Source organism: Streptomyces sp. NPDC055013, assembly GCF_053608645.1.
Map to the genome: position 1 here is coordinate 1 of NZ_JBSGVW010000024.1, position 56,148 is coordinate 56,148.

The following is a 56,148-nucleotide window of genomic DNA, read 5'->3' on the forward strand; positions in this document are numbered from 1 at the left end:
GTCCGGCGCCAAGGTCATCGAACTCGCCGGCCTCGACAACCTGGAACTCACCAAGCAGCGCACCCAGGGCTTCGACGACGCGCGTTGCAGTCGGGCGCGATGGCATCCTGGAGGCACGCCAAGGGCGCGTGAGAGGGCAGGTGAGAGTCATGGTGGGCGCGACCTCGCGCGCGAGTGCGGGGAACTCAGGCGCGGCGGCGACGCCGACGGCCCAGCCGCGTGTCATGCGCGCTGATGCCCGCCGCAACCATGAGCGCCTGCTGGCCGAGGCCCGGTCCGCCTTCGCCGCCCACGGCACGGACGCGTCCCTGGAGGACGTGGCCCGCCGCGCGGGCGTCGGGATCGGGACGCTGTACCGCCACTTCCCCAACCGCGACGCCCTGTTGAGTGCGGTCTTCGAGGACGCCGTCGGCGACCTGCTGACCCGCTCCCGCGAACTCCTGCACGCTCCGGAGCCCTGCGCGGCCCTGGTGACGTGGCTGCGCGAGATGGTCACCCATGCGGGCGAGTACCGCGGCCTGGCCAGGTCCCTGATGTCCGTCTCGTACGACAACACCTCGGCCCTGGCCCAGTGCAGCGGCCCGATCAGGGATGCGGGCGGCGCGCTGCTGGCACGGGCTCAGGAGTCGGGTGCCGTGAGGCCGGACGTCTCGATCAGCGACCTGCTCCAGCTGACCCACGCGATCGCGCTGGCGGCGGAGGAGACGCCGGGAGACCCGGACCTGGCGGACAGATTGCTGCACTTGACGCTGCGCGGCCTGAAAGGCACCTGAGGGCAGCCGACCCAAGGGGCGCGGGGCTGTGTCGATGTGCGGCTCCGCCGCGTGGGCGCGACCAGCCACACACAACCGGCACTCGCGCAACTACACCAACCCCTACGGCGAATAGGCGAACCTAACGCCGCCGCAGATCCGCAACCCGGGCCCGCTCACGTTCCCGCTCCGCCCCCTGCTCCCCCAGCACCGCAGCGGCCGACCGCAACCCCGCGGCACCGCCCGGCACCTGACCCCGCCGCGGCCCCGGCAGGGCACGCCGCCGCGCCGGGACCTCGTCACCCCCCGGGCTCCCGGTCGCCCCGGCCACGGCGATCTGCACCCCCTGATCGGCCAGGGCCTGGAGCTCGGTGTGGGCACGGTCGTCATGGGACGGCGGCTCGTCGGTGACCAGCCGGGTGATGACATCCGTGGGCACCGTCTGGAACATCGTGTCCGTACCGAGCTTGGTGTGGTCGGCGAGGACGACGACTTCCGCGGCCGCCTGGACGAGGGCCCGGTCGACGGAGGCCGAGAGCATGTTGGACGTGGACAGACCGCGCTCGGCGGTCAGGCCGCTCCCGGAGAGGAAGGCCCGCGACACCCGCAGCCCCTGCAGGGACTGCTCGGCACCGCTGCCCACCAGCGCGTAGTTCGACCCGCGGAGCGTCCCGCCGGTCATCACGACCTCGACCCGGTTGGCATGGGCCAACGCCTGCGCCACCAGCAGGGAGTTGGTGACGACGGTCAGTCCGGGCACCCGGGCGAGCCGGCGGGCCAGCTCCTGTGTGGTGGTCCCCGCCCCGACGACGATTGCCTCGCCCTCTTCCACGAAATTCGCGGCGAGGTCGGCGATGGCCGTCTTCTCGGCGGTCGCGAGATGTGACTTCTGCGGAAAGCCGGACTCCCGCGTGAACCCGCCCGGCAATACCGCACCGCCGTGCCGGCGGTCGAGGAGTCCTTCTGCCTCCAGTGCGCGCACGTCCCGCCGTACGGTCACTTCGGAGGTCTGGACGACGCGGGCGAGCTCACGGAGCGACACGGCCCCGTTCGCTCGCACCATTTCGAGGATCAATTGGCGACGTTCTGCAGCGAACACGAAACTGACAGTAACCCCAACGACCGTCTGGTTTCAGCAGTTTGCGCCGAATAACAGAAGTTGTTCGCACGCAAGGGCAAGGAGTGGTATAGGACCTAGTCCCGCCGCCTATGCCGTACGCATGCTCGACAACTCCCTGTGACCAGCAGGGAGTCACTTCCGGCCGTCAGAGTTCGCCGCCGGACTTCCGCGTGTGGAGCTGCCGTGCCACCTCGGCGATCGAGCCCGAAAGGGAGGGGTACACGGTGAAGGCGTTCGCGATCTGTTCGACCGTCAGATTGTTGTCGACCGCGATCGAGATCGGATGGATCAGTTCCGAGGCGCGTGGCGACACGACCACACCGCCGACCACGATGCCCGTGCCCGGCCGGCAGAAGATCTTGACGAAGCCGTCCCGGATGCCCTGCATCTTCGCGCGCGGGTTGCGCAGGAGGGGGAGCTTGACGACCCGGGCGTCGATCTTGCCCCCGTCGACGTCCGCCTGGGTGTAGCCGACGGTGGCGATCTCGGGGTCGGTGAAGACGTTGGAGGAGACCGTCTTCAGGTTCAGCGGGGCCACCGCGTCGCCGAGGAAGTGGTACATGGCGATACGTCCCTGCATCGCCGCGACCGACGCGAGGGCGAAGACTCCGGTGACGTCACCGGCCGCGTACACGCCGGGGGCCGTCGTCCTGGACACCTTGTCGGTCCAGATGTGCCCGGACTCGCGCAGCTTGACGCCGGCCTCCTCCAGGCCCATGCCCTCGGAGTTCGGGATGGCACCGACGGCCATGAGGCAGTGGCTGCCGCTGATGACGCGGCCGTCGGCGAGGGTGACCTCGACCCGGTCGCCGACCCGCTTGGCGGCTGCGGCACGCGAGCGCGCCATGACGTTCATGCCGCGGCGCCGGAAGACGTCCTCCAGGACGGCGGCGGCGTCCGGGTCCTCACCCGGCAGCACGCGGTCCCGGGACGACACGAGGGTGACCCGCGATCCGAGCGCCTGGTAGGCGCCGGCGAACTCGGCGCCGGTGACACCGGAACCGACCACGATGAGTTCCTCGGGCAGCTCGCCGAGGTCGTAGACCTGGGTCCAGTTCAGGATGCGCTCGCCGTCGGGCTGGGCGTCGGGCAGCTCGCGCGGGTGACCGCCGGTGGCGATGAGGACGGCGTCCGCGGTGAGGGTCTCCTCGGTGCCGTCGGCGGCACGGACGACGACCTTGCGCGAGCCGTCGAGGCCCTGCATGCCCTCCAGCCGGCCGCGGCCGCGCAGGACCCGGGCGCCGGCGCGCGTGACGGAGGCGGTGATGTCGTGGGACTGCGCGAGCGCGAGCCGCTTGACACGCCGGTTGACCTTGCCCAGGTCCACGCCGACGACGCGCGCGGGCGTGTCGATGTGCGGGGTGTCGTCGGCGACGATGATTCCCAGCTCCTCGTACGAGGAATCGAAGGTGGTCATCACCTCGGCCGTGGCGATAAGGGTCTTCGACGGCACGCAGTCGGTGAGCACCGACGCCCCGCCCAGACCGTCGCAGTCGACGACGGTCACCTCCGCGCCGAGCTGGGCGGCCACCAGGGCCGCCTCGTATCCGCCGGGTCCGCCACCGATGATCACGATCCGAGTCACGTACTCCATTGTCCCGCACGCATCACCGTGGTACTGCCTGGGGGCCCGCCCGAGACACCACCGTTACGGGAGGGGCACACGATTCACCTGCCGTACCCTCTCCCCATGTCGCTCTACGCCGCGTACGCCGGCAATCTCGACGCGCGGCTGATGACGCGCCGCGCCCCGCACTCGCCGCTGCGCGCCACCGGCTGGCTGAACGGGTGGCGACTGACGTTCGGGGGCGAGCAGCTCGGCTGGGACGGCGCGCTGGCCACACTCGTCGAGGAACCCGGCGAACAGGTCTTCGTCGCGCTGTACGACGTCGCCCCGATGGACGAGGACTCCCTGGACCGCTGGGAGGGCGTCGGGCTCGGCATATACCGCCGGCTGCGGGTGCGCGTGCACACGCTGGAGGGCGAGGAGTCGGCGTGGGTGTACGTGCTGAACGCGTACGAGGGCGGGCTGCCGTCGGCGCGGTACCTCGGCGAGGTCGCGGACGCGGCTGAGTCGGCCGGCGCGCCACACGATTACGTGATGGAGCTGCGGAAGCGCCCGTGCTGACGCAGGGCGGCTTCTAAACTGGGGGAATCGGCCCATCATCGGGAGAACTCATGGCCCCCACCACGTATGACGTCTACTACACGGTGCAGGCCGCCGAGGCCCGTGACCGGCTCGACGACAGGCAGCGCAACGCGTTCGACAAAGGCATCGCGCTGCTGGCCCGCGACCCGTTCCTCTCGGTGTCACGGCCCATAAGCTCCACGGGCGACGACCGTACGATCCGGCTCACACAGAACGTCCTCGTGGAGTACACGGTCAGTCGCGGCCGCCTGTTGATCTTCATCGTCGAGGTCTTCAACGACAAGGACGTCCTCATTCCCGAGGAGTGAGCGTGCCGCTTCCGGGCGCGCTCTTCGTTGGAAACGACAAGACAACGATCGCCATCCCGTGAGCTCTGTCATCTACGCGCGTAGGCCCAAACCGGCTACCCTCAGTCGCGTGAACGCATCTCTTCTTCCGGACGACATCCAGGGCGACCCGCACGCCGCCGCCGACGCCGCCGCCGCACGCCTGCGCGAACTCACGGGCGCCGAGACCCACGACGTCGCCCTCGTGATGGGCTCCGGCTGGGCTCCGGCCGTGGACGCCCTCGGCGAACCCGAGGCCGAGTTCCAGGTCACCGAGCTGCCGGGATTCCCCCCGCCGGCGGTGGAAGGGCACGGCGGCAAGATCCGCTCGTACCGGATCGGCAACAAGCGTGCGCTGGTCTTCCTGGGCCGCACCCACTACTACGAGGGCCGTGGGGTGGCCGCCGTCTCGCACGGGGTGCGCACCGCGGTGGCCGCCGGCTGCAAGACGATCGTGCTCACCAACGGCTGTGGCGGTCTGCGTGAGGGCATGCGTCCCGGGCAGCCGGTCCTGATCAGCGACCACATCAACCTCACGGCGACGTCCCCGATCATCGGCGCGAACTTCGTCGACCTCACGGACCTGTACTCGCCGCGGCTGCGGGCCCTGTGCAAGGAGATCGACCCGTCGCTGGAGGAGGGCGTCTACGCCCAGTTCCCCGGGCCGCACTACGAGACGCCGGCGGAGATCCGGATGGCCCGGGTCATCGGGGCGGACCTGGTGGGTATGTCGACGGTGCTGGAAGCGATCGCAGCGCGTGAGGCGGGGGCCGAGGTGCTGGGGATCTCGCTGGTGACGAACCTCGCCGCGGGGATGACGGGTGAGCCGCTGAACCACGAGGAGGTTCTGCAGGCCGGGCGGGACTCGGCCACGCAGATGGGGTCGCTGCTGGCGCAGGTGCTGGGGCGTCTGTAAGGCGGTTTTCTTCGCCCCCGCCGCCCCTGCCCGTCCCGTCCGCGGTCTTCAGCCCGTCCGGCGTTTGAGGACGAGGCCGTTCAGGCCGACAGCGGGGGTCTGGGGGCGGCAGCCCCAGGTACGGGGCGGGTAGGGGCGGCCGGGGCGAAGCCCATCCCCACCACCCTCAGCTCCCTCCCCACCACCAGAACGAGAGGTTGACCGACGTGCACGACGATCTCATCGCCCGGGCCCAGGCGTGGCTCGCCGAGGATCCGGACCCGGAGACCCGCGACGAGCTCGCCAAGCTCATCGAGGCCGCGGACGTCGAGGAACTCGCCGCCCGCTTCAGCGGCACCCTCCAGTTCGGCACAGCGGGCCTGCGAGGCGAACTCGGCGCCGGCCCGATGCGCATGAACCGCACGGTCGTCATCCGCGCCGCGGCCGGCCTCGCCGCGTACCTCAAGAAGCAGGGCCATGAGAACGGCCTCGTCGTCATCGGCTACGACGCCCGCCACAAGTCGGAGGACTTCGCCCGGGACACGGCCGCCGTGATGACGGGCGCGGGCCTGCGCGCCGCCGTCCTGCCCCGCCCGCTCCCCACGCCGGTCCTCGCGTACGCGATAAGGCACCTCGGGGCGGTCGCCGGAGTCGAGGTCACCGCGAGCCACAACCCGCCGCGCGACAACGGCTACAAGGTCTATCTCGGCGACGGCTCCCAGATCGTCCCGCCCGCGGACATCGACATCGCGCAGGAGATCGCCGCGGTGCCGTCCCTCACCGTCGTCCCCCGCCCCACCCAGGGTTGGGAGACCCTGGACGACAGCGTCCTGGACGCCTACCTCGCCCGCACGGACGCGGTCCTGTCCCCCGACTCCCCGCGCATCGCCCGCACCGTCTACACGGCGATGCACGGTGTCGGCAAGGACGTCCTCCTCGCCGCCTTCGAGCGCGCCGGCTTCCCCGCCCCCGCCCTCGTCGCCGAGCAGGCCGAGCCCGACCCGGACTTCCCCACCGTCGCCTTCCCCAACCCGGAAGAGCCCGGCGCGATGGACCTGGCCTTCGAGAAGGCCCGCGAGACGGCCCCCGACCTCGTCATCGCCAACGACCCGGACGCCGACCGCTGCGCCGTGGCCGTGCCGGACGGGGAGAGCGGGGACGAGTGGCGGATGCTCCGCGGCGATGAGGTGGGCGCGCTGCTCGCCGCCCACCTGGTCAGCCGGGGAGCACGCGGGACCTTCGCGGAGTCCATCGTCTCCTCCTCCCTCCTCGGCCGTATCGCCGAGAAGGCGGGGCTGCCGTACGAGGAGACCCTCACCGGCTTCAAGTGGATCGCCCGCGTCGACGGTCTGCGCTACGGCTACGAGGAGGCCCTCGGCTACTGCGTCGACCCCGAGGGCGTACGCGACAAGGACGGCATCACCGCCGCGCTGCTGATCACCGAGCTCGCGTCCGTCCTGAAGGCCGAGGGCCGCACGCTCCTCGACCTCCTCGACGACCTCGCCGTGACCCACGGCCTGCACGCCACCGACCAGCTCTCGGTGCGCGTCCAGGACCTGTCGGTCATCGCCGATGCCATGCGGCAGCTGCGCGAGCAGCCGCCGACCGAGCTCGCCGGGCTGGCCATCACCCGCGCCGAGGACCTCACCCAGGGCACGGACACCCTCCCTCCCACCGACGGTCTGCGCTACACGCTCGAGGGCGCCCGCGTCATCGTCCGTCCCAGCGGGACCGAGCCCAAGCTGAAGTGCTACCTGGAGGTCGTCGTCCCGGTCGCGGCCCACGCCGACCTCCCGGCCGCCCGCGCCGAGGCTGCCGAGCTGCTCGCGACGATCAAGCGGGATCTGTCGGCGGCGGCCGGCATCTGAACCGTACGGGTACGCGAAGTTCTGGTCGTTCGCGAAGGGGTGCCCCCATTCGGAGGCACCCCTTCGGGCGATTTCCTGGTGGTGGTTGACCCGGGCTCCACGCCCGGCCCCGGCGCACCGGCAACGGTGGACGGGCAAGCGCGTCACCGAGTTGCCTGGAGCCGCCGCCGTGTCCACGACCGTCCGGCCGACCCCCCGAGCGACCACGGCCCGCGACGGCGAAGCCCGGTCCGGCTCCCCGTTCCCACGCAGGCGCCCCGCACCCCTGCACGCCCTGCGGTACGCGGCCCCCGCCCTCCTCGCCTACCTCGCCGTACGCGGCACGGGCCTGCTGCTGCTCACCGTCTGGGCGCACCGGCAGCGGCACGGTGTCTGGCCGATCCTGGCGACGCAGTGGGACGCCGACTGGTACCTCGGGATCGCCGACCACGGCTACGCGCACGAGCTCGGCACCGCGTACAGCGCCAACAACCTGGCCTTCTTTCCGCTCTACCCGGTGCTGGTGAAAGCGGTCGCGGCGGTCACGCCGGGCTCCCCCGCCAGTACCGGTCTAGCCCTCGCCGTCGTCGCCTCCCTCGTCGCCGCGTGGGGCGTGTTCGCGGTCGGGGACCGGCTGCACGGGCGCCGGGTCGGCGTCCTCCTCACCGTCCTGTGGGCCGCGCTGCCGGTCGGGCTGGTGCAGTGGATGGGCTACACGGAGTCCCTGTTCACGGCGCTCGCGGCCTGGTCGCTGTACGCCGTGCTCACCGGCCGCCTCCTCACCGCGGCCGCTCTCGCCGCGGCGGCAGGCCTGACCCGTCCGACCGGCATCGCCGTGGCGGCCGCGGTCACGGTGGCGGCCCTGCTCGCGCTGCGCCGCCGCTTCCGTCCGCGTACCCTCGCGGCCGCCGCGATCGCGCCGCTCGGCTGGTGCGGATACGTGGGCTGGGTGGGCCTGCGGGTGGGCCGCTGGGACGGGTACTTCGCCGTGCAGCGGCTGTGGCGCAACGAGCTGGACGGTGGCCGCGAGACCCTGCGTGTGATGCGGCAGCTGCTGGTGTACGACCGGATGCCCGAGCTGTTCCTGGTGGTCGTGACGCTCACGCTGATCGCGTCGGTGGTGCTGTTCGGGCTGTCGGTGTGGGACCGGCAGCCGGTGCCGCTGCTGGTCTTCACGGCCGTACTGCTGGCGATCGTGCTGGGCAGCGGCGGCGTCTACTTCCCCCGCGCCCGCTTCCTCCTGCCCGCCTTCCCCCTGCTGCTCCCCCTCGCCCTGCATCTGTCCCGCGCCTCCCGCCGCCACCGCATGCTGGTCCTCGCGGCGGCAGTCGTCGGCTCGGCCTACTGCGGTGCGTACATGGCACTCGTGTATCCGGGCGCCCCCTGAGCCCCGACGCGGGGCGGTTCACGGCGGGTCGGGCACCCCTGCCACTGCTCGGATCAGGCCACCGCTCGGAGCAGGCCCGTCAGGCCGTCGCCAGCAGGATCACCAACAGAACAGCCCCGGCGAGGACCGGCCCCGCCACCTCGTAGGCCCACCGTACGGTGACCTCACCCTGCGAGGACTCCAGCTTTTCCCGCTGCTCCAGCAGTTCGCGCAGGTCGTCCATGACCTTGTCGGTCTCGGCACGCGCCGGGCCGTCCATGTCGACATCCCCTCGGGGCGCCCCGAACCCGAGCCCGCCGAACCCCATCCCTCCGCCGGCGCGGCCGCTCCGCTCACCCCGCGAGGCAGCGCTCCGCTCCGCCGCAGCCCGGGCCGAACGCCGTGCCGCCTTCTTGCGGGCCCGCAGCGAGACCGGCACCGCCCAGAGCTGGAACTTGGCGCCGGACTTGTCGACGACCTCGTTCGAGTAGCTGGACCGCAGTGCGGCGACCTGTCCCCACGGCAGCACGATCACGCGCAGCGGGTTGCGGATACGCAGCCGGTCCTCGTTGGCGTGGACGGCGGGCCTCAGCGTGAACGCGGACACCAGCGGCACGATCAGGATCAGCGCCGCGAGCGCCACCCACTGGGTGCGGCCCTCGCCCCGGACCAGTGCGTCGATGCCCAGCCAGAGGGCGATTCCGAGCAGCGCGGCGCCGCCGATCATGCCCATGGGCGAGCGGTAGACGCGGTCCTTCGACACGGGGGCCGGGGTGGGGGGCTGGGGTTCCGGGGTCGTCATGAGGCCGATTCTGCCGTATGCCCGCCGGCGGCTTGGCGGGGTGCCTCATCGCCGTGGGGGATGGGGTTCGTGGGCGGGTGCGGGTTGTCGGTCGCTGGTCGCGCAGTTCCCCGCGCCCCTCAGGTCGGCCGGCTGCCCGGCGTTGTGGAGATCCGTTCCACCGCTGCAGGAACAGATCCCTTTCCCTCGGGGTGTACAGCCGCTACGCGCGTAGATATGCTCGTCTGGTGACCATGCCCACCAATGCATCCACCGCAGCGCACACCCTCACGGACGTCACCGCGTCCGACGCGACGCTGCGCCGCTTCCTTCACGGGCTGCCCGGCGTCGACGCGGTCGGCCTGGAGGCGCGCGCCGCGTCCCTCGGTACCCGTTCCATCAAGACGACCGCCAAGGCGTACGCCATCGACCTCGCCATCTCGATGGTCGACCTGACGACGCTGGAAGGCGCGGACACCCCGGGCAAGGTCCGGGCGCTCGGCGCCAAGGCGGTCCACCCCGACCCGAGTGACCGGACGACCCCGGCGACCGCGGCCGTCTGCGTCTATCCCGACATGGTGGCCACCGCCAAGGAGGCCGTCGCCGGCTCCTCGGTCAAGGTCGCCTCGGTCGCCACCGCCTTCCCGGCCGGCCGCGCCGCCCTCGGCGTGAAGCTGGCGGACGTCCGGGACGCCGTAGCCGCCGGTGCGGACGAGATCGACATGGTCATCGACCGCGGGGCGTTCCTCGCGGGGAACTACATGAAGGTGTACGACGAGATCGTCGCCGTGAAGGAGGCCTGCGGAACATCCGCCCGCCTCAAGGTCATCTTCGAGACCGGCGAGCTGTCGACGTACGACAACATCCGGCGCGCGAGCTGGCTCGGCATGCTGGCGGGCGCCGACTTCATCAAGACGTCCACCGGCAAGGTCGCCGTCAACGCCACCCCCGCGAACACCCTGCTTATGCTGGAAGCGGTGCGCGACTTTCGCGCCCAGACCGGCATCCAGGTGGGTGTGAAGCCGGCCGGCGGGATCAGGACGACCAAGGACGCCGTCAAGTTCCTCGTCCTGGTCAACGAGACCGCCGGCGAGGACTGGCTGGACAACCACTGGTTCCGCTTCGGCGCCTCCTCGCTCCTGAACGATCTGCTGATGCAGCGTCAGAAGCTGGCCACCGGCCGCTACTCCGGCCCCGACTACGTGACGGTGGACTGATCACCATGGCATCGGTATTCGAATACGCACCGGCCCCCGAGTCCCGCTCGATCGTCGACATCGCGCCGTCGTACGGCCTGTTCATCGACGGCGAGTTCGTGGAGGCGGCGGACGGCAAGGTCTTCAAGACCGTCTCCCCGTCCTCCGAGGAGGTCCTCGCCGAGATCGCCCAGGCCGGCGAGGCGGACGTGGACCGCGCCGTGAAGGCCGCCCGCAAGGCCTTCGTGAAGTGGTCGTCGCTGCCCGGCTCCGAGCGCGCGAAGTACCTGTTCCGTATCGCCCGGATCATCCAGGAGCGCAGCCGTGAGCTGGCCGTGCTGGAGACGCTGGACAACGGCAAGCCGATCAAGGAGACCCGCGACGCCGACCTTCCCCTGGTCGCCGCGCACTTCTTCTACTACGCGGGCTGGGCCGACAAGCTGGAGCACGCCGGTTACGGCGCGAGCCCGCGGCCCCTCGGTGTGGCCGGCCAGGTCATCCCCTGGAACTTCCCGCTGCTGATGCTGGCGTGGAAGATCGCTCCGGCGCTGGCGACCGGCAACACGGTCGTGCTGAAGCCGGCCGAGACCACCCCGCTCTCCGCCCTGTTCTTCGCGGACATCTGCCGCCAGGCGGGCCTGCCCAAGGGCGTCGTCAACATCCTTCCCGGCTACGGCGACAGCGGCGCCGCGCTCGTCGCGCACCCGGACGTCAACAAGGTCGCCTTCACGGGATCGACGGCGGTCGGCAAGGAGATCGCGCGGACCGTCGCCGGTACCCGCAAGAAGGTCACCCTGGAGCTGGGCGGCAAGGGCGCCAACATCGTCTTCGACGACGCCCCGATCGACCAGGCGGTGGAGGGGATCGTCAACGGCATCTTCTTCAACCAGGGGCAGGTCTGCTGCGCCGGCAGCCGTCTGCTGGTCCAGGAGTCGATCCAGGAAGAGCTGCTGGAGTCGCTGAAGCGTCGCCTCTCCACGCTCCGCCTCGGCGACCCCCTCGACAAGAACACCGACATCGGCGCGATCAACTCCGAGGAGCAGCTGACCCGCATCACCTCGCTCGTCGAGCAGGGCGAGGCGGAGGGCGCCGAGCGCTGGTCACCGGCCTGCGAACTCCCCGAGAGCGGCTACTGGTTCGCGCCCACGCTCTTCACGAACGTCACCCAGGCGCACCGGATCGCCCGCGACGAGATCTTCGGCCCGGTCCTGTCGGTCCTCACCTTCCGCACGCCGGACGAGGCCGTCGCCAAGGCCAACAACAGCGCGTACGGCCTGTCGGCGGGCATCTGGACGGAGAAGGGGTCGCGGATTCTCGCCGTCGCGAACAAGCTCCGCGCGGGCGTCATCTGGTCCAACACGTTCAACAAGTTCGACCCGACCTCGCCGTTCGGCGGCTACAAGGAGTCGGGCTTCGGCCGCGAGGGCGGCCGCCACGGCCTGGAGGCGTACCTCGATGTCTGAGAAGAACGACAAGACCGAGCGCGCCGAGCGACTCTCCGTCTTCAAGACCTACAAGCTGTACGTCGGCGGGAAGTTCCCGCGTTCCGAGAGCGGCCGGGTGTACGAGGTGACGGACTCCAAGGACAACTGGCTGGCGAACGTCCCGCTGTCGTCCCGCAAGGACGCCCGTGACGCCGTGGTCGCCGCGCGCAAGGCGTTCGGCGGCTGGTCCGGCGCGACGGCGTACAACCGCGGCCAGATCCTCTACCGCATCGCGGAGATGCTGGAGGGCCGCCGCGAGCAGTACGTCCGTGAAGTCGCCGACGCCGAGGGCCTGTCGAAGTCGAAGGCGGCGGCTCAGGTCGACGCGGCGATCGACCGGTGGGTCTGGTACGCGGGCTGGACGGACAAGATCGCCCAGGTGGTCGGCGGCGGAAACCCGGTCGCGGGCCCGTTCTTCAACATCTCCTCCCCCGAGCCGACCGGCGTGGTGGCCGTCCTGGCCCCGCAGGAGTCCTCCTTCCTGGGCCTCGTCTCGGTGCTGGCCCCGGTGATCGCGACGGGCAACACGGCGATCGTGGTGGCGTCCGAGAAGTCCCCGCTCCCCGCCCTCTCCCTGGGTGAGGTGCTGGCCACGTCCGACCTGCCGGGCGGCGTCGTCAACGTGCTGTCGGGCCGTACGGCGGAGATCGCGACGCCGCTGGCCGCGCACCAGGACGTCAACGCGATCGACCTGGCCGGCGCCGACGACGTGTTGGCGAAGGAACTGGAGATCGCCGCGGCCGACAACCTCAAGCGCGTCCTGCGTCCACAGCCTGTGGACGACTGGGCCGCCGCCCCCGGCATCGATCGCATGACCGCGTTCCTGGAGACCAAGACGGTCTGGCACCCGACCGGTTCGCTGGGCGCGTCCGGCTCGTCGTACTGATCACCGGCGCGACGGCCGCCGAGACCGGAGAGCCGCGCCTCCCCTCCGTCCGGGGGAGGCGCGGCTCTCTGCCGTGCTGCCGCTGCGAAGAGTTGTCAGGTGAACGTGAGAGGGCTGTGAGGTGTGACGCGCGCTTCAATTGCGGTACTCCGGGTCGTACACGGGCCCTGCGATGCCTCACACTGGTGTCCCGTGAGTTCCCATCCGCCCATACCGACGCGAGTCGTGCTGCTCTGCGGCCCTTCCGGCTCCGGCAAGTCCCTTCTCGCCGCCCACTCCGGTCTTCCGGTGCTGCGCCTCGACGACTTCTACAAAGAGGCTGACGACCCGACCCTGCCGCAGGTCCCCGGGAGCTCCGACATCGACTGGGACCACCCCGACTCGTGGGACGCCGACACGGCCGTCGCGGCGATCGCGGAACTGTGCCGCACGGGCCGTACGAACGTGCCCCTCTACGACATCTCCCTCAGCGTCCGCACCGGCGAGGAGACCGTCGACATCGGCCGCACCCCCCTCTTCATCGCGGAGGGCATCTTCGCGGCCGAGATCGTCACCCGCTGCCGGGAGCTCGGCCTCCTCGCGGACGCGTTGTGCCTGAGCCGCGGCCCCGTGAAGACGTTCCGCCGCCGCTTCGTCCGCGACCTGCGAGAGGGCCGCAAGTCGGTCCCGTTCCTGCTGCGCCGCGGCTGGCGCCTGATGCGCCTGGAACGCTCGATCGTCGCCCACCAGACGTCCCTGGGCGCCCACGCCTGCGACCGCGACGAGGCCCTCGGCCGGCTCACCGCAGCCGCGGCGGGCCGCTGCCCGGCGGCCGCTCCGGCGACGCCCGCCACCTGAACGAAAGCGGCGCCCTCTCCGTCGTAGGACCGGAAAAAGGTCCCCGCGGAGAGGAATCCCGATGTTCGCCGCCCTCCAGCCCGGCCGTCGCCTGCTCATGGCTGCCCTGCTCGTCACCGCGGCCGTGGGCTGCACGGAGGCGGGCGGTGCGGGCGGTGCGGCCGAGGCGTCCTGCGCGTACGTGGTGACGTACGCGAACCGCTCCTACCTGAACGTCGCGAACACCGACTTCACCGTCGGTAAGAAGCTGGGCACCGCCACGATCCCGGCGTGCGACGACACCCCGAACGATCCCCCGGACGCCATCGGCGAGCAGCGGATCACCGCATACGCGGTCGAGGGGACGCATCCGGCCGTCGCCATCGCCGTCGGTGACACTCCCGCCGGAGCGATCCTCATGAAGGCACGCTGAGCGCACACGAAAACGGGACTGGACGGACCCCCCGGCCCTCCAGCCCCGCTCTCGTCGTGCTCCCCCGAATCCCCCGTGGGAGCACTCCCCCGTGTTTCCCCCGTTGGTCCCCCGTGGGTCCCCCGACCCCCGTGGGTCCCCCCACTACCTACCGTTCCCCCGTTGCATTCCCCCCGGTACGGTCCCCCCGGACCTTCAGGCGACAAGCTCCCCGAAGGCGTCTTCCTCGTCACGGCCGAAGCTGAGGACCTCGTCCTCGCGCAGCCGGCGGAGCGACCGCCAGATGCTGGACTTCACCGTGCCGACACTGATGTCGAGGATGTCCGCGATCTCCGGGTCGGTGCGGCCCTCGTAGTAACGAAGGACCAGCATCGTGCGCTGGAGTTCGGGCAGCCGGGCGAGCGCCTGCCACAGGACCGCGCGCAGTTCGGTGCCGCGCATCGCGTCCGTGTCGCCGGGCGTCTCCGGCAGCTCCTCGGTCGGGTACTCGTTCAGCTTGCGGCGGCGCCACGCGCTGATGTGCAGGTTGGTCATCGTCCGCCGCAGATAACCCCCGACGGCGGCCTTGTCGCTGATCCGGTCCCACGCCTTGTAGGTCGAGAACAGCGCGCTCTGGAGCAGGTCCTCGGCCTCGAAGCGGTCACCGGTCAGGTGGTAGGCGGTTGCGTACAGGGAGGCGCGGCGCTCCTGGACGTAGGCGGTGAACTCCGCCTCCGACAGCGAGCGACGACGCTCCCCCGAGTCCTCCCTGTACGCGGCTCCCCCGTGCGTTTCCCCCGTGAAACCGTCAACCACCGTCATGAACGCGGTGTGCTGACGCCCGGTGCCGCGAGCGCACCCCCGCCCGCTCACGGCACCGGACTTCTCGGAACCCCGGCCCCCGTTCACGTCGTGCAGACGCGTGATCACTGCGCTGGTGCTGGTGCCGTGCAGCGTGTTCATCTCGCGCCCCCCGTCGTGGACTTCCGGTGTTCTGCTTGGTGCTGCTTGCTGTGTTGCGTCCTGCTGCCCTGCCTGTGCCGAAAAGCTTGCCGGGGCACCTTCATGGACGTGTCCGCCGACTGTCACAGACGTGTCACAGGGGCCTGTGTCCGAGCCCGTTCCCAGCACCGGCACAGCGCGAGCACAGGCAACAGCGCTACGCGCACGTATCCCTACTGCTCGTACAGGAGTCGAAAGACCGCCCCCGCATGGGCCAGAATGACCCCCGTGCCTTCCCTGTTGCTGATCGAGGACGACGACGCCATCCGTACGGCCCTGGAGCTCTCACTGACTCGCCAGGGACACCGTGTGGCCACCGCTGCCACCGGCGAGGACGGTCTGAAACTGCTGCGTGAGCAGCGGCCGGACCTGATCGTGCTGGACGTGATGCTGCCCGGTATCGACGGCTTCGAGGTGTGCCGACGCATCCGGCGCACCGACCAGCTGCCGATCATCCTGCTGACCGCGCGCAACGACGACATCGACATCGTGGTCGGACTGGAGTCCGGCGCGGACGACTACATCGTCAAACCCGTGCAGGGGCGGGTCCTGGACGCCCGCATCCGTGCCGTGCTGCGGCGCGGGGAGCGGGAGTCGAACGACGCCGCGACCTACGGCAGCCTCGTCATCGACCGCGCGGCCATGACCGTCACCAAGAACGGCGAGGACCTCCAGCTCACCCCGACCGAGCTGCGCCTGCTGCTCGAACTGAGCCGCCGGCCGGGCCAGGCCCTGTCCCGCCAGCAGCTGCTGCGCCTGGTCTGGGAGCACGACTACCTGGGCGACTCCCGCCTCGTGGACGCCTGCGTCCAGCGCCTGCGCGCCAAGGTCGAGGACGTCCCGTCGTCCCCCACGCTCATCCGTACCGTCCGCGGAGTCGGCTACCGCCTGGACGCGCCTCAGTGACAGACGTACAGGGGGGATTCCGCGGCTGGGTCGCGGCTCGCAAGGGAGTGTGGTCGAGGCTGCGTTTCACCAGCCTGCGCCTGCGCCTGGTCGTCGTCTTCGGCCTCGTGGCGCTCACGGCCGCCGTCTCCGCGTCCGGGATCGCCTACTGGCTCAACCGCGAGGCGGTGCTCACCCGCACCCAGGACGCGGTGCTGCGCGACTTCGAGCAGGAGATGCAGAACCGCGCGGGCCTGCTGCCCGAGGAGCCGACGCAGGACGAACTGCAGCACACCGCCGGGCAGATGGCCAACAGCAGTCAGCGCTTCAGCGTGCTGCTCGTCGCCCAGGGCGCCGACGGCAAGCCCGCGTACGGCAACTCCGGCGGCCTGGACGGCTTCACGCTCGCGGACGTGCCCCAGTCGCTGCGCACGGCGGTGAACGAGAAGCAGCAGGTCGACTCCTCCAACAAGGCCGAGTACCACCTGTACTGGCAGCGGACCGTCGCCGACGACACCCCCTACCTGGTCGCCGGCACGAAGGTGATCGGCGGCGGCCCGACCGGCTACATGCTCAAGTCCCTGGAGCCGGAGGCCAAGGACCTCAACTCCCTCGCCTGGTCGCTGGGCATCGCCACCGGCCTCGCGCTGATCGGCTCCGCGCTGCTCGCGCAGGCCGCCGCCACGACCGTACTGAAGCCGGTCCAACGCCTCGGCGTCGCCGCCCGCCGGCTCGGCGAGGGCAAGCTGGACACCCGCCTGCGCGTCTCCGGCACGGACGAACTGGCCGATCTCTCCCGGACGTTCAACAAGGCCGCCGAGGCGCTGGAGAAACGGGTCGCCGACATGGCCGGCCGGGACGAGGCGTCCCGCCGCTTCGTGGCCGACATGTCCCACGAACTCCGCACCCCCCTCACCGCGATCACCGCCGTGACGGAGGTGCTGGAGGAGGAGCTGGAGATGGAGACCGGCTCCATGGACCCGATGATCGAACCGGCCGTACGCCTGGTCGTCAGCGAGACCCGCCGCCTGAACGACCTCGTCGAGAACCTCATGGAGGTCACCCGCTTCGACGCGGGCACGGCCCGCCTGGTCCTCGACCAGGTCGACCTCGCCGACCAGATCACGGCCTGCATCGACGCCCGCGCCTGGCTGGACGCGGTCGACCTGGACGCCGAGCGCGGCATCATGGCCCGCCTGGACCCGCGCCGCCTGGACGTCATCCTGGCCAACCTCATCGGCAACGCGCTCAAGCACGGCGGCTCGCCGGTCCGGGTCGCGGTCCAGGAGGCGGACGACTCGATCCTGATCGCCGTACGGGACCACGGCCCCGGCATCCCCGAGGACGTCCTCCCGCACGTCTTCGACCGCTTCTACAAGGCCAGCGCCTCCCGCCCCCGCTCCGAGGGCAGCGGCCTCGGCCTCTCCATCGCCCTGGAGAACGCCCACATCCACGGCGGCGAGATCACCGCCGCCAACTCCCCCGACGGCGGCGCGGTGTTCACCCTGCGCCTCCCCCGGGACGCATCGAAACTGGCGGAGCAGACGGACGCCGACGAGACCGACGGCAAGGGCTCCGACGGGCCGGAGAAGGGGGACGCCTGATGAAGGTACGCGGCCAGGCGGGCACCGGAGGCAAGGCAGACGTAGGCGTACCCGGGCTGCCGGCCGCCTCAGGCCGGCACGCGCGCGTAGGCAGCCTCCTGGCCCTCTCCGCAGCGACGGCCGCGCTGCTGACCGGGTGCGGCATCCGTTCCACGGAGGTACCCACCAACTTCGGCCCCGCTCCCTCACGGGTGCACTGCTCACTCTCCGAGCCGAACGTGTCGACGCAGGCCACGCGCGGGCTTCCGGTGCAGGTCTTCCTGCTGTGCGGGTCACAGCTGGTGGCCGTGGACCGAACCGTGCGGGTGACGGACGGTACGGCGGACTCGGCGCGGCGCGTACTGGTGGCGCAGGGGCTGCTCGACGAGTTGGAGGCAACGCCGTCGGCCGCCGAGAAGGAGGCCGGCTACACCACCGACGTACGCGGCGCCATGGCCGTGAGCGGCCCGCACCCCGGCGACCCCGACGAGACCCTGCGCCTGAGCACACCGCCCAACGACCTCACCTCGTACGCCCTCGCCCAGATCGTCTGCACGTTCTCGGACTCGACGGCGGCCGAGGGCGACGGCTCGGTGATCCTGGGCGGCCCGGGCACCGAGCCCCTGCGCCGCTACGAGTGCACGGACGAGGTCCGCACCCGCCCCGGCAGCAACGAGCCCCCGTCAACGGAGATCACAGACAGCTGACGGCGAAAGCCCCGCGGCGCAGTACCCGCGTACGGCGCGAAGGGGACGTGCCGGGGGGGGTGTCCGCCCGCAGTGGCCGGCGTCAAGAAACGAAAACCACCCTGCCCAACCCCAACCCCAACCCCAACCGCCGGTCCGAGGACGGACACCCCCCGGCACGTCCCCGACCCACAACCCACCGTCAGGCGCTACGCGAACCCCCACCCACCAGCCACAGGCCGCCGCAGGCATCCCGGCCCAACCGCCGGAGGCAGCCGCAGGCATAGGCGCGTACCCGCCGCGGGAGGCCCGTGTGGCGGACGCCTCACCGCCGTAAGCCCTCTCCCGGAACCGATCCTGCCGGGGGGCGCGTCTAGGGGGGCGTGCAGCGTCAAGGCTCCATCGGCGGCAGCGCCGCGATCCGCATCCGTGCGACGGGGGGTGTTCTCCTGGTCGCGCACCTCGCGTTCGTCGCCTGGCTCACGCTGCGCCCCCTGGACGTCCCCTGGGTGATGCCGCCCAACCTGCGGCCGTTCGCCGGGATCAGAGCCGATCTGGCGCTGGGCTGGCAGGAAGGCGCCCGGCACATCGCCGAGGGACTCGCCCTCCTCGCACCGCTGGGCGTGCTGATCCCGATGGCACACGGCAGGATCAACGCCTCCCCGTTGGGCTCGCTGGTCCGGGCGGTCGGCGCCGGCGCCCTGATCTCGCTGGGCATCGAGCTGTTGCAGACCGGCGTACCCGGCCAGATCGTCGACGTCGACTCCCTGCTGCTGAACACCGTGGGCGTGGCCCTGGCGCACGCGGCGGTCGTACCCGCGGCCCGCGCCTGGGTCCGCCGCAGGTCCGAGCGCACAGACCGGGCAACCGTCCCCCAGGAGGAGCCCTCTCAGGGTCGGACCCCGACGATTCCCAGGGTCGGGATAGCTCCATAGAGTGACGCTTTGCCCGGTTCGTCGCCGTAGCGTGGATGTCAGATGAGGGAAGCCCTCGGGAGGCACCACAAGGAGGCCTCCGACCGACGCTCGCGAAGGAGCCGCACCATGACCGCGCTCGCCCGACCCACCAACGGCCGCATGATCGGCGGAGTGTGCGCCGCGCTGGCACGGCGCTTCGGCACCTCCGCGACGACGATGCGCGTGATCTTCCTGGTCTCCTGCCTGCTCCCCGGCCCGCAGTTCCTGCTCTACATAGCCCTCTGGATCCTGCTCCCCTCGGACGACAAGGCGACCAAGACGCGCGAGGCCTGGTAACCACAGAAACAGGTGCGCCCCGCCGATGTCCGGCGGGGCGCACCTGCTTGCTGCCACAGCGGGCGGAACTCACGAGTGACGACCTACTGCCCGCTCCCGCCTCAGGCCGCCGTGGCCAGTCGCCGCTGTTCCAGCCGTGCCGCGCGTGTTCCGAACACCGTGATCGTCACGACGCCGAGCACCGCCAGCAGGCCGACTCCGACCGTGCCGGCCCAGCCGCCCGCGTGGAAGGCCACCGCGCCTACCGTGCTGCCCGCGCTGGAGCCGATGTAGTAGGCGGACTGGTAGAGCGCCGAGGCCTGGGCGCGGCCGTGGGTGGCCGTCTTGCTGACCGCCGAGGAGGCGGCCGCGTGGCCCGCGAAGAAGCCGCCCGTGATGAGCACCAGGCCGAGGAGGACCAGCGGGAGCGAGCCCGCCAGGGACAGCAGCAGGCCCGCCGCCGTCGTGGCGCCGGCCGCGTACAGCGCGCCTCGGCGGCCCAGGCGGCTCACCAGCCGTCCCGCCGTGGACGCGGACACCGTGCCGACCAGGTACACGAGGAAGATCGAGCCGATGATGCCCTGGGGCAGCGAGAAAGGCGCCTCCGTGAGGCGGTAGCCGACAACGGTGTACACGCCGCCGAAGACGGTCATGAACAGGGCGCCGATCGCGTACAGACGGCACAGCAGCGGGTTGGCGAGGTGATCGCGGACCGCGCGGGCGAGGACGCGGGGACGCAGCGAGCCCGGCTTGAAGTGGCGCGGCGCCGGGAGCAGCAGCCGGAAGGCCACCGCGCACGCCACCGCGAGCACGCCGATCACGCCGACCGCGATCCGCCAGCCCCATTCCTGCGCGACCCAGCCGGTGATCACACGGCCGCTCATCCCGCCGACGCTGTTGCCCGCGACGAACAGTCCGATGGCCGTGACCAGGGCCTTCGGCCGGACCTCCTCGGCCAGATACGCGGTCGCCGACGCGGGCAGACCGGCCAGCGCCGCGCCCTGGACCGCCCGCAGCACGACCAGGGACGTCAGGTTCGGCGCGAAGGGGACCAGCAGCCCGACCGCCACCGCGACCGCCAGCGACGCCGTCATGACCGTACGTCGTCCGAACCGCTCCGACAGCGCGCTCATGGGCAGCACGAACAGCGCCAGACCGCCCGTCGCCGCCGCCACCGTCCAGCTCGCCTCGCTCGCCGCCACCCCGAACTCTCCGGAGATCAGCGGCAGCAGGGCCTGTGTGGAGTAGAGGAGCGCGAAGGTCGCGACACCGGCGAGGAAGAGGGCGAAGCTCATCCGGCGGTAGCCGGGGCCGCCCGGGGCCATTCGGGAGTCGACGACAGGGACTGCGGGTGCGGCGCCCACGATGGTGGACGCCCCGGTACTGGCGGGAGACATGCCTCGAAGCTACGTACGCCCCCACTCATCCGTCCAATGCATGGATTCGCCATAATCGTTCCCATGGAGCATCAGTACAGTTCACAGCCTCGACTGTCACCATCCAGTGACACAGAAGACATGACGATGTTGCTCGCCCCCCGCCTCGCCTACTTCGCCGGCGTGGCCCGCACCGAGCACGTCACACGGGCCGCCCAGGAGATGCAGGTCCCGCAGTCCACGCTCTCGCGTGCCATGGTCCGCCTGGAACAGGACCTGGGGGTCGACCTGTTCGCCCGCCACGGCCGTACGGTCTCCCTCACCCCCGCCGGCCGCACCTTCCTCGCCTCGGCCGAACGTGCCCTCGCCGAGATCCGGCGCGCCGCCGACGAGGTCCGCGCGGACGCCGACCCGGCCACCGGCAAGGTCGCGTTCGGCTTCCTGCACACCATGGGCGCCGAAACGGTCCCCGGCCTCATCCACGCCTTCCGCGCCGACCATCCCCGCGTCCGCTTCAGCCTGGTCCAGAACTACGGCGAGGCCATGCTCGAAAGACTCCGGGCCGGCGAGCTCGACCTCTGCCTCACCTCCCCCGTCCCGGACGCCCCCGACCTGGTCGCCCGCCGCCTGGACGAACAAAAACTCCGCCTGGTCGTCCCCGCCGACCACCGCCTGGCCGGCCGCAAGCGCATCCGCCTGGCGGAGGCGGCCGACGAGATCTTCGTAACCCTGGAACCGGGCTACGGCCTGCGCCGCATCACCGACGACCTGTGCAAGGAGGCGGGCTTCAGACCCCGCGTCGCCTTCGAGGGCGAGGAGGCGGAGACGCTGAGGGGTCTGGTGGCGGCGGGCCTCGGAGTCGCACTGCTGCCACCGCCGGCCGTGCCTCGCCCAGGGGTCATGGAACTGACGGTCACATCGCCGCGCGCAGCTCGCGAGATCGGCGTCGCCTGGATGGCCGACCGCCCGGACACGCCCCCGGTGGCAGCCTTCAAGAGGTTCCTCCTGTCGAGAAGGGGCAACTTGTTGCCCACGTGAAGGGCAACGCCCCAAGGGGCGCGGGGAACTGCGCGACAAGCCACGACGATGCCGCATCCGCCAACGAGCCGACGCCCCAACGGCGCTAGCGCCGCAACGACTTCCCGAACCCGGCAGCCAACGGCATCCGCAACCCCAGGGGAGGCGGAGCCGCGAACGCATCGGCGACAGGCCGCGAGAACGACCTCCCGAACAGCACCCCCATGACAAAGTCCTCGGCCAACGCGAGGACTTCATCCCGATGCTGCTGCAACCCGTGCCGATCGGAGTGCACTTCGAACCGGCACACATCCCGGTTCGCCTTCTTCGCCCGCTCCGCCAGCCGGAACGACAGCTCGGGATCGGTTCGCTCGTCGTTGGTGCCGTGCACGAACATCACCCGCCGTCCCCCGAGCTGCTTCACCGGTTCGGGTGACGCCGCCACGTCCTCCTCCGGCAGCCAAGGAGCTATGGCCAGCACGGAGTTGACGGCCTCGTGGCCACCCGCCCGCACCGCCGCCCGCGCGCCCATGTCGATCCCGGCGAGGCACACGGGGACGTCGCCGTAGCGCCGTACGACCTCGTCGGCGGCCCACAACGCGTCGCTCACGAGGTTCGCGTCACTGCCGTTCCACCCGCGAAAGCGGTAGCGGACGACATGCGCGGCCAGACCCTCCTCACGACCCGCCCGCGCCAGCCGACGCCCGAGGGTGCGCACGTAGGAGGTCGCCAACAACGTCGACGGCTTGCGATGTGAGACCTCGTCACCTCCGGGAAGCAGGAGCACCACTCCGCTCACGGCCGTCAGCTCCGGCCCGATCGCCTTGCCCAGCCGGACCCTGCGCACCGGCGTCACTTGCTGTGCCATGACAGAACAGTGTCAGAAGCGCGGGTGTACGCCACCCGTCCTTGGGGTCACCGTTACGTATCGACGGATTCGTACACCCGACGGATTCGTACACCAGGGGAGAAATACGCGACGGCGGCGGGGAAATCAGCGATGGAGGAGCCATCTACGCGCGTAGGCGTTAGAGTGCGAAAATGACGAGCGAGACTGCCCCGAAGGCGAACACCCCGAGCTCGGACCAGATCCGCCGGGCGCCGAAGGTTCTGCTGCACGACCACCTCGACGGCGGGCTCCGTCCCGGCACGATCGTCGAGCTCGCCCGCGAGACGGGCTACCCCCAGCTCCCCGAGACCGACCCCGACAAGCTCGGGGTGTGGTTCCACGAGGCCGCCGACTCCGGCTCCCTGGAGCGGTACCTGGAGACCTTCTCCCACACCGTCGCGGTGATGCAGACCCGCGACGCCCTTGTCCGGGTCGCGCGCGAGTGCGCGGAGGACCTCGCCGAGGACGGGGTCGTCTACGCCGAGGTGCGGTACGCGCCCGAACAGCACCTCGAGGGCGGACTCAGCCTCGAAGAGGTCGTCGAGGCCGTGAACGACGGCTTCCGGGAGGGCGAGCGGATCGCCCGGGAGAACGGCCACCGCATCCGCGTGGGCGCGCTGCTCACCGCCATGCGGCACGCCGCCCGCGCGCTGGAGATCGCGGAACTGGCCAACCGCTACCGCGATCTGGGCGTCGTCGGCTTCGACATCGCGGGCGCCGAGGCCGGCCACCCGCCCACCCGGCATCTCGACGCCTTCGAGTACCTCAAGCGCGAGAACAACCACTTCACCATCCACGCGGGCGAGGCCTTCGGCCTGCCGTCCATCTGGCAGGCCCTGCAGTGGTGCGGCGCCGACCGGCTGGGGCACGGGGTGCGCATCATCGACGACATCCAGGTGCAGTCCGACGGCTCCGTGAAGCTCGGCCGGCTCGCCTCGTACGTCCGGGACAAGCGCATCCCGCTGGAGCTGTGCCCCAGCTCCAACCTCCAGACGGGCGCGGCCGACTCCTACGCCGCGCACCCCATCGGTCTGCTGCGGCGCCTGCACTTCCGCGCCACTGTGAACACCGACAACCGCCTGATGTCCCACACCAGCATGAGCCGCGAATTCGAGCATCTTGTCGAGGCATTCGGTTACACGCTCGATGACATGCAGTGGTTCTCCGTCAATGCGATGAAATCATCGTTCATTCCTTTCGATGAACGACTCGCGATGATCAATGACGTGATCAAGCCCGGATATGCCGAACTCAAGTCCGAATGGCTGTTCCGTCAGACCAGCTCTACCAGCGGTTCTGAGGACGAGGAGGACTGACCGGCAGTTCTCCACGCACACGGAATGCGGACGCCATTCACAATCCGTCCGCATTTCGATGTTTGCGGTGGCGTGCGGGGCGTGTTTACGGTCGAGAACCGCTCACAAACCCCGTAACGAATTTCGAGGACCTACCTTCATGAAGCAGTCTGCTGCCAAGACCCTCGGTGTCGCCGCTCTCGGTGCCGCCTTCGCCGCCGCCGGTGCGGGTGCCGCGAACGCCGCGCCGGTCACCCCGGACGCCGCCGGTTCGGCGCTGGACACCGTCACCAGGACGCTCCCGGCCGAGAACCTCTCCCAGGCGGCGCCCGCCGCCGGTGCGGGTCTCGCCCAGGGCGGTGCGGGGCTGGCCCAGGGTCAGGAGGCGCTCGGCGCCGGTCTGGCCGCCGCCCAGCCGGCTGCCGAGCAGGCGCTGGCGGCGGGCCCGGCCGGGCTGCTCGGCGGTCTGCCGGTGGCTCAGACCCTGCCCGCCCAGGGCCTGCCCCTGAACGGCCTGCCGCTCGCCTGAGCCGCATCCCCGCACCACGCCGCTGGGGCGCGCCCATGGACACCGGGTGCGCCCCAGCGGCGTGTCGTCCACCCCTTCCGAGCTGCCGCTTTGTTCGCTCCGGGGGCCATTGTCAGTGGGCTGCGGTAGCTTCCGAGGTGTTGGGCGCGATGAGGCGCACTTCGGGATACGGCCACAGGGGTGGGTGGACGATGAGCGACGGCACGGCGACTACGACAACGGACCTCGACGTCAGGCTGGAGAAACACCGCGTCGAACTGACCGGGTACTGCTACCGCATGCTCGGCTCCTCATTCGAGGCCGAGGACGCGGTGCAGGACACGATGGTGCGCGCCTGGCGGAGTTACGACAAGTTCGAGGGGCGCTCCAGTCTCCGGTCGTGGCTGTACCGCATCGCGACGAACGTGTGCCTGGACATGCTGACGGCCGGCAACAAGCGGGCCAGGCCCATGGACCTCACGGAGTCGACCCCGCTCGCGCAGGCGGCGCTCTCGCCCCGCCCGGACAACACCTGGCTGGAGCCGATGCCGGACAACCGCGTGCTGCCCAGCACCGAGGACCCGGCCGAGGCCGCGGTCGCCAAGGAGACGGTGCGGCTCGCCTTCATGGCCGCCCTGCAGCAGTTGCCCGCCAAGCAGCGGGCGGTGCTGATCCTGCGCGAGGTGCTGGCCTGGAAGGCGAGCGAGGTCGCCGAGCTGCTCGACACGACGGTCGCCTCGGTCAACAGCGCGTTGCAGCGGGCGCGCGCCACGCTCGCCGAGCAGCATCAGCCGGGCGGTGAGGCAGTCGTCTCCGATCCGCTGGACGAGGAGCAGCAAAAGCTCCTGGACCGGTATGTCGCGGCCTTCGAGGGCTACGACATGACGGCGCTCACGGCGCTGCTGCATGAGGACGCCATCATGACGATGCCGCCGTTCGACCTGTGGCTGACCGGCGTCAAGGACATCACGGGCTTCATGACGACGCTCGGCGCCCCCTGCGCGGGCTCGCGTCTGCTGCCGGTCCAGGTCAACGGGCTGCCGGGCTTCGCCCAGTACAAGCCGGACCCGGAGGCGGGCGGCTTCACCCCGTGGGCGGTGCAGGTGCTGGAGGTCTCAGACGGCCGGATCACCGGGTTCCACTGCTTCCTCGACACCAAGCGCTGGTTCCCGTTGTTCGGGCTCCCGCTCCACCTCGAAGCGGAGGCCGACCAGGTCGAGGAGGGCGTGTAGCGCGGGGTCGGGGTCGCGCAGCCGTATCCGGCCCCCGGCCCGCCGGGCGGCGAGCTGGAGCCGTGCCAGCAGGTCGACGGTGCCCAGTCCGGGTGGTCCGAGCCCTCCGACATCGCACACCACGACGCCCGCTCTGCCGGCCTCCAGCCGGGCCCGCACGTCGTCGCACAGCCCTGCCACCTCATCCCGGGTGACGGGGCCGGCCAGCACGAGTACAGCGGGTGTCATGGCATCCACGATCGGTAGACCGGGCGGCGGCGGATAACTCATCGCGGCCGGGGCCCCCGTCCGTCGCCCGTCGCCCGGTGTCGTGCGCCGTCGAGGTGTCCGCCTGCCGGGATCACATTGACCCGGTGCCCTCCTTCCCCGGAGGGTTGCCTGTATGCCCCACGTATCAGCGCCTCCCCGGATACCCTGCGGTTTCGTTTCCGCCAAGGAGGTGCCGTGCAGGGGGTGTTGACGGGGTTCGCGGTGATCGCGGTCGTCATCGGGGTGGGCTATGCCATCGGCCGACGCGGCTACCTCGGCGACCACGGCCGCGAGGTCCTCACCAAGCTGGCCTTCCACGTGGCGTCCCCGGCGCTGCTGTTCACCACGCTCGCGCAGACCGACCTCTCGGTGATCTTCTCCAGCCGCCTCCTGGTCACCGCCCTGAGCACGGCCGCGGCGGCCGGCGTCTTCGTCGCGGTGGGTGTCGTACGGCGCTGGGGAGTGGGTCGTACGACGATCGGCGCGCTGTGCTCCAGTTACGTCAACTCCGGCAACCTGGGCATCCCGATCGCAGTGTACGTCCTGGGCGACGCCTCGCTGGTGGCGCCGGTGCTGCTGTTTCAGCTGGTCGGGGTCACTCCGATCGCCCTGACGATCCTCGATCTGTCCGGCGGGGGCGGGAAGGGCCCGCTGTGGCGCCGCCTGCTGACCCCGCTGCGCAACCCGATCGCGGTCGGCTCACTGGCGGGCGTGGCGGTGTCGGCGACGGGGCTGCGCATCCCGGCCCCCGTCCTGGACCCCCTGACCCTGATCGGCGGCATGTCGGTCCCGGCGGTCCTGCTGGCCTTCGGCATCTCCCTGTGCGGCAGCACGATGCCCGGCCGGGGACCGGACCGGCATCCGGTGTTCCTCTCGGTCGCCCTCAAGTCGGTCGGCCAGCCGGCGGCGGCCTGGGCCCTCGCGGCCGGCGTGTTCGGCCTGCGGGGCGCTCCCCTGCTGGACGTGGTGGTGACGTCGGCGCTGCCCGCCGCGCAGAACCTCTATACGTATGCGTCGAGTTACGGGGTGGGCGAGCGGTTGGCGCGGGACTCGATCCTGCTGTCGACGGTGATCTCGGTGCCGGTGTTGGTGGGGGTGGCGGCGTTGCTGGGCTGACAGTCAGTCGACGGGGAACTCGCCGGTGTCGATCGTCACGTCGAACGGGTCCGGCAGCTTGATGGGGTCACCGAACTTCACGGCGCTCAACACCCGGTACACATCGCCCTTGGGCTCTCCGAAGAGCGTGGCGGTGGGGCCGCCGGGGGCCCAGCGGTCGATCAGCAGGTAGAGCGGGATCCCGGCGGTGGCGTAGGCCGCGGGCTTGCTGACGCGGTCGTGCTGGGCGTTGGACTTGGAGGTCACCTCGACGACGAGTTCGGCCAAGGCCGCCGGGATGTGGGATTCCGCCTCCGCGCATTCCTGCACGGGAGCCACGAGCAGGTCAGGGATGAGCATGCCCAGGCGGGACGGCACGGCGATCGCCAGTGTCTGGAAGATCTCCCAGTCCTCGGGAATCACGGAGTAGAGGCGACGTTGAATACGGGCCGCGATCACGCTGTGGCGGGATGCGGGAGCAGGTGACACGGTGATGATCCCCTCAATGATCTCCACCTTGCTGCCCTCGGGCCATTCCATCTCCTCCCAGTACCGGACGAGGTCGTCCCAGTTCTGGTCGGGGTCCTGGCTCACGGTGAGTGCGCTCATGGCGGTCTCCAATCGGTCGTCACCGATCCCAGCATGCCGAACGGGACCGGCGGAGGTCCACCGATCCCGTTCACCCGAAGGGGAGATCGCCTGGTCAGGCGATACGTTCCAGCACGACGGGCGAAGCCGTGAAGTCCGTCCCCGCCCCCGCGATGTCGTACGAGCCCTCCACGGACTGGAGCGCGTACTCGAAGCGCTCCGGGGTGTCGGTGTGCAGGGTCAGCAGGGGCTGGCCCTCGGTGACCGTGTCGCCCGGCTTGGCGTGGAGCTCGATGCCCGCGCCCGCCTGGACCGGGTCCTCCTTGCGGGCGCGTCCGGCGCCCAGGCGCCAGGCGGCGACGCCGATGCCGTAGGCGTCGAGGCGGGTCAGGACGCCGGTGGACGGGGCCTTGATGACGTGCTGCTCGCGCGCCACCGGCAGCTTCGCGTCCGGGTCGCCGCCCTGGGCCGCGATCATGCGGCGCCAGACGTCCATCGCCGAGCCGTCGGCCAGGGCCTTGGCCGGGTCTGCGTCCTTCACCCCGGCGGCGTCCAGCATTTCGCGGGCCAGGGCGATGGTGAGCTCCACGACGTCCGCCGGGCCGCCGCCCGCCAGGACCTCGACCGACTCGCGGACCTCCAGGGCGTTGCCCGCCGTGAGGCCGAGAGGGGTGGACATGTCCGTGAGGAGCGCGACCGTCCTGACGCCGTGGTCCGTGCCCAGGCCCACCATCGTGGACGCCAGCTCGCGCGCGTCCTCGATCGTCTTCATGAAGGCGCCCGTGCCGACCTTCACGTCCAGGACCAGGGAGCCCGTACCCTCCGCGATCTTCTTCGACATGATCGACGAGGCGATCAGGGGGATCGCCTCGACGGTGCCGGTGACGTCGCGCAGCGCGTACAGCTTCTTGTCCGCGGGGGCCAGGCCATCGCCCGCCGCGCAGATCACCGCGCCCGTGCCGTCCAGCACCGACAGCATCTCCTCGTTCGAGAGGAGGGCGCGCCAGCCCGGGATCGACTCCAGCTTGTCCAGCGTGCCGCCCGTGTGGCCGAGGCCCCGGCCCGAGAGCTGGGGGACGGCCGCGCCGCAGGCCGCGACCAGGGGAGCCAGCGGCAGCGTGATCTTGTCGCCCACGCCGCCCGTCGAGTGCTTGTCGGCCGTCGGGCGGGACAGCGACGAGAAGTCCATGCGCTCACCGGAAGCGATCATCGCCGCCGTCCAGCGGGCGATCTCTCGGCGGTTCATGCCGTTGATCAGGATCGCCATGGCGAGCGCGGACATCTGCTCGTCGGCGACCTCCCCGCGGGTGTACGCGTCGATGACCCAGTCGATCTGCTCGTCGCTGAGCTCACCGCGGTCGCGCTTGGTGCGGATGACAGAGATTGCGTCCATGGCCATGACTTTCCTTCCGGCCGAACTTTCGGAAACGGCACGGCCCCTCCGAGCGGCTCACGGGAGCAACTCGGAAGGGCCGCACGGGAGTTATTTTCTGAGGTGGCCAGGCCCGAAGGCCTGCGGCAGCATCTCCGACAGCGGCAGGATGCCCGCCGGGGTCTCCAGGAGAAGCTCCGGGCCGCCGAACTCGTGGAGCAGCTGCCGGCAGCGGCCGCAGGGGACGAGGACGTCGCCCTCGCCGTCGACGCAGGTGAAGTGCGTCAGGCGGCCGCCCCCGGTGTTCTGCAGCTCCGAGACCAGTCCGCACTCGGCGCACAGGCCGATGCCGTACGACGCGTTCTCGACGTTGCAGCCGGTGACCGTACGGCCGTCGTCGACCAGGGCCGCGACGCCGACCGGGTAGCCGGAGTACGGGGCGTAGGCGCGGGACATGGCGTCCCGGGCCGCCGCGCGCAGCTTGTCCCAGTCGACGTCGTGGGAGGCGGCCGGGGTCACTTGCCCTGGCCCTTCTTGTACGGCAGGCCGTCCGCCTTCGGCATCCGCAGGCGTTGCGCGGACAGCGTGAGGACGACGAGCGTGACGACGTACGGCGTGGCGGAGACGACCTGGTTCGGGACCTCGTTGGTGGTGGCGTACCAGGTGTAGACCAGGGCGCCGACCACCGCGGTGATCATCGACGGGGCGTACTTCTTGCGGATCACCAGCCAGATGGCACCGATGATCAGCAGGAGCGCGCCGAGCAGCAGCAGGGCGTGCACGTTCGTGGAGCCGCCGCGCAGGTTGAGGCTGTCGGTGTAGCCGAACAGGCCGGCGCCGAGGGCGAGGCCGCCCGGCATCCAGTTGCCGAAGATCATCGCGGCGAGGCCGATGTAACCGCGGCCGCTGACCTGGCCCTCCAGATAGAAGGGGTTGGCGACGATGGAGAGGAAGACGCCACCGAGGCCGGCCAGGCCGCCGGAGATGATCACGGCGATGTACTTGTACTTGTAGACGTTCACGCCGAGGGACTCGGCCGCGACCGGGTTCTCACCGCAGGAACGCAGGCGCAGACCGAAGGCGGTGCGCCACAGGATCCACCAGGTGCCGGGGATCAGGGCGATGGCGATCAGGGTCAGCCAGGAGACGTTGGTGACCAGACCGCCGAGCAGGCCGGCGATGTCGGAGATGAAGAACCAGCCCTGGTTGTTCAGGTCCCGCAGCCCGTCGGACAGGCCGGGCACCGTGAAGTGGCCGAGGGAGTCGATCGCCGGGGACTGCTTGGCGGAGCCGCCCGCGTGGCCCTCGAAGGCGAGGGGCGCGAGGTAACGGGTGATGCCGAGGGCGAGGATGTTGATCGCCACACCGGAGACGATGTGGTTGACCCTGAAGGTGACGGTGGCGATGGCGTGCAGGATGCCGCCGATGCAGCCGCCGATGATGCCGACGACGACACCGCTCCACGGGCCCCACTGGAAGCCGGCCCACGCGCCGAACCAGGTGCCGAGGATCATCATGCCCTCGAGGCCGATGTTGACGACGCCCGCCCGCTCGGCCCACAGACCACCCAGACCGGCGAGGCCGATCGGCACGGCGAGCTGGAGCGCGGTGGACATCTGGCTGACGTTGGTGATGCCGTCGGCGCCGGTGATGAGGCGGACGATCGAGGTCAGCGCAAGGGCTCCGGCGATGACCAGGAGCAGGACGGGCCACGAGAGGCGGCGGCCGGTCGGTGCCGCGGGCTGCAGCGTGGGCTGGTTGACGTCGGTCGCCGAGGTCGGGGCGGTCATCGGCCAGCCACCTCCTTCGTGGTGTTGTTGTCGGCGCCGAGGACGTGACCGGCGGCGAGTTCGGCGCCGACCTGGCGCTGCTGGCGGCGCAGGCCCCACTCACGGACGGCCTCGTAGGACACGACGACCGAGAGCACGATCAGGCCCTGCATGATGACCGCGATCTCCTTGTCGTAGCCGTGGAAGTCGAGCTCCGGCGAGGCCTTGTCGAGCCAGGCCCACAGCAGGGCGGCGAACGCGATGCCGACGGGGCTGTTGCGGCCGAGCAGGGCGATGCCGATGCCGAGGAAGCCGATGCCGGTGGGGAAGTTCAGGCTGTACGTGTGGGTGTCGCCGAGCAGGATCGGCAGACCGGCGAGGCCGGCGAGACCGCCCGAGAGCAGCATGGCGGTGAGCACCATGCGCTTGGGGTCGACGCCACTGGCCGCGGCGGCGGTCTGCGAGGCGCCGGAGGCGCGCAGGTCGAAGCCGAAGCGGGTGCGGTTGAGCACGACCCAGTAGGCGATGCCGAGCAGGACGGCGAGGAAGACCAGGCCGTAGATCTCGCCGGCGTCGCCCATGCTGATGCCGGGGACCCAGCCGGACTCATGCATCTCGCCCGTGGTGTTGTTGTTGCCGACCTTGACGCCGAAGACGTTCGGCAGCCACAGGTAGGCGATGACCGACGTGGCGATCGCGTTGAGCATGATCGTCGCGACGACCTCGCTGACACCGCGGGTGACCTTGAGGACACCGGCGATTCCGGACCAGAAGGCGCCGGTGCAGACGGCGGTGAGGAGCAGCAGCGGGATCTGCAGCGCGGCCGGCAGGTTCGCGTGGGCGCCGACGATCGCGGCCATCATGGCGGCGAGCTGGTACTGGCCGTCGACGCCGATGTTGAACAGGTTCATCCGGAAGCCGATGGCCACCGCGAGGGCCGCGATGTAGTACATCGAGGCCTGGTTGATGATCAGGACCTGGATGTCCGAGAAGCCGAGTTGCTCGAACATCAGGGTGTACGGCTCGACCGGGCTCTTGCCGGAGGCGATCAGCACGATCGCGCTGAGCACGAAGGCCACGGCGAGCGCGATGACCGGGCCGGCCACCGCGAGGAGCACGCGCTCCTTGTCGAACTTCTTCATCAGCGGGCCTCGTCTTCGCCGGACTCGGGAGACTTGCGGATCTCGGGGGTCTCTGCCGGGGTCTCGGGGGTCTCGTCGTGTTCCAGGTGACCGGTCGCGGCGCCGGTCATCGCCGAACCGAGCTCCTCCGGGGTGATGGTGGCCGGGTCGGCGTCGGCGACCAGCCTGCCGTTGTAGATCACGCGGAGGGTGTCGGACAGGCCGATGAGCTCGTCCAGGTCGGCGGAGATCAGCAGCACGGCCAGGCCCTCGCGGCGGGCCTCACGGATGTGGTCCCAGATCGCGGCCTGCGCACCGACGTCCACACCACGGGTGGGGTGCGCGGCGATCAGGAAGCGGGGGGTGTGGCTCATCTCGCGGCCGACGATCAGCTTCTGCTGGTTGCCGCCGGACAGGGACGCGGCGGTGACGTCGATGCCTGGCGTGCGGACGTCGTACGCCTCGACGATGCGACGCGTGTCCTCCTGCGCGGCCTTCGGGTCCAGCCAGACGCCCTTGGCGAGGGGCTTCTCGGTGACATGGCCGAGGATGCGGTTCTCCCAGAGGGGGGCCTCCAGGAGCAGACCGTGGCGGTGGCGGTCCTCGGGGATGTAACCGATGCCCTGCTCGCGGCGCTTGCGGGTGGTCCAGTCGGTGATCTCCTCGTCGACGAGGGTGATCGTGCCGGAGTCGGCGCCCTTGAGGCCGATGAGCGCGTCGACCAGCTCGGTCTGGCCGTTGCCCTCGACGCCGGCGATGCCCAGGACCTCGCCCGCGTGGATGGTGAACGTGATGTCGTCCAGCAGGGCCTTGCCGCCCACCGCCTCCAGGCGCAGCTTGTCGACGGTGATGACCGGGCGGTCGGTGACCGTGGACTCGGCGGTCTCCGGCGTCGGCAGCTCGCTGCCGACCATCATCTCGGCCAGCTGCTTGGGAGTGGTCTCGGCGGGCACGGCCGTACCGACCGTCGTGCCGCGGCGGATGACGGTGATCTCGTCGGCGACGGAGAGGACCTCGCCGAGCTTGTGGGAGATGAAGATGACCGACAGGCCCTCGGACTTCAGCTCGCGCAGGTTGTCGAAGAGCGCGTCGACCTCCTGCGGCACCAGGACGGCCGTGGGCTCGTCGAGGATCAGCGTGGTGGCGCCGCGGTAGAGGACCTTGAGGATCTCCACGCGCTGGCGGGCGGCGACACCGAGCTCCTCGACGAGGCGGTCGGGCTCCACGCCGAGGCCGTAGCGCTCGGAGATCTCCTTGATCTTGCGGCGGGCCTTGGCGCCGATGCCGTGGAGCTTCTCGCTGCCCAGCACGACGTTCTCGAGGACGGTGAGGTTGTCGGCGAGCATGAAGTGCTGGTGCACCATGCCGATGCCGCGGACGATGGCGTCCGCCGGCGACGAGAAGGTGACCTGCCGGCCGTCGACGGCGATGGTGCCCTCGTCCGGCTTCTGCATGCCGTAGAGGATCTTCATCAGCGTCGACTTGCCTGCGCCGTTCTCGCCGACGAGGGCGTGGACGGTGCCCTTGCGGACGGTGAGGTGGATGTCGTGGTTGGCCACGACGCCCGGGAAACGCTTGGTGATCCCGGCGAGCTCGACGGCGGTCACCTGACCGTTGACCGCCGCTCCGGCCGGAGGGCTGCTGGACGCGTTGATGGCGCACTCTCCTGGGGACGGGGGTCGTCTACGCGCGTAGCGCCCCTATGGCCTGATAAGGGGCCGACGCACCGCGACAACGGGGTACGGGGAAATCTCCCACCAGGAGAGTCTCTCCGTACCCCGTCGCGCGGACGTAACCCCTCGGTTACCGCTGCTCAGGGTGTTGCAAATCAGCTGGACTTGACCTTGATCTCGCCGCTGATGATCTTCTCCTTGGCCGTCTTGATGGCGTCCTGCAGCTCGGTGTTGTCCGCGAACTTCGGGTTGGAGTTCGACAGGCTCACCTCGCCGGTCTTCAGATCGCCACGAACGATACCGGTCTCGGGCTTGCCGTCCTCGACCGACTTCGCCAGGTTGTACACCGCCTTGGCGACGTCCTTCATCGCCGAAGTCAGGATGGAGTCCTTGTACTTGTCAAGGGCTTCCTGCTTGTACTGGTCGGAGTCGACACCGATCGCCCACACCTTGTTGGCGGCGGCGGCCTCGATGACACCCTGACCGGACAGACCGGCGGCCGCGTACACGACGTCGGCCTTCTTCTCGATCTGGCCCTCGGCGGCCGACTTGCCCTTGTCCGGGCTGGAGAAGCCGCCCTCCTCCGCGGTCTGCGTGAGGTACTGGGACAGGACGTTGACCTTGGGGTCGGTGTCCTTGACGCCCTGCTCGAAACCGGCCTGGAACTTGTGGATGAGCGGGATGTCCACACCGCCCACGAAGCCGACCGTGTTCGTCTTGGTGCTCTTGGCGGCGGCGACACCGGCCAGGTACGAGGCCTGCTCCTCGGAGAAGACCAGGTCCGCGACGTTCTTCGCCTCGACCGTGGAGTCGTCCACGATGCCGAAGGTGGTGTCGGGGAACTTCTCCGCGGCGCCCTTGACGGCGGCCGCGTACGCGTAACCGACACCGATGACCGGGTTGTAGCCCTGCTTGGCCAGCGAGGCCAGGCGCTGCTCCTTGTCGGCGTCCGTCTCGCCCTCGGTGGGCTCGACGTCGGCCGTGCCGTACTGGAACTCCTTCTTCGCCTGCTCCAGGCCCGCGTACGCGGCGTCGTTGAAGGACTGGTCGCCCTTGCCGCCGACGTCGTACGCGATGGCGAGGCCCTTGTCGCCCTTCGAGTCCGACGAGGCAGACGTCGAGGTGCCGCCACAGGCGGAGAGCGCGAGGGCCAGGGAGGCGGTCGCTGCGCCTGCGACCGTGATCCGGGAAATCCGGCGCATGTGTAGGTGCTCCTTAGTACAAGCGCCGGACGGTACAGCTCGGTACAGCAGTCACAGCAACGGCGCTGGCTTTCGCCGCAGATTAACGCGCGTAGACCAACCTGAAAACCCCTTCTGTCCACCTTGTTATGCGCCCGTGGCCAAGTCCACGCGTGACCTTGACCCGGGGCTTGCCGATCGCAAAGCGGAAGCGAGGGTGGAGGGGCCGGGAACAGCGAAGCGGGCGGACATCCTCGGATGCCCGCCCGCTTCCGGCGTACGACCTGGTACGGCCCACTACGGCCTGGTACGACCTCGCACGACCTCCTACGACGACTGTGACTACTCGGTCTTGACCTTGATCGAGCCGTCGATGATGCCCTCCTTGGCCTTGGCCACGGCCTCCGTGAGGCCCGGGATCTTCGCGAACTCCGGGTTGGACTCGGACAGGCCGACGCCGTTGACCTTCAGGTCGAAGGTCTGGGTGCCGGTCAGCGGCTTGCCGTCCTCGACGGACTTGGCCAGCGCGTAGACCGCGCCACCGACGTCCTTGAGGGCGGAGGTCAGGATGTAGCCCTTGTACGACGCCAGGGCGGCCTGCTCGAACTGGTCGGAGTCGACGCCGATCGCCCAGACCTTGGCCTTCGCGGCGGCCTCGATGACGCCCTGACCGGACAGACCCGCCGCCTGGTAGAGGACGTCGGCGTTCTTCTCGATCTGGCCCTCGGCGGCTGCCTTGCCCTTGTCGGGGCTGGAGAAGCCACCCTCCTCCGCGGTCTGCGTCAGGTACTGCGAGAGGACCTTGACCTTGCCGCCGCTGGTGTCCTGGACGCCCTGCTTGTAGCCGGCCTCGAACTTGTGGATCAGCGGGATGTCCACACCGCCGATGAAGCCGACCGTGTTGGTCTTGGTGGCCTTGGCGGCGGCGACGCCCGCCAGGTAAGAGGCCTGCTCCTCGGCGAACACGAGGGAGGCGACGTTGTCGCCCTCGACCACCGAGTCGACGATGCCGAAGGTGGTGTCCGGGTACTTCTTGGCCACGGCCTCCATCGCGAGGCCGTAGGCGAAGCCGACGCCGATCACCGGGTTGTAGCCCTGCTTGGCCAGCGAGGCCAGGCGCTGCTCCTTGTCGGCGTCCGTCTCGCCCTCGGTGGGCTCGATGTCGGCCGTCTTGTACTTGAACTCCTTCTGAGCCTTCTGCAGACCGGCGTACGCGGCGTCGTTGAAGGACTGGTCGCCCTTGCCGCCGATGTCGTACGCGATGGCGAGACCCTTGGTGTCGCCGCTGCCGTCACTGTCGCTGCCGCTGTCGCTGCTGGTACCACCGCACGCCGTGGCAGCGAGCGCGATCGACGCGACCCCCACCGCGACACGGGTCAGTTTGGATGTCCGACGCATCGTGAAGTCCCCATTCTCCAAGCCCCGCAGTGGGTGCTGAGTTCGGCGCACATTAACGCGCGTAGACACTCCTGGGAACGGGGTTTCGCCGGGCCGTTATCCATTCGTGCCGATGGCCGGTTACGTCCTTGTGAACCACCGGATCGAAAGGCACGCATGGGGCGACAGCACCGGTGGTGCCTTCGCCACGATGGCGCTCAGGACCGCCCGCCATGGGGCCAGACTCCCCCCGCTCGACGCGGCCCGCAAGCGGAGCGGAGCGTCCGGTCCAACGCCGTGCGTGGCGACGCCGCAAAGGGGCGGGGGCCGCGTCGACATGCGGCTCCGCGCGGGGCGCAACCAGCCACCACGACGGGGTCCGCAGCCGACTGCCACGCACGGCGACCGGGCCGGCCTGACCCGCGGCACGAGCGCGGCGGCACTCAACGCCATGCACGGCAAACCTGCAAGGGGCGCGGGGAACTGCGCGACCAGCCACGGCGTGCCCGCAGCCGCCTGCGACCGCAACCCCGCACGGCGACTGGGCCCCGCCTAACCCGCGGCGTCGAGCAGCGCTGCCGCGGTGAACAACTCCACGCCCACCGTGATGGCGGACTCGTCCACGTCGAAGTCCCCTTGGTGCAGGTCCCGCCCGATCCGGTCACCGGGCACGCGGACCCCCAGCCGGGCCATGGCGCCGGGCACGTGCTCCAGGTACCAGGAGAAGTCCTCCCCGCCGAGGCTCTGCTCGGTGCCCTCGACGGAATCGGCGCCACGGCGGGCGGTCATGGCGGCGCGCAGCAGTTCGGTGGAGTCCGGGTCGTTGACGACGGGCGGGACGCCGCGGACGTAGTTGATCTCCGACTTGGCGCGGTGCAGGTTGGCGACCTCGTCGATGGCGGCGACGACGAGATCGGGCGCCTGCCGCCAGGTGTCGAGGTCGAGGCAGCGCACGGTCCCGGAGAGCTCGGCGTGCTGGGGGATGACGTTGGGTGCGTGGCCGGACTCGATACGGCCCCAGGTCACGGACAGGCCGCTGCGGGCGTCGGTGCGCCGGGCGACGACCGCGGGCACGTCGGTGACGACCCGGGCGGCCGCGGTGACCAGGTCGGTCGTCAGATGAGGGCGGGCCGTGTGCCCGCCGGGCCCGTCGAGGGCGATTTCCAGCCGGTCGCAGGCGGACGTGATGGCGCCCTCCCGCAGGCCGAGCTTCCCGGCGTCCACCTTGGGGTCGCAGTGCACGGCGAGGAACCGGCCGACCCCTTCGAGGACCCCGCACGCGATGGCGTCCACGGCTCCTCCGGGGAGGACCTCCTCGGCGGGCTGGAAGAGCAGCCGGACGGGGCGGGGCAGTTGCCCGCGCTTGTGCAGGTCGGCCAGGACCAGGCCGGCGCCCAGCACGACGGTCGTGTGCACGTCATGCCCGCAGGCGTGCGCGCGGTCCGGCACGGTCGAGCGGTACGAGCAGTCACTCTTCGTGTCCGGGATGGGCAGGCCGTCGATGTCGGCGCGCAGGGCGAGCATGGGGCGCTCGCCGTCCCACTCCCCGATGTCACAGATGAGCCCGGTTCCGGAGTCGAGCACGCGGGGCGCCAGGCCGGCCTTCTCCAGGCGGCCCTTGATCGCGGCGGTCGTACGGAACTCCTGGTTGCCGAGCTCCGGGTGCATGTGCAAGTCGCGCCGGAACTCGATGAGTTCGGCACGGAGCGCCTCCGGCAAGGTGCCGGGAAGGGCGGCTTCCCCGGGATGATCGGACTCGGACTCGGAGGACATCTGTTGGTTCACCCTCTAAAGGGTAGGACGCCGAGGTGGCCAACTGACCCTCGATCAACAAAAGTTCAACCCGTTTGGGGAAGAAAATCTGGCCGCCCGACGCGTAGGTATCGGTTTGGGTGGGTAAACTCGCCCGACTCCGCCGAGTGGATCATGAAATCGACGGAGAGTGAGGATCACCCTCCTTCACGGATACCACGTTCAGCCCCATCCCGTCGGTTCTGTTCATCTGGCGGAGCCCGGCGTCGGCGTTGCACCGGCTCCCGGGTGATCGTCGCGGGCGGTCCGGCAGGGCCGTGAGGCCCCGGTAGGCCGGGGCGGCAGCCGTACGACGGTGCCGACGAGGACGGCCGCGAGCGGCGGGTTCGACGGCGGGACGGCCTCGAGTCGCACCTCGTTGTGAGGTGGGGCGGATCAGCGGGCCGGGGTTTCGGTGGCCACGGCCGGCCGGCATCCCACTGTGCTGCGGGCGGCGGACCTGATCACAACGGTGCACGACGGCAACCGGGTGCGCCCTCGCCCCGCTCGGCGAGGCGCTGCCGGCCGGAGGGTGAGGGCGGGGCGGCGGACGGCCGCCGCCCGCGGGGCGCTGCGGCAGCGGGCGGTCCGCCGGCGGGCCAGGCCGACCGCAAGCACCCTTCACGCACCTCCGACCCGGGCCGCCGCCACCGGCCGCGGCAGCCGACTCGCCCGTTCGGCTGCGGTTGTCTCGCTCGAGCTGTCGTCCCGGGATGTTGTGGACACGGATGTGTCCGTGGAGCAGGGCGTTCTCGCCTCCGGGCACTCAGCCAGCCAAGTGAGTAGGACGGAGTGTCCATGCCTCGAATAGGTGGGCTCATGGCGAGCGGACGACGCCGTACCGCGGCCATCGCGGCTCTCGTAGCCGGCTCGACGGTGCTCAGCGGGCCGTACCCCGCCTGGGCGGGCGGTGCACCCACACCCTCCGCGCCCGTCGCGCGGATCGACTGGAGTCGGTGCGTTCCCGGGAGCGAGTTCGACTGCGCGACCGTGAAGGTGCCCCTGGACTACAGCAAGCCGGGTGGTCGCACGATCGAACTGGCGGTCGTCAGACGGGCGGCGACCGAGCCCGATCGGCGTATCGGCACCCTGTTCTTCAACCCCGGCGGCCCCGGCGGCCCCGGAACGGTGCAGATGCCGGACAGCTACGAGAAATTCCCGCGCGAGGTGCGGGAGCGGTTCGACATCGTCAGCTGGGACCCCCGCGGTATCGGCAACAGCACCGCCATGAACTGCTTCACGACCCCTGAGGAAGCCGCCGAGTGGAACGCGAGCAAACCGGCCGGGTTCCCCGTCGGCGCGAAGGAGCGGACGGCCGCTTTCGCCGCGTACAAGGACCTGGCCCGGCGCTGTGAGCAGCGTGACCCCGATCTGATGCGGCATGTGTCGACCTCCGACACCGCCCGCGACCTCGACCGGCTCCGCCAGGCCGTGGGTGACCCGCAGCTCACGTACCTGGGGATCTCCTACGGCACGATCCTGGCCGCCACGTACGCCAACATGTTCCCCGACAAGGTCCGCGCCATGGTCCTCGACGGCAACTGGGACCCGCAGGCGTGGACGAACCACGGTTCCGGCGACGACGCCCGCCTCACGAGCTTCCACCGCCTGGGCTCGGACCGCAGCGGGGCGGCGACCGTGGACAAGTTCCTCAGCCTGTGCGGGGCCGCGACCACCGCCCGCTGCGCGTTCTCCGCCGGCAGCCCCGAGGCGACCCGGGACAAGTACGACCGGCTGATGCAGCGGCTGCGGAAGCATCCCGTGGGCACGTGGACCTATGCGGCCACGGTCGACAGCATCATGAACGGCCTCTACGTCGTCCACCCCGGGTGGACGAATCTCGCGGTCAGGCTGCAAAGCCTGTGGCAGGGCCGCGTTCCCGAGCCGTCCCCGCTCCCGCCCCCGCCGGCGGTCCCGAATCCGAATCCGTATGTGGGCGAGGAGCAAGGCACCGCGGTGCTCTGCGGCGACAGCCCGAATCCGCGTGATCCCGGGGTCTACGAGTCCCTGGAGCGGGTCGCGGCCGCCCGTGCGGGCGACGCGGGACGTCACTGGACCTGGGCCACCGTGGGCTGTACCTACTGGCCGCTCTCCCCCGACCGCTACCGCGGCCCGTGGAACACACCGACGGCGCATCCCCTTCTGGTCATCGGCAACGCCTACGACCCCTCCACCCCCGACTCCGCAGCGCGAGCCATGGCCAGGGAACTGGCGGACGCCCGCCTGCTCAACCTCACCGGGGTCGGGCACACCGCACTGCTCAATCCCAGCAGCTGCATCCAGGCCCACGAAAGCCGCTACCTCATCGACGGCATCCTCCCGCCGGCCGGGACGACGTGCCGGCAGCAGGACACGCCCGCCTTCGGCACGCCCAGGCCGAGCGGCGGCATCGCCACCGGCGGAGGCGGCATGGCCGGCACGGCGTCCTGAACACACCACGGCCACCGGGTGGCAGGGCTCTGCCTGCCGCCCGGTGGCCGATGCGTTGCGTTGCGTCGACTGGCGGCAGCCCGCGTCAGTTCGTCACCAGGCAGGTCTCCTCGATCATCGCGGGACGGCCTTTAGGGTGTGCCCCGTGACCGCCGACAAGCCCCAGATCCCGGTGAGCCCCCTTTCCCGCGAGAACTCCGAGCACGCCGGTTTCCTGGCGGCCACCCGGGCCTCGTACGACGCGATGGCCCCCGCCTACGCGGAGGCCTTCTCCGACTGGTGCGCCGACAGCGCTCCCCTGGACCGCTCCCTGATCACCACCTTCGCCGAGCTCGCCCACGAGCACGTCCCGGCACCCGTCGCCGACCTCGGCAGCGGACCGGGTTACACAACCGCCCGCCTGCACGCCCTCGGTGTGCCGGTCTTCGGCGTCGACATCTCGCCCCGCATGGTGGCGCTGGCCCGCCGCGCGCATCCCGAACTGCGTTTCCACGTGGGCTCGATGACCGCTCTGGACCTCCCCGACGAGACGCTCGGCGGGATCATCGCGTTGTACTCGGTCATCCACATCCCGACCGAGCATCTCGCCGCCACGTTCGCCGAGTTCCGCCGCGTCCTGGTGCCCGGCGGCCACGTACTCCTCGGGTTCCAGTCCGGCGGCCCCGACGGGGACGAGGAGCACCTCCACCTCGCGGAGCGGTTCGGCCACGAGATCTCGCTCGACTACTACTGGCGCACCCCCGACACGGTCGCCGCCCACCTGGCCGACGCGGGCCTCCCGGTCCAGGCCCGCGTGCTGCGCGAACCGGCCGGCGAGGAGAGACGCCCTCGCGCGTTCGTCCTGGCCCGCAAGGAGTCGTGACCTATCCGGCCAGTTCGCACCACACGTACTTGCCCCGGTTGCCGTGCCGGGACAGCGGCTGCCATCCCCACAGGTCGGAGCAGGCCCGGACCAGGGCGAGGCCGCGCCCGTCCTCCAGCTCCGCCGGCTGGTCCAACGACCCTGGCGGTTCGGGCGGTTCGGGATCGGCATCCCAGGCCCCGATCCGCAGCACGCCCGCCGACCATCGGACCCGTAGGGCTGCGGGGCCCTTCGTATGCCGTACGGCATTGGAGACCAGCTCCGTGGCCAGCAGTTCGGCGACGTCGACGTGGTTGATCAGGCCGTGCATCGTGAGGATCAGGCGGAGGGTGCGGCGGGAGACGGTGACGGCTCGGACGTCGTTGGGGATGTAGAGGGAGTACTCCCAGGGTGCAGCCTGGGGCTCGGGCTCAGTTTTGGGCATGCGTCAGCTCCGGTTCGGTGGTGGGGGGTGCGGTCGGCGGGCGGTGGCAGTGCCGCAGCCGTCTTGGCAGGACGGAGTGGTGCGCTTCCGGGTCCCCGGGTTCCGCAGGGTGTGCGTCGCGTCACTGACGGTAGACCTTGATTTCCAGGTCGAGCAAGCCGATCACGTAATCTGTGCCCGAACGAGTCGCGTTCGCAGGCGCGTTGAACGGAGGAGTAGTCCATGGCCGGGCTGAGGGGCGAACCAACTGCACGCCAGTTGCGCCTGGGTGCAGAACTGCGCAGGCTGCGTGACGCGGCGGGCCTGACGGGCCGTGAGGCGGCAGCCTTGCTCGGAGTGAGCTCCACTCAGATCAACCAGATCGAATCCGGCCTCTCCGGGGTGAGCGAGAAACGCCTGCGCCGCCTTGCAACCAACTACGCCTGCACCGACGAGGGGCTGATCTCGGCACTCGTGGCCATGGCAGCGAACCGCGCCAAAGGCTGGTGGGAGGAGTATCGAGGGGCGCTACCCACGCCGTTCCTCGACCTTGCCGAGCTGGAGCACCACGCCACGTCCCTGCGGGAGGTCCAGTTCCTGTACGTCCCAGGACCGCTCCAGACGGAGAGCTACGCCCGCTCGATCTTCTCCGACAGAATTCCCGAACTCCCTCGCGAAGAGCTTGACTTGCGTGTGCAGCATCGAATGCAGCGCAAGGCGATCCTCGAAGGCTCCACCCCGACGACGTACGAAGCCGTCATCCACGAGGCGGCGCTGCGCATCCGCATCGGCGACCGCCCTGCCTCCCGAGCGCAGCTCGACGCGCTCCTCAGTATCTCCGAGGCGGACCACGTCGCCGTGCGGGTCATCCCGTTCGACCTGGACGGGTTCGGCGGATCCTGGGCGGCCATGATGCTGGCGGGTGGCGCGGTCCCCAGGCTGGATACCGCCGTGCGTGATGCGCCTCACGCCACGGCATTCATCGACTCGGAAGCCCAACTGGCCGTGCTTCGCACACTCTTCCGTAGGGTAGAAGCCGCGTCGCTCGGTCCCGAGCGGTCGCGCGACCTCATCCACAGGCTGGCCAAAGAGCTGTGAGGCACCCGATGAACACCCCCGACAACTGGCGGAAGTCGTCATACTCTGGTGCGGGCGACGGCAACTCCTGCCTGGAAATCTCAGACCGCCGCACCCACATATCCATCCGCGACTCCAAGGCCCCGGCCCGCGGAACCCTCACGGTCCCGATAGAGGCCTTCGCCCCCTTCATCGAATGCCTGAAGGCGAAGGAGCTGTGATGTCCACTTCTGACAGCTGGCGGAAGTCGTCCTACTCCGGCGGCGGCGAAGGCAACGACTGCGTCGAAATAGCAACCTGGCCCGACCGCATAGCCATCCGTGACTCCAAAGCCCCGGCCAGGGCAACACTCACCTTTCCCGCGTCGACCTTCAGCCCTTTCGTGGAAGCCCTGAAGACGTCCCCGGCCCAGTGATCACGCCTGGGTAGAACCACCGAGGCTCTCGACGCCGCCGTCCGTGGCCATCCGCTGCCGCCGATAGTGGCGAGCCGCCCTCGCACGGTTGCCACACGACGGTTTGCACCACTCCTGGCGCCCGTGACTCTTGACGAAGTAGCGCACACATCGGGGCGCGGTGCAGGCGCGTAGCTGTATGCGCTGCGGGCCACTCAGGAAGTCGATGGCGGCGCGGGCGAGGGCCGCGACGAGCCGAACCTTGGGGTCGCTCTCCGCCGACAGCAGAAGCACCGTGGGGGTATCGTCGGTCGGCCAATCCAGCTGCGGGACGACCGTTTCGCGGGCGGCGACCGTGTTCAGGTGGGCCAGTGCCTGGTCGGCCGACATCAGGCGTCGGGCGTCCGCCGAGCTGGGGGGAGCGGGGCTGACCGCTCGGGCGAACAGCGCCCTGACCGCGCGCCGCAGCTCGACGATCTCCCTCCTCAGGTCATCGTCCGCCGCGATGTCCGCTGTGCGGACATGTCCGGCCAGCAGGTCGGACTGTGCCTGAATCCAGCGGGCCAGCCCGTCCCCCGTCATGAGGTCGTCGGCCACGCCGCCGTCCCCGTCATGACGAATCGTGCTCGCCAGTTCCAGTGCCGGCCAGCGCTCCATCGGCGTCTCTTTCCCCTCCTGCTGACTGATCGTCGACCACTTGATCACACTCGCCCGTACATCCTAGAGTCCCTAACGGAAAAGTTGAATTTACCGTTAGAGGGGGATCAGAGCATGACGGTGCTGCTTGCTCAGATCAGTGACCTGCACCTGGATGGCAGTGAGAGGGCCACCCGACGCGCCGAACGCGTCATGGACTATCTGCGGGCCCTGCCCCGACCGGTCGATGCGCTCCTCGTCACGGGGGACATCGCCGATCACGGAGAGGAAGCCGAATACGAGGAAGCGGCCCGCCTTCTGGCGGCTTCCTTCCCGGTGTCACCTGCCCCGGCAACCACGACGCCCGTCCGGCCTTCCGCAAGGCCCTGCTGGGAGAGACACCGGACCACAGCCCCATCAACCGGATCCATCACATCGCCGGAGCCGCCGTCCTGATGTGCGACTCCACCATCCCGGGCCGTGACGAGGGACGCCTCGACGACCAGACGCTCGGCTGGATCGACACCCAGCTCGGGGGTCTGCCACGGGACACCCCGGCGCTGGTCGCCTTCCATCAGCCGCCGGTCGCACTCCACCACCCGCTACCGGACTCCGGAATGCTGGAACAGCCCGGCCGGCTCGCCGCCCTGCTCGACAGGCACCCGCAGGTCGTCGCCGTCCTCACCGGACACGCCCACACCGCGGCCGTCTCCAGTTTCGCCGCCCGTCCCCTGATCGTCGGGCCGGCCGTCACCTGGACCCTGCGCATGCCCTGGGAGGGCGACCGCCCCGCAGACCGTGACCAGCCGCCCGGCCTCGCCTTCCACATCCTGAGCGACGACCGGCGCCTGACCACCCACTACCGCGTCGTGCTCTGATCCCGCCCGGCCTCCAACCTGTCCGACCAGGAGACATCGTGGTCCACCCCTACGCCGCCCTAGGATTCCTGGTGGCGGTCCTTCCTCTGGTTGCCACCCCCGGAGCCAGCCTGGCCCTGCTGGCCCAACACGTCACAGCAGACGGCCGCCGCCGGGCTCTCCCCGTCATCCTCGGCACAGCCACCGGCCTGTACGTCCACGCCACGCTCGCCTTAGTCGGCCTGTCGGCCCTGGTCATGCAGTCCAGCCAGGCCTTCACAGCCGTCAAGCTCATCGGCGCCGCCTACCTCATCGGCCTGGGTATATGGACCTGGCGTTCCGCCAGGGCACCGGCGCACGCTCCCGCCCGGCGGTATCTGCCGGTGCCGACCCGTGGCTCCGTCTACATCCAGGCCCTGCTCGCCAATGTCCTCAACCCGAAGGCGGCCTCCATCTACCTGACCCTGACTCCCCAGTTCATCGAACCGGACCATTCCTTCGGCGGACAGATCCTCGCCCTGGCCAGCGCTCACGCGCTGCTGATGGCGCTCTGGCTCGTTGTCTGGACCGTCCTCATCCAGCGCGCCTCCCGCACCCTTCGCGCACCCCGCTTCAGGCGCACGGCCGCCGGGATCACGGCCGTGGTGTTCCTCGCCCTCGGGATCCGCGGCGCCGCGACGTAGAGACGCCGCCGACTGCGTGCGCCCCCGCTAGACCGCACTCACCGCCGACAACCGGTGCACATCCCGCGCCGTCCCCGTAACCCCCGACAAGAACCCCTGCGCCCGAGGCGACGCGTTCTCCGTCAGCCACGCCGGGTCGATGTCGCACACCGCCACCCGGACCTCGGTCCCCGACAGCGCCAGCGGCAAGGTGTGGACGACCGTTGACGGGAAGCTCAGGATCGTACGGCCGATGGGGCCGCGGCGGGCGATCAGCTCCAGCGGGAGATCGGGGCGTACGACCTCCAACCCCGTCTCGACCGCCAGCCGGTGCAGTTTGTCCGCGCTCTCGCGGCGGTGGGCGAAGTAACGCGTGGCGCCGTGGGCCTTGGCCAGGGAGCGGACGGCTTCGAGGTAGCGGTCGCCGTCCACGACGCCCGTCTCGACCAACGACGTGCCGACCATGTCCGCGCCCTTGGTGATGCGGGGCGGGCCGAAGCGGTCACGCGTCCAGGCGAAGGTGTTGGCGGTGACCGTCACGCCGGCCAGGGTCTCCTCCATCGGCATGGAGGAGAAGATCTCGACCTTGCGGCGCTCGCTCGGCGTGAGGCGCTTGCGGGCGGCGGAGGACACCGGCGCGAAGACCAGGTCGCGCGGGCCGGGGCGGCCGCCCTTGCGGTGCCAGCGGACCAGGCGCTCGCCTCGGGCGAGTTGGGCGACGAACTCCATGGTGGCCGTGCCGTCGTCGACGACCACGATGTCATGGGCCCTGGTGATGGTCAGCAGGAGTTGTACGTAACGGGAGAACGGGTCGCCCAGGACGATCCGGTCGGCACGGCGGAGCAGGCCCGCCAGGCCGCCGATCGTCTGGAAGGGGGCCGCGGGGCCGCCCCGCGCCTCCTCCCAGCGGACCGCGTGCCCGTCCTCGCGCGCCAGTTCGGCCATCCGGCGCAGCTGGCCGCGGGTCATGGGGTCGATCGGGGACAGGACGACGAGGGTGAGTCCCGTGCCGATGGCATGCCGGCGGGCGTGCGCCCACTCCAGCACATTCAGGAGCTGTACCGGGCTCTCGACGAAGGCGAGAGTGTGGGGGCCGGTGTTCCCGGCGCGGGGGCTCATCGACGTACGACCGTCCCGTCGTAAGGCGCTCATGCGGCGCTCGTATTCAGCTCGTGCAGCTCGCGCTGCTCGTGTTCGGAAAGCTCGAAGGGCGCCGAGCCCGAGCGCCCCCTGCCAGGGGCACTCGGACATCGGCGCACGTTCGAACTCGCGGCGTTCCGGGTCAGACCGAAACCGGCTCGCCCGCCGCCGCGGCGATCTCCGCCTCGGCGACCACACCGGCGACGCGGCGCAGCTTCTTCATCGGGCCGAGCTCGGAGTCGTAGACCTTCTTGACGCCGTCACCGAGGGAGGCCTCGATGGTGCGGATGTCGCGCACGAGGCGCGTCAGGCCCTGCGGCTCGACCGAGGCGGCCTGGTCCGAACCCCACATCGCGCGGTCCAGGGTGATGTGACGCTCGACGAAGACGGCGCCGAGGGCGACCGCGGCCAGCGTGGTCTGCAGGCCGGTCTCGTGGCCGGAGTAGCCGATCGGGACGTTCGGGAACTCCTTCTCCAGCGTGTTGATCGCACGGAGGTTGAGCTCCTCGGCCTTCGCCGGGTACGTCGAGGTGGCGTGGCACATGACGATGTTGTCGGAGCCGAGGACCTCGACCGCGTGACGGATCTGCTTCGGCGTCGACATGCCGGTGGAGAGGATGACGGCACGGCCGGTGGCGCGCAGGGCGCGCAGCAGCTCGTCGTCGGTGAGGGAGGCGGAGGCGACCTTGTGGGCGGGGACGTCGAACTTCTCCAGGAAGGCGACGGCCTCGGTGTCCCACGGGGAGGCGAACCAGTCGATGTTCTTGGTCTTGCAGTACTCGTCGATCTGGCGGTACTCGTCCTCACCGAACTCCACACGGTGGCGGTAGTCGATGTAGGTCATCCGGCCCCAGGGGGTGTCGCGCTCGATGTCCCACTGGTCGCGCGGGGTGCAGATCTCCGGGGTGCGCTTCTGGAACTTCACGGCGTCACAGCCGGCCTCGGCGGCCGCGTCGATGAGCTTGAAGGCGTTCTCCAGCTCACCGTTGTGGTTGATGCCGATCTCGCCGCAGATGTAGACGGGCTTGCCCGGGCCGACTTCACGCGAACCGAAGTTGCGCAGGCGGGAGTAGGTGCTCATGGCAGAGATGTCCTTACTTGGTGAGGGAATCGAGAGAGGGGCCGAGGATCCAGCTGGCGATCTCTCGGATTGCGCCGTCGCCACCGGGGAGAGTGGTGACCGCGCGTGCGGCGCCGCGCACGACGTCGTGGGCGCTCGCGACCGCCACGGGCCAGCCCACGAGGGCGAAGCACGGGAGGTCGTTGACGTCGTTGCCGACGTAGAGCACGCGCTCAGGCGCGATGCCCTGCTCCTCGCACCACTGCTTGAGTGCGAGGTCCTTCCGGTCGATGCCGTGCAGCACGGGAATCTGCAGCTTCCGTGCGCGGGCGGCGACGACCGGGTTCTGCTCCGTGGAGAGGATGAGCATCTTGAGCCCGCTCTTGCGCAGGGCCCCGATGCCGAGGCCGTCTCCGCGGTGCACGGAGACGAACTCCTTTCCATCGGCATCGATCAGCACCCGGTCATCGGTCTGGGTGCCGTCGAAGTCCAGTACGACCGCGTCGATGTCGTCGGCGGTCGGGAGTGCGCCGGGCCGGTCCGCGTCGAACAGCGGGGCCAGCGCGCGGGCGCGGGCCAGGTCGTGGGGATCGTCGATCTCCAGGACCCGGGCGGGGTCGGTGCGCACGAGTTCCGTGCGGCCGAAGAAGCGGTGCTTGTGCTCGCGGAAGCCCGTGGCGTCCATCGCGTAGGCGGCGCCGGTCTCCAGGAAGTCCTGGGGGCGGTCCTGGCGGCGCGGGCGGAAGGACTTGTCGTGGTTGACGCCGTAGCCGCCGCCGCTGATGGTGCGGGTGGTGACGGTGTCGGTGCCGCCCTCGGCGGCCTCGCGCTCGGCGCGCAGGGCGGTCGGCTCGTCGTCGCCGTGGCGCCACACGAAGCCGTGGAAGGGCGCGACGGTCAGGGCCGTGTCGGCGCCGTTGGCGACGATCGCCTTGACGACGCCGTCGAGGTCCTCGCGGATGATGAACGGGCTGGTGCACTGCACGAGCAGGACCACGTCCACCGGCGAGCCGTGCAGCGCCTCGTGGGCGTCCATGGCGTGCAGGACGGCCGCCTCGGAGGTGGCGGTGTCGCCGGCGATCGCGGCGGGGCGCAGCACGACCTCGGCGCCGGCCTGGCGGGCGGCGGCCGCGATGCCCTGGTCGTCGGTGGAGACGACCACGTCCGTGACGAGCCGCGAGGCCCGGCACTCACGCACGGCACGCGACACCAGCGGTACGCCGCCGACGGGCATGAGGTTCTTCGCGGGCACGCCCTTGGAGCCGCCGCGCGCGGGGATCACGGCGAGCACCCTGGGCACCGAGGTGCCTTGACCTGCTTCCGGGTTGGACATGGGCTCCACTCCTTGGGCTCCTTGCAAAGGCTTCGGGGCGCGTCCCGGCGCCCCGGTCGGGTCGCTCACAGCTCCCCCATCCGCCGGATGACGGGGGCCACGCGCTGCACGCCGTGCCGGTAGGCGCCGCGCGCCGCCCGGCGCACGATCTGCCGGACGGGGCCGGGCTCCCTGTCGTGGGCGGGGGCGCCGGGCAGCGGGCTGCCGTCCGGGCCGAGGTGGTGGCGGGCGAGGATGCCGGGCAGATAGCCGGGCGCGGTGGCCGGCGTGTAGTACGGCGTGAGGGCGGGCAGACCGCCCGGACGCTCCAGCAGCTTGGTGATGCGCTCGCGGGCCGCGTCGAAGGCGGTGGCGTACGAGCCGTCGGCGCAGACGCCCTGCCGGGAGACCCATTCCTCGTCGGGCGTCGGGCTGTGCCCGTCGTCCAGCTGGTCCCAGGAGGCGAGGCAGCCGGAGCCCACGAAGTGGTGGTTGCCGAGCACCTCGCGCACGCCGAGGTCGCTGAGGACGACGGTGGGGATACGGCGGTGCAGCGACTCCAGCGCCGCCGTGGAGCTGATCGTGACCAGCAGGTCGGTGCGGTCGAGGACCTCGCCCATGTTCCCGTACACCAGTTTGAAGTTGGCCGGCGGGTCGAGCCGCTGGACCAGCTTCTGGTACGGCAACTCCTCGATGTGCGTGGTGTGTTCGCCCGGCTTGGAGCGCAGCTTGAGCAGCACCTCGCGCTCGGGGTGCCTGCGGGCGTGCTGGATGAGCCGGTTCAGCAGGTACGTACGGTCCTTGCGGCTGTCCGGCACGGAGGGCTGGGCGGCGAAGACGACCGTGTACGGGTCGTGCTCGCCGGGGTAGGGCGCGCCGCCGAGGAACGGCAGGGCGACCTCGGTCACCGCCGAGGAGTCGGCGCCGACCCCGTCGTACACCGCGCGGAAACGCTCGGCGTCCTGACGGGAGTTGGCGAGGACGAGGTCCGCGCCGTGCCGCAGCAGCAGGCCGTCGGCGAGCTTCTCGTAGACGACACCGACGTAGCCGGTGACGACCACGGGCCGCTGGGGCTGCCCTTCCCAGACCCGCTTGAGGCCGTGCAGCATGGCCTGTACGCCCCCGCCGACGAGGGCGAGGACCAGGACGTCGTACGACTCCTGCGCCATGGTGCGCAGGAACTCGACGGCGCTCACCTCACGGAGGGAGTCGGCGTGGACGCCCACTTCCTGGAGCTGGCGGGCGGTGGGGGTCGCCCGGCCACGGAGGAGGAATCCGTCCAAACGGATGTCCGAATCCTCCGGGGAGATACGGTTCGCGGTGAGCGCGCCCCATTTCCACCGGGTATCGGAATCCGCGAGGACGGCAACTCGTCGGGTCTTCGTCGCACTTGCTGGCACATCGAAGACGCTAGGAAGCCTTTTCGAGGTTCTGCCCAACCAGAATGCAACAGACGGTTAACAGCACATCGACGAACGGCGAATCGAGCCGGGAACGGGCCGTAAAAAAGCCCGGTTCACGGCTTCGCCACACGTCGTTCACCTCGATTCAAGGCGATCGTCAAGACGAATGACGGGCTTCGTCCTAACGTCCATTGCGTGGTCAAGCTCTCCGTCATCGTGCCGTTCTACAACGTGCAGCAATACGCGCCCGACACCCTGAGGAGCCTGCGTGCGAACGCACGTGAGGACTTCGAATTCATCCTCGTCGACGACTGCTCGCGCGACGGGACGCCAGAGATCCTCGCTCGCGCGGAACGCGAGTTGCCAGGCGCGGTACATGTCAGACACGAAAAGAACGGGGGACTGGCGACCGCGCGCAACACCGGCATCGACCGCGCGCGCGGCGAGTACCTGACGTTCCTGGACGGCGACGACTGGCTCGCCCCCGGCTACTACCCCCGGCTGGTCGCCGCGATCGAGGAGTTGGGCTGCGACTTCCTGCGCACCGATCACGTCCAGTGCACGGCACGGGCGCGCGCTGTCCACCGGGTGCCGCACGGGCGCCGGAACGTCGTGATGACTCCGCGCGAGGCGATCCTGCCCGCCGACCGTTCCACCTCCGTCGACTACGCGTACGCCTGGGCGGGGATCTACCACCGCCGACTGGTCGACAAGGGGGTGCTGCACTTCACCGACGGGCTCCGGACGGCCGAGGACCGGCCGTGGATCTGGAAGCTGCACCGGGAGGCGGATTCCTTCGCCGCGGTGAGCCTGCTCGGTGTCTTCTACCGACGTGGCGTCGCCTCTTCCCTCACGCAGATCGGTGATGTGCGCCAACTCGATTTCATTCGCGCGTTCGACCAGGTCATCGAGGAAACCGCGCAGGACCCGGAGGCGGACAAACTCCTGCCGAAGGCTGTGCGCACTTATTGCGCCATCATTTCCCATCATCTGGGATCCATCGAAAGGTTCGAGCCCGCGGTGGCGAAAAAGCTGAAATCCATGAGTGCCGCGGCCCTGCGGCGCATGCCGCAGAACGTCCTGGACGAGGCCCTGGACTCCATGGACATCCAGCGCGCCACGCGGCTGCGCCGGCTGCGCCGCCGTCCCGCCCCCGCGGGGGTCGCCGCGTGACCACCCAGATCTTCCAGGCGTCCACCCTGTACGGCGTGGCCACCCTCGCCACCGCCCTGGACTCCGGCTGCTTCCGCCCCGCCGACCGGCGCATCCTGCTGGTCTGCAACAACGCCGCCACGCCGGAGACGACGCCCGGCCTCGACGAGATGCCGGGCTTCGAGCGGCTGCGTGAGCGCTTCGACGACGTGCTGTCGTACAACGAGACGATCTTCCCCTTCCACCCCGGTGGCTGGTCCCCGCGGCAGGACGACCTGCCGCTGTGGGAGAGGTTCCTGCGCCACGAGTGGCGACTCGGGGACGACGACGTCGAGTTGGCCGTCGAGTCGATCCAGGTCAACCCGTCGCTGGGCATCGCGCAGATCTTCACCGGTGCGCCGGTCACCGTCTACGCCGACGGCCTGATGAGCTACGGCCCCACCCGCAACAAGATCGACCCGCTGGTCGGCACCCGCGTGGACCGGGTGCTGCACCTCGATCTGGTGCCCGGTCTGAAGCCGCTGCTGCTCACCGAGTTCGGTGTGCCGGCGGAGCTCGTGCCGACTCCGGCCATCACCAAGGTGCTGGCCGAACTCGTCTCCTCCGGTGACGCCCTGCCGGAGATCGAGGAGCCCGCGCTGCTGCTGGGCCAGTACCTCTCCGCGCTCGGCATCCTCAGCGATGACGAGGAGGAGGCCCTGCATGTGCGGATGCTGAAGGGCGCGGCCGGACTGGGCCACGACAAGGTGGTGTTCAAGCCGCACCCCTCGGCTCCGGCCCGCTTCACCCGCAGCCTGGAGAAGGAGGCGGAGAAGCTCGGCGTCGAGCTCACCGTGCTCGACACGCCGGTCCTCGCCGAGGTGCTGTACCAGCGGATGCGGCCCGCGCTGGTCGTGGGCTGCTTCTCGACCGCCCTGCTCACCGCGTCCGCGCTGTACGGCCTGCCGGTCGCGCAGGTGGGCACCGAGCTGCTGCTGGAGCGGCTGACGCCGTACGAGAACAGCAACCGTGTGCCGGTCACGATCGTGCACGCGCTGCTTCCGGAACTGGGCGACCGTACCGCGGTCACCGAGCAGCGCCGGAGCATGGACGTCGATGCGCTGGGCGCGCTGGTGCGTGCGGTGGGCTTCGCGATGCAGCCGAAGATCCTGCCGGGGCTGCGCGAGGAGACGGAACGCTACCTGTCCAAGAACCTGAGCGAGCGGACGCTCCGCTACTTCAAGCGCAAGCGCCTCACCTCCCTGGCCCTGCCCGGCGGCCTCCCGGCCCAGCTGTCCTTCATCCCCCGCAACGCCACGGTCCGCCGCGTGGCCCGCAAGGCCCGCAACCTGCGGCGGGCGGTACGCCGCTAGGGCCTGGCCGGCAGCTCGGCGTGTCCCCACCCCCCCTGGGCCCTCGGCCACGGGGGCGCCTTCGGCTGCCGGTCGCGGAAGGACGGCAGCGCTGCGGGGGCGCCCGGCGCGAGGCTGTGCGCGCCGGGCGGCGTCCAACTGACGGCCGGGCGTGGAGACTCTCCGGCTGTCGGGCGCGGCAGGACAGCTGCGCGGCGGGGTGCCACCCGTGAGCTCGCCGAGCACGAGCGGGGTCCAACTGGACAAGGGGGGCGGCGATGCACGCGGAGCCTCCGGCCGCCGGACGCAAGAGCGCCGTGGCGCGATGGGTGCCCCCGCGGGGGGCGCTCCCCGGCGGGTCGGTGCGGGCTGTCCGCCGGGCCCGGCAAGGGTGGGCGGCGCGGCCGACACCGCGGACCCGCCGGGGCCGGCGCTCAAGCAGCGCGGGCTGCTTCCCGGTTCCCCCGGCCGGCGGCCATCCGCCCTGGGACGGCCGCCGGCAGCGCCACCGGGTCAGCAACCCGTCCTTGACGGCGTTTGCGACGCGCTCCTCTTCGGGCAGTTGCGCAACTCCCCTCACCCACCCGGGGCCGCCCCCGACACGGCACCCCCGCGTCGCCGGAACGACACTCCGTCCATGCGGCGTTTTCACAATCGCGAGGCGTTGCGCGGGTGGGGCCGGTGGGGTCGGAGTTGGAAGCGACGCGTAGGTGAACTCGCGCGGACGGTGCGGCGAATCTTGCTCCGCTCGCCGAAGTGGGCGCTTGGATTCGGACTAGTGTGCTGTGGTCCGGCTGAATCCCAGCGAGGGGAATCCTGTGATCGACACGCCCGAGGACACCAAAGTGACCTCCACGGGCACCGTGGTACGCACCGTCCTCCCACCGGCCGCCTCGTCCCGCCCACCCAAGCCGGACAAGCCCCGCGAGTCCCGGCTGCGCGCACTGGACGGACTGCGCCTGGTCGCCGCGCTGATGGTGGCGGCGTACCACTACGGAGGCCGCGGCGGCGAGGTCACCGACGCCTGGGGCAGCTCGCCCCAGCAGCAGTTCCCCACGCTGCACGGCTACTTCGCGTACGGCTGCCTGGGCGTCCAGGTGTTCTTCGTGATCAGCGGGTTCGTGATCTGCATGAGCGGCTGGGGCAGGCCGCTGAAGTCGTTCTTCGCGTCCCGCGCCGCCCGGCTGCTGCCGGCCTACTGGGCGGCCATCATCATCGTGACGCTCGTCTTCGCGCTGCCGGTCGTCACCTACAAGGCGGTGTCCCCCAGCGACGCCCTGGTGAACCTGACGATGCTTCAGCAGCCGCTGGGGGTCGACCGGGTGCTCGGCGTGTGCTGGACCCTGTGGGCGGAGATCCGCTTCTACGCCCTGTTCGCGCTGTGCGTCGTGCTGCCCGGCGCGACCCGCCGCCGCGTGATCCTGTTCTGCGCCGTCTGGACCCTCGCCGCGGTCATCACGGAGGGCGCGCAGGAGCCGCTCCTCGACATCGTCCTGATGCCCGAGTACGCCCCGTACTTCATCGGCGGCGTCGGCCTGTACCTGGTGCACCGCGACCGCAAGGACGCGTACGCCTGGGGCATCGTGATCGTCAGCTGGCTGATCGGTCAGCACTACGCGGTGTCGCGGCTGTGGCACGCCCCCGACGTGGACGCCTTCTCCTACCGAAGCTCCTTCGGCATCATGCTGGTGGTCACCCTGGGCTACGTCGCCGTGGCCGCGATCGCGCTGGGCTGGCTGCACTGGGCCGACTGGCGCTGGCTGACGGTCGCGGGCGCCCTGACGTACCCCTTCTACCTCGTGCACGAGCACCTGGGCTGGGTCGTCATCAAGGCACTCCACCAGGGGCTGAGCATCCCGTCGTACGCCACCGTCCTGCTGACCGTCGGCGCGATGCTGCTGCTCGCACGGCTGCTCAACCGGTACGTGGAGGACCGGGCCACTCCGCTGATTCGTCGCAAGCTGGCCTCGATTCCCAGGAAGAATTAAGGAAGCGGTAAGACACCTGGTCAGCGGGGATGTGCGTGCGCACGTCCCCGCTTCGCTTCTCCCGCGCGTCATCTGCCGTTCAACTGCCGCCCCTGGGATGCGCAGGGCACAGCGCGAGAGAAAGGTGTCACCGTGCGAGACCCTCGGATGACGGCGATCGGCAAGGGACTGAAGCGTCGGGGCAGGCTGATGATGCAGGCCGTGAGCCCACCGCGCGGGACCCTCAACGCCGTCCCCTCGCCCCGCAGCCCCGATGAGTGCGACGCCGGCTACACCGCGCCGCCCGCGCCGCGCCTCGTGGAGTCGCCGGTCTTCGTCCTGTCCTCGGTGCGTTCCGGCTCGACGCTGCTTCGGGTGCTGCTGAACAGCCACAGCCGGATCCGGGCCCCGCACGAGATGCATCTGCGCACCCTGCACGTGCACCTGTCCCGCGAGTTCACCGCGGCCGCCATGAGGGAGCTGGAGCTCGACAAGGACGAGCTGGAACACCTGCTGTGGGACCGGGTGCTGCACCTGGAGCTCACCCGCAGCGGCAAGGACGTCATCGTCGACAAGACCCCGCCGAACACCCTCATCTGGCCCAGACTGCACCGATGTTGGCCGCAGGCCCGCCACATCCTGCTCCTGCGGCACCCGGCCGCCGTGATCGCGTCCCTGACCAGCCGCCGGGCGGACCCCGACCACGAGGCGATCCGCGCCGAGGTCCTCGCCTACGGCGAGAAGCTGGAGGAGGCGCGCCGGAACCTCGACGTCCATGTGATCCGGTACGAGGAGCTGACCGCGCAGCCGGAGCGGGTCACCCGCGGCATCTGCGCCTATCTCGACCTCCCGTGGGAGCCCCGCATGCTCGACTACGGCGCACAGGACCACGGCACCCTGCGCCCTCAGCTCGGCGACTGGTCCAGCACCCTCAAGTCCGGCCGGATCCAGCCCGCCCGCACAACACACCCGGACGTAGAGCTTCCTGAACGGCTGGCAGAATTGGCGCGGGCATGGGGGTATCCGGACTGAAAACCGCTGGTCCGGCGCCCCGTCCGGGGCGGGCTGCCACGGCCCGGCGACCCGGTACACCACCAGGAAACCGATGAGCCCCCCGTTGACCATGCGATGTTGTCCTGCCGTTCATCGCACAGCTGGTTTGGCGTATTCGCACGGGGCAGACACCGGAGTACCCCGTCCGACTCGCAGGATCACAACGGAGTGCTCTCGCCTATGGCAGCCACACAGTCCTCGCCCGCCGTCCGACGCCCTCACACCCTTGACGACGTCCCCGGCTGGTTTCCCCCGCTCGACCAGGTGCTCTTCGACTGGCTCCTCGACCGGCAGCAGTCCGCGGGGATGCGCGGCGACCTGCTGGAGGTCGGGGTGTTCATGGGCAAGAGCGCGATCTTCACCGGCCAACGCCTCCAGCCGGGTGAGCGCTACACGGTGTGCGACCTGTTCGAGGGCGACGCGCCGGACGACGCCAACAAGGCGGAGTCGGCGAAGTC

At 70.4% G+C, this 56,148-nt stretch carries 54 protein-coding genes and 2 pseudogenes (1 of these 56 only partly in view); 34 read left to right on the plus strand and 22 right to left on the minus strand.

The features are described from left to right. Both ACWGDB_RS26310 and ACWGDB_RS26315 read left to right on the plus strand, forming a co-directional pair. Window positions 1-235 (plus strand): annotated as a pseudogene (locus ACWGDB_RS26310) (hypothetical protein); the annotation flags it as partial. Next, entirely contained in the window at window positions 225-773 is a 549-nt protein-coding gene (locus ACWGDB_RS26315) for a TetR/AcrR family transcriptional regulator (RefSeq protein ID WP_453824664.1), read from the plus strand. The pseudogene ACWGDB_RS26310 and the gene ACWGDB_RS26315, both read left to right, overlap by 11 nt. Before the next feature lie 121 nt (window positions 774-894). On the opposite strand, the gene ACWGDB_RS26320 is transcribed toward ACWGDB_RS26315, so the two are convergent. Next, window positions 895-1,851 carry a DeoR/GlpR family DNA-binding transcription regulator gene (locus ACWGDB_RS26320; RefSeq protein ID WP_453824665.1) on the minus strand — a complete coding sequence of 319 codons (957 nt, stop codon included), beginning with the start codon at window positions 1,849-1,851 and terminating at the stop codon, window positions 895-897. Between the two features lie 166 nt (window positions 1,852-2,017). Next, window positions 2,018-3,466, minus strand: coding sequence for an NAD(P)H-quinone dehydrogenase (locus tag ACWGDB_RS26325; protein WP_453824666.1), 1,449 nt, complete (start codon window positions 3,464-3,466; stop codon window positions 2,018-2,020). A 96-nt stretch (window positions 3,467-3,562) separates the two neighbouring features. Between ACWGDB_RS26325 and ACWGDB_RS26330 the strand changes: the two genes are divergently transcribed. From ACWGDB_RS26330 to ACWGDB_RS26350, 5 genes are all read left to right on the plus strand, one after another. Further along, a complete protein-coding gene (locus ACWGDB_RS26330) occupies window positions 3,563-4,000 on the plus strand; it encodes a gamma-glutamylcyclotransferase (RefSeq protein ID WP_328879680.1) in 438 nt (145 codons plus the stop codon). Between the two features lie 50 nt (window positions 4,001-4,050). Continuing rightward, window positions 4,051-4,329, plus strand: a complete 279-nt coding sequence (locus ACWGDB_RS26335) for a type II toxin-antitoxin system RelE family toxin (RefSeq protein ID WP_362385170.1) — start codon at window positions 4,051-4,053, stop codon at window positions 4,327-4,329. 109 nt (window positions 4,330-4,438) lie between these two features. After that, a complete protein-coding gene (locus ACWGDB_RS26340; RefSeq protein WP_389455087.1) occupies window positions 4,439-5,263 on the plus strand; it encodes a purine-nucleoside phosphorylase in 825 nt (274 codons plus the stop codon). A 206-nt stretch (window positions 5,264-5,469) separates the two neighbouring features. Continuing rightward, window positions 5,470-7,110, plus strand: a complete 1,641-nt coding sequence (locus tag ACWGDB_RS26345; protein ID WP_453824667.1) for a phospho-sugar mutase — start codon at window positions 5,470-5,472, stop codon at window positions 7,108-7,110. A gap of 169 nt (window positions 7,111-7,279) precedes the next feature. Then, the gene (locus ACWGDB_RS26350) at window positions 7,280-8,476 is read left to right on the plus strand and encodes a hypothetical protein (protein WP_453824668.1); all 1,197 of its coding nucleotides are present in this window, start codon (window positions 7,280-7,282) and stop codon (window positions 8,474-8,476) included. 79 nt (window positions 8,477-8,555) lie between these two features. On the opposite strand, the gene ACWGDB_RS26355 is transcribed toward ACWGDB_RS26350, so the two are convergent. Then, complete coding sequence (locus ACWGDB_RS26355) at window positions 8,556-9,257, minus strand: PH domain-containing protein (RefSeq protein ID WP_453824669.1); 702 nt, start codon at window positions 9,255-9,257, stop codon at window positions 8,556-8,558. Window positions 9,258-9,490: 233 nt separating this feature from the next. On the opposite strand from ACWGDB_RS26355, the gene deoC reads away from it, so the two are divergent. From deoC to ACWGDB_RS26380, 5 genes are all read left to right on the plus strand, one after another. Beyond that, window positions 9,491-10,453, plus strand: coding sequence for a deoxyribose-phosphate aldolase (deoC, locus tag ACWGDB_RS26360; protein ID WP_453824778.1), 963 nt, complete (start codon window positions 9,491-9,493; stop codon window positions 10,451-10,453). Window positions 10,454-10,458: 5 nt separating this feature from the next. Then, window positions 10,459-11,895: an aldehyde dehydrogenase family protein gene (locus ACWGDB_RS26365; RefSeq protein WP_453824670.1), complete on the plus strand. Its 1,437-nt coding sequence runs from the start codon at window positions 10,459-10,461 to the stop codon at window positions 11,893-11,895. Then, window positions 11,888-12,802 (plus strand): aldehyde dehydrogenase family protein, encoded by a 915-nt coding sequence (locus tag ACWGDB_RS26370; RefSeq protein WP_453824671.1) that lies wholly within the window; start codon window positions 11,888-11,890, stop codon window positions 12,800-12,802. Before ACWGDB_RS26365 ends, ACWGDB_RS26370 begins: the two co-directional genes overlap by 8 nt. A gap of 192 nt (window positions 12,803-12,994) precedes the next feature. After that, window positions 12,995-13,639 (plus strand): uridine kinase family protein, encoded by a 645-nt coding sequence (locus tag ACWGDB_RS26375; protein ID WP_453824672.1) that lies wholly within the window; start codon window positions 12,995-12,997, stop codon window positions 13,637-13,639. Between the two features lie 61 nt (window positions 13,640-13,700). Beyond that, entirely contained in the window at window positions 13,701-14,051 is a 351-nt protein-coding gene (locus ACWGDB_RS26380) for a DUF6281 family protein (RefSeq protein WP_453824673.1), read from the plus strand. Between the two features lie 195 nt (window positions 14,052-14,246). Here ACWGDB_RS26380 and ACWGDB_RS26385 read toward each other — a convergent pair whose 3' ends face one another. Then, complete coding sequence (locus ACWGDB_RS26385) at window positions 14,247-14,993, minus strand: SigE family RNA polymerase sigma factor (RefSeq protein ID WP_369273049.1); 747 nt, start codon at window positions 14,991-14,993, stop codon at window positions 14,247-14,249. Between the two features lie 267 nt (window positions 14,994-15,260). On the opposite strand from ACWGDB_RS26385, the gene afsQ1 reads away from it, so the two are divergent. The 5 genes from afsQ1 (at window position 15,261) to ACWGDB_RS26410 (ending at window position 19,439) form a co-directional block, all read left to right on the plus strand. Beyond that, on the plus strand, window positions 15,261-15,938 hold the full coding sequence (afsQ1, locus tag ACWGDB_RS26390; protein ID WP_190072356.1) for a two-component system response regulator AfsQ1: 678 nt from the start codon (window positions 15,261-15,263) through the stop codon (window positions 15,936-15,938). Next, window positions 15,935-17,521 (plus strand): ATP-binding protein, encoded by a 1,587-nt coding sequence (locus ACWGDB_RS26395; protein ID WP_453824674.1) that lies wholly within the window; start codon window positions 15,935-15,937, stop codon window positions 17,519-17,521. Before afsQ1 ends, ACWGDB_RS26395 begins: the two co-directional genes overlap by 4 nt. Further along, window positions 17,521-18,207: a hypothetical protein gene (locus ACWGDB_RS26400; protein WP_453824675.1), complete on the plus strand. Its 687-nt coding sequence runs from the start codon at window positions 17,521-17,523 to the stop codon at window positions 18,205-18,207. The genes ACWGDB_RS26395 and ACWGDB_RS26400 overlap by 1 nt, the downstream gene beginning before the upstream one ends. 362 nt (window positions 18,208-18,569) lie before the next feature. Next, the gene (locus ACWGDB_RS26405; RefSeq protein WP_453824676.1) at window positions 18,570-19,121 is read left to right on the plus strand and encodes a VanZ family protein; all 552 of its coding nucleotides are present in this window, start codon (window positions 18,570-18,572) and stop codon (window positions 19,119-19,121) included. 108 nt (window positions 19,122-19,229) lie between these two features. Continuing rightward, on the plus strand, window positions 19,230-19,439 hold the full coding sequence (locus ACWGDB_RS26410; protein ID WP_453824677.1) for a PspC domain-containing protein: 210 nt from the start codon (window positions 19,230-19,232) through the stop codon (window positions 19,437-19,439). A 101-nt stretch (window positions 19,440-19,540) separates the two neighbouring features. On the opposite strand, the gene ACWGDB_RS26415 is transcribed toward ACWGDB_RS26410, so the two are convergent. After that, window positions 19,541-20,815, minus strand: coding sequence for an MFS transporter (locus tag ACWGDB_RS26415; RefSeq protein WP_453824678.1), 1,275 nt, complete (start codon window positions 20,813-20,815; stop codon window positions 19,541-19,543). Between the two features lie 63 nt (window positions 20,816-20,878). Between ACWGDB_RS26415 and ACWGDB_RS26420 the strand changes: the two genes are divergently transcribed. Further along, window positions 20,879-21,832, plus strand: a complete 954-nt coding sequence (locus ACWGDB_RS26420; RefSeq protein WP_453824679.1) for a LysR substrate-binding domain-containing protein — start codon at window positions 20,879-20,881, stop codon at window positions 21,830-21,832. Between the two features lie 85 nt (window positions 21,833-21,917). On the opposite strand, the gene ACWGDB_RS26425 is transcribed toward ACWGDB_RS26420, so the two are convergent. Then, the gene (locus tag ACWGDB_RS26425; RefSeq protein WP_453824680.1) at window positions 21,918-22,679 is read right to left on the minus strand and encodes an alpha/beta hydrolase; all 762 of its coding nucleotides are present in this window, start codon (window positions 22,677-22,679) and stop codon (window positions 21,918-21,920) included. Window positions 22,680-22,852: 173 nt separating this feature from the next. Here ACWGDB_RS26425 and ACWGDB_RS26430 point away from each other — a divergent pair, with 173 nt between their 5' ends. The 3 genes from ACWGDB_RS26430 (at window position 22,853) to ACWGDB_RS26440 (ending at window position 25,735) form a co-directional block, all read left to right on the plus strand. Beyond that, window positions 22,853-24,016, plus strand: a complete 1,164-nt coding sequence (locus ACWGDB_RS26430; protein ID WP_453824681.1) for an adenosine deaminase — start codon at window positions 22,853-22,855, stop codon at window positions 24,014-24,016. A 139-nt stretch (window positions 24,017-24,155) separates the two neighbouring features. Next, entirely contained in the window at window positions 24,156-24,524 is a 369-nt protein-coding gene (locus ACWGDB_RS26435; protein WP_453824682.1) for an ATP-binding protein, read from the plus strand. Window positions 24,525-24,715: 191 nt separating this feature from the next. Next, entirely contained in the window at window positions 24,716-25,735 is a 1,020-nt protein-coding gene (locus ACWGDB_RS26440) for a sigma-70 family RNA polymerase sigma factor (protein WP_453824683.1), read from the plus strand. On the opposite strand, the gene ACWGDB_RS26445 is transcribed toward ACWGDB_RS26440, so the two are convergent. Continuing rightward, window positions 25,619-26,005, minus strand: a complete 387-nt coding sequence (locus tag ACWGDB_RS26445; protein WP_453824684.1) for an STAS domain-containing protein — start codon at window positions 26,003-26,005, stop codon at window positions 25,619-25,621. The genes ACWGDB_RS26440 and ACWGDB_RS26445 overlap by 117 nt on opposite strands. Window positions 26,006-26,179: 174 nt before the next feature. Between ACWGDB_RS26445 and ACWGDB_RS26450 the strand changes: the two genes are divergently transcribed. Continuing rightward, a complete protein-coding gene (locus ACWGDB_RS26450; RefSeq protein WP_453824685.1) occupies window positions 26,180-27,100 on the plus strand; it encodes an AEC family transporter in 921 nt (306 codons plus the stop codon). 3 nt (window positions 27,101-27,103) lie between these two features. On the opposite strand, the gene ACWGDB_RS26455 is transcribed toward ACWGDB_RS26450, so the two are convergent. The 9 genes from ACWGDB_RS26455 to ACWGDB_RS26495 all read right to left on the minus strand — a co-directional run bounded on the left by ACWGDB_RS26455 (window position 27,104) and on the right by ACWGDB_RS26495 (window position 37,933). Beyond that, window positions 27,104-27,688: a Uma2 family endonuclease gene (locus ACWGDB_RS26455; RefSeq protein ID WP_453824686.1), complete on the minus strand. Its 585-nt coding sequence runs from the start codon at window positions 27,686-27,688 to the stop codon at window positions 27,104-27,106. Between the two features lie 94 nt (window positions 27,689-27,782). Next, window positions 27,783-29,060, minus strand: a complete 1,278-nt coding sequence (locus tag ACWGDB_RS26460; protein WP_453824687.1) for a thymidine phosphorylase — start codon at window positions 29,058-29,060, stop codon at window positions 27,783-27,785. Window positions 29,061-29,150: 90 nt separating this feature from the next. Beyond that, window positions 29,151-29,558, minus strand: a complete 408-nt coding sequence (locus ACWGDB_RS26465) for a cytidine deaminase (protein WP_453824688.1) — start codon at window positions 29,556-29,558, stop codon at window positions 29,151-29,153. Beyond that, complete coding sequence (locus ACWGDB_RS26470) at window positions 29,555-30,829, minus strand: ABC transporter permease (RefSeq protein ID WP_453824689.1); 1,275 nt, start codon at window positions 30,827-30,829, stop codon at window positions 29,555-29,557. The genes ACWGDB_RS26465 and ACWGDB_RS26470 overlap by 4 nt, the downstream gene beginning before the upstream one ends. Continuing rightward, entirely contained in the window at window positions 30,826-31,950 is a 1,125-nt protein-coding gene (locus ACWGDB_RS26475; protein WP_453824690.1) for an ABC transporter permease, read from the minus strand. Before ACWGDB_RS26475 ends, ACWGDB_RS26470 begins: the two co-directional genes overlap by 4 nt. Then, a complete protein-coding gene (locus tag ACWGDB_RS26480; protein WP_453824691.1) occupies window positions 31,950-33,536 on the minus strand; it encodes an ABC transporter ATP-binding protein in 1,587 nt (528 codons plus the stop codon). Before ACWGDB_RS26480 ends, ACWGDB_RS26475 begins: the two co-directional genes overlap by 1 nt. A gap of 221 nt (window positions 33,537-33,757) precedes the next feature. Further along, a complete protein-coding gene (locus tag ACWGDB_RS26485; protein WP_453824692.1) occupies window positions 33,758-34,804 on the minus strand; it encodes a BMP family lipoprotein in 1,047 nt (348 codons plus the stop codon). A 321-nt stretch (window positions 34,805-35,125) separates the two neighbouring features. Then, window positions 35,126-36,181, minus strand: coding sequence for a BMP family lipoprotein (locus tag ACWGDB_RS26490; protein WP_453824693.1), 1,056 nt, complete (start codon window positions 36,179-36,181; stop codon window positions 35,126-35,128). A gap of 531 nt (window positions 36,182-36,712) precedes the next feature. Further along, entirely contained in the window at window positions 36,713-37,933 is a 1,221-nt protein-coding gene (locus ACWGDB_RS26495; RefSeq protein WP_453824779.1) for a M20 family metallopeptidase, read from the minus strand. An 837-nt stretch (window positions 37,934-38,770) separates the two neighbouring features. Here ACWGDB_RS26495 and ACWGDB_RS26500 point away from each other — a divergent pair. Beyond that, complete coding sequence (locus ACWGDB_RS26500) at window positions 38,771-40,381, plus strand: alpha/beta hydrolase (protein ID WP_453824694.1); 1,611 nt, start codon at window positions 38,771-38,773, stop codon at window positions 40,379-40,381. 244 nt (window positions 40,382-40,625) lie between these two features. After that, window positions 40,626-41,243: a class I SAM-dependent methyltransferase gene (locus tag ACWGDB_RS26505; RefSeq protein WP_453824780.1), complete on the plus strand. Its 618-nt coding sequence runs from the start codon at window positions 40,626-40,628 to the stop codon at window positions 41,241-41,243. A gap of 1 nt (window position 41,244) precedes the next feature. Here ACWGDB_RS26505 and ACWGDB_RS26510 read toward each other — a convergent pair whose 3' ends face one another. Further along, window positions 41,245-41,667 carry an ATP-binding protein gene (locus ACWGDB_RS26510; protein WP_453824695.1) on the minus strand — a complete coding sequence of 141 codons (423 nt, stop codon included), beginning with the start codon at window positions 41,665-41,667 and terminating at the stop codon, window positions 41,245-41,247. Window positions 41,668-41,889: 222 nt separating this feature from the next. On the opposite strand from ACWGDB_RS26510, the gene ACWGDB_RS26515 reads away from it, so the two are divergent. The 3 genes from ACWGDB_RS26515 to ACWGDB_RS26525 are packed head-to-tail and all read left to right on the plus strand — an operon-like array spanning window position 41,890 to window position 43,138. Next, window positions 41,890-42,744 (plus strand): helix-turn-helix domain-containing protein, encoded by an 855-nt coding sequence (locus ACWGDB_RS26515; protein ID WP_453824696.1) that lies wholly within the window; start codon window positions 41,890-41,892, stop codon window positions 42,742-42,744. 8 nt (window positions 42,745-42,752) lie between these two features. Further along, complete coding sequence (locus ACWGDB_RS26520) at window positions 42,753-42,944, plus strand: DUF397 domain-containing protein (protein ID WP_453824697.1); 192 nt, start codon at window positions 42,753-42,755, stop codon at window positions 42,942-42,944. After that, complete coding sequence (locus tag ACWGDB_RS26525) at window positions 42,944-43,138, plus strand: DUF397 domain-containing protein (protein ID WP_453824698.1); 195 nt, start codon at window positions 42,944-42,946, stop codon at window positions 43,136-43,138. Before ACWGDB_RS26520 ends, ACWGDB_RS26525 begins: the two co-directional genes overlap by 1 nt. Here the strand turns inward: ACWGDB_RS26525 and ACWGDB_RS26530 are convergent, their stop codons facing one another. Further along, on the minus strand, window positions 43,139-43,774 hold the full coding sequence (locus tag ACWGDB_RS26530) for a CGNR zinc finger domain-containing protein (RefSeq protein WP_453824699.1): 636 nt from the start codon (window positions 43,772-43,774) through the stop codon (window positions 43,139-43,141). A 114-nt stretch (window positions 43,775-43,888) separates the two neighbouring features. On the opposite strand from ACWGDB_RS26530, the pseudogene ACWGDB_RS26535 reads away from it, so the two are divergent. Both ACWGDB_RS26535 and ACWGDB_RS26540 read left to right on the plus strand, forming a co-directional pair. After that, a pseudogene (locus ACWGDB_RS26535) lies at window positions 43,889-44,631 on the plus strand (metallophosphoesterase). A gap of 38 nt (window positions 44,632-44,669) precedes the next feature. Beyond that, window positions 44,670-45,293: a LysE family translocator gene (locus ACWGDB_RS26540; RefSeq protein WP_453824700.1), complete on the plus strand. Its 624-nt coding sequence runs from the start codon at window positions 44,670-44,672 to the stop codon at window positions 45,291-45,293. A gap of 27 nt (window positions 45,294-45,320) precedes the next feature. Here ACWGDB_RS26540 and ACWGDB_RS26545 read toward each other — a convergent pair whose 3' ends face one another. The 4 genes from ACWGDB_RS26545 to ACWGDB_RS26560 form a co-directional block, all read right to left on the minus strand. After that, window positions 45,321-46,391 (minus strand): hypothetical protein, encoded by a 1,071-nt coding sequence (locus tag ACWGDB_RS26545; RefSeq protein WP_453824781.1) that lies wholly within the window; start codon window positions 46,389-46,391, stop codon window positions 45,321-45,323. Between the two features lie 163 nt (window positions 46,392-46,554). Further along, window positions 46,555-47,493, minus strand: a complete 939-nt coding sequence (locus ACWGDB_RS26550) for an N-acetylneuraminate synthase family protein (protein WP_453824701.1) — start codon at window positions 47,491-47,493, stop codon at window positions 46,555-46,557. Window positions 47,494-47,506: 13 nt separating this feature from the next. Further along, window positions 47,507-48,805 carry a cytidylyltransferase domain-containing protein gene (locus ACWGDB_RS26555; protein ID WP_383613828.1) on the minus strand — a complete coding sequence of 433 codons (1,299 nt, stop codon included), beginning with the start codon at window positions 48,803-48,805 and terminating at the stop codon, window positions 47,507-47,509. 65 nt (window positions 48,806-48,870) lie between these two features. Next, window positions 48,871-50,184 carry a DUF6716 putative glycosyltransferase gene (locus ACWGDB_RS26560; RefSeq protein ID WP_453824702.1) on the minus strand — a complete coding sequence of 438 codons (1,314 nt, stop codon included), beginning with the start codon at window positions 50,182-50,184 and terminating at the stop codon, window positions 48,871-48,873. Between the two features lie 198 nt (window positions 50,185-50,382). Here ACWGDB_RS26560 and ACWGDB_RS26565 point away from each other — a divergent pair, with 198 nt between their 5' ends. From ACWGDB_RS26565 to ACWGDB_RS26585, 5 genes are all read left to right on the plus strand, one after another. Next, window positions 50,383-51,360 carry a glycosyltransferase family 2 protein gene (locus ACWGDB_RS26565; RefSeq protein ID WP_328424248.1) on the plus strand — a complete coding sequence of 326 codons (978 nt, stop codon included), beginning with the start codon at window positions 50,383-50,385 and terminating at the stop codon, window positions 51,358-51,360. Continuing rightward, window positions 51,357-52,691, plus strand: a complete 1,335-nt coding sequence (locus ACWGDB_RS26570) for a polysialyltransferase family glycosyltransferase (protein WP_453824703.1) — start codon at window positions 51,357-51,359, stop codon at window positions 52,689-52,691. Before ACWGDB_RS26565 ends, ACWGDB_RS26570 begins: the two co-directional genes overlap by 4 nt. Window positions 52,692-53,488: 797 nt before the next feature. After that, the gene (locus ACWGDB_RS26575; protein ID WP_453824704.1) at window positions 53,489-54,658 is read left to right on the plus strand and encodes an acyltransferase family protein; all 1,170 of its coding nucleotides are present in this window, start codon (window positions 53,489-53,491) and stop codon (window positions 54,656-54,658) included. Window positions 54,659-54,790: 132 nt separating this feature from the next. Then, window positions 54,791-55,669 carry a sulfotransferase family protein gene (locus ACWGDB_RS26580; protein WP_453824705.1) on the plus strand — a complete coding sequence of 293 codons (879 nt, stop codon included), beginning with the start codon at window positions 54,791-54,793 and terminating at the stop codon, window positions 55,667-55,669. A 201-nt stretch (window positions 55,670-55,870) separates the two neighbouring features. After that, window positions 55,871-56,148, plus strand: the beginning of a protein-coding gene (locus ACWGDB_RS26585; RefSeq protein WP_453824706.1) for a class I SAM-dependent methyltransferase. 661 nt of this gene lie beyond the right edge of the window; only the first 278 of its 939 coding nucleotides appear in the window; its start codon is at window positions 55,871-55,873; its stop codon lies off the right edge, out of view.

Excerpts from the sequence above, each read along its gene's own strand:
- ACWGDB_RS26315 (WP_453824664.1), top strand. The coding sequence starts at position 225 with ATGCGCGCTGATGCCCGCCGCAACCATGAGCGCCTGCTGGCCGAGGCC.
- ACWGDB_RS26325 (WP_453824666.1), bottom strand. The coding sequence starts at position 3,466 with ATGGAGTACGTGACTCGGATCGTGATCATCGGTGGCGGACCCGGCGGA.
- ACWGDB_RS26330 (WP_328879680.1), top strand. The coding sequence starts at position 3,563 with ATGTCGCTCTACGCCGCGTACGCCGGCAATCTCGACGCGCGGCTGATG.
- ACWGDB_RS26335 (WP_362385170.1), top strand. The coding sequence starts at position 4,051 with ATGGCCCCCACCACGTATGACGTCTACTACACGGTGCAGGCCGCCGAG.
- ACWGDB_RS26355 (WP_453824669.1), bottom strand. The coding sequence starts at position 9,257 with ATGACGACCCCGGAACCCCAGCCCCCCACCCCGGCCCCCGTGTCGAAG.
- deoC (WP_453824778.1), top strand. The coding sequence starts at position 9,491 with ATGCCCACCAATGCATCCACCGCAGCGCACACCCTCACGGACGTCACC.
- ACWGDB_RS26365 (WP_453824670.1), top strand. The coding sequence starts at position 10,459 with ATGGCATCGGTATTCGAATACGCACCGGCCCCCGAGTCCCGCTCGATC.
- ACWGDB_RS26370 (WP_453824671.1), top strand. The coding sequence starts at position 11,888 with ATGTCTGAGAAGAACGACAAGACCGAGCGCGCCGAGCGACTCTCCGTC.
- ACWGDB_RS26380 (WP_453824673.1), top strand. The coding sequence starts at position 13,701 with ATGTTCGCCGCCCTCCAGCCCGGCCGTCGCCTGCTCATGGCTGCCCTG.
- ACWGDB_RS26385 (WP_369273049.1), bottom strand. The coding sequence starts at position 14,993 with ATGAACACGCTGCACGGCACCAGCACCAGCGCAGTGATCACGCGTCTG.
- ACWGDB_RS26400 (WP_453824675.1), top strand. The coding sequence starts at position 17,521 with ATGAAGGTACGCGGCCAGGCGGGCACCGGAGGCAAGGCAGACGTAGGC.
- ACWGDB_RS26410 (WP_453824677.1), top strand. The coding sequence starts at position 19,230 with ATGACCGCGCTCGCCCGACCCACCAACGGCCGCATGATCGGCGGAGTG.
- ACWGDB_RS26415 (WP_453824678.1), bottom strand. The coding sequence starts at position 20,815 with ATGTCTCCCGCCAGTACCGGGGCGTCCACCATCGTGGGCGCCGCACCC.
- ACWGDB_RS26420 (WP_453824679.1), top strand. The coding sequence starts at position 20,879 with ATGGAGCATCAGTACAGTTCACAGCCTCGACTGTCACCATCCAGTGAC.
- ACWGDB_RS26425 (WP_453824680.1), bottom strand. The coding sequence starts at position 22,679 with ATGGCACAGCAAGTGACGCCGGTGCGCAGGGTCCGGCTGGGCAAGGCG.
- ACWGDB_RS26430 (WP_453824681.1), top strand. The coding sequence starts at position 22,853 with ATGACGAGCGAGACTGCCCCGAAGGCGAACACCCCGAGCTCGGACCAG.
- ACWGDB_RS26435 (WP_453824682.1), top strand. The coding sequence starts at position 24,156 with ATGAAGCAGTCTGCTGCCAAGACCCTCGGTGTCGCCGCTCTCGGTGCC.
- ACWGDB_RS26440 (WP_453824683.1), top strand. The coding sequence starts at position 24,716 with ATGAGCGACGGCACGGCGACTACGACAACGGACCTCGACGTCAGGCTG.
- ACWGDB_RS26445 (WP_453824684.1), bottom strand. The coding sequence starts at position 26,005 with ATGAGTTATCCGCCGCCGCCCGGTCTACCGATCGTGGATGCCATGACA.
- ACWGDB_RS26455 (WP_453824686.1), bottom strand. The coding sequence starts at position 27,688 with ATGAGCGCACTCACCGTGAGCCAGGACCCCGACCAGAACTGGGACGAC.
- ACWGDB_RS26460 (WP_453824687.1), bottom strand. The coding sequence starts at position 29,060 with ATGGACGCAATCTCTGTCATCCGCACCAAGCGCGACCGCGGTGAGCTC.
- ACWGDB_RS26470 (WP_453824689.1), bottom strand. The coding sequence starts at position 30,829 with ATGACCGCCCCGACCTCGGCGACCGACGTCAACCAGCCCACGCTGCAG.
- ACWGDB_RS26475 (WP_453824690.1), bottom strand. The coding sequence starts at position 31,950 with ATGAAGAAGTTCGACAAGGAGCGCGTGCTCCTCGCGGTGGCCGGCCCG.
- ACWGDB_RS26485 (WP_453824692.1), bottom strand. The coding sequence starts at position 34,804 with ATGCGCCGGATTTCCCGGATCACGGTCGCAGGCGCAGCGACCGCCTCC.
- ACWGDB_RS26490 (WP_453824693.1), bottom strand. The coding sequence starts at position 36,181 with ATGCGTCGGACATCCAAACTGACCCGTGTCGCGGTGGGGGTCGCGTCG.
- ACWGDB_RS26495 (WP_453824779.1), bottom strand. The coding sequence starts at position 37,933 with ATGTCCTCCGAGTCCGAGTCCGATCATCCCGGGGAAGCCGCCCTTCCC.
- ACWGDB_RS26500 (WP_453824694.1), top strand. The coding sequence starts at position 38,771 with ATGGCGAGCGGACGACGCCGTACCGCGGCCATCGCGGCTCTCGTAGCC.
- ACWGDB_RS26505 (WP_453824780.1), top strand. The coding sequence starts at position 40,626 with ATGGCCCCCGCCTACGCGGAGGCCTTCTCCGACTGGTGCGCCGACAGC.
- ACWGDB_RS26510 (WP_453824695.1), bottom strand. The coding sequence starts at position 41,667 with ATGCCCAAAACTGAGCCCGAGCCCCAGGCTGCACCCTGGGAGTACTCC.
- ACWGDB_RS26515 (WP_453824696.1), top strand. The coding sequence starts at position 41,890 with ATGGCCGGGCTGAGGGGCGAACCAACTGCACGCCAGTTGCGCCTGGGT.
- ACWGDB_RS26520 (WP_453824697.1), top strand. The coding sequence starts at position 42,753 with ATGAACACCCCCGACAACTGGCGGAAGTCGTCATACTCTGGTGCGGGC.
- ACWGDB_RS26525 (WP_453824698.1), top strand. The coding sequence starts at position 42,944 with ATGTCCACTTCTGACAGCTGGCGGAAGTCGTCCTACTCCGGCGGCGGC.
- ACWGDB_RS26530 (WP_453824699.1), bottom strand. The coding sequence starts at position 43,774 with ATGGAGCGCTGGCCGGCACTGGAACTGGCGAGCACGATTCGTCATGAC.
- ACWGDB_RS26545 (WP_453824781.1), bottom strand. The coding sequence starts at position 46,391 with ATGAGCCCCCGCGCCGGGAACACCGGCCCCCACACTCTCGCCTTCGTC.
- ACWGDB_RS26550 (WP_453824701.1), bottom strand. The coding sequence starts at position 47,493 with ATGAGCACCTACTCCCGCCTGCGCAACTTCGGTTCGCGTGAAGTCGGC.
- ACWGDB_RS26555 (WP_383613828.1), bottom strand. The coding sequence starts at position 48,805 with ATGTCCAACCCGGAAGCAGGTCAAGGCACCTCGGTGCCCAGGGTGCTC.